The sequence below is a fragment of the Micromonospora sp. NPDC000089 genome (assembly GCF_042899365.1).
Lineage (GTDB): Bacteria > Actinomycetota > Actinomycetes > Mycobacteriales > Micromonosporaceae > Micromonospora.
Map to the genome: position 1 here is coordinate 167681 of NZ_JBIAZT010000010.1, position 56680 is coordinate 224360.

Here is a 56680-nt window from a genome sequence, read left to right on the forward strand (position 1 = left end):
GCCTGGTCTTCGTCCTGCTGCTCGGCGAGATCGACCTCTCCGCCGGCTTCGCCAGCGGGGTGTGCGCGACCGTACTGGCCAACGTGGTCAGTGTGCTCGGCTACCCCTGGTACGTGGCGGTGCTCGCCGCGGTCGCCACCGGCGTGCTCATCGGCCTCGCCATCGGCGTCCTGGTGGCCAAGGTGGGCATCCCGTCCTTTCTGGTCACCCTGGCCGGGTTCCTCGCCTTCCAGGGCCTGGTGCTGCTGCTGATGAAGGAGGGCACCAACGTCTCGATCAGCGATCCGGTGATCATCGCGATCGAGAACAACTTCGTACCGCCGGCGCTCGGCTGGCTGCTGGCCGGCCTCACCGTGCTCGGGTACGCCGCCGGACGGCTGCTGCGGCACCGCAACCGGGCCGCCCGCGGCCTGACCACCGAGCCGGTCGCCGTGGTCGCGGCCCGGATCCTCGGGCTGGCCCTGCTGCTCGGCGTCGCCGTCCACGTGCTCAACACCGAACGCAGCATCAACCCGCTGATCAGCTCCACCCGGGGGATGCCCGTCGTGGTGCCGCTGATCGGCGCGCTGCTGGCGTTCTGGACCTTCGTGCTCAACCGCACCGCGTACGGCCGGCACCTGTACGCGGTGGGCGGCAACCCGGAGGCGGCCCGGCGGGCCGGCATCAACGTGGACCGGATGAAGATCTCCGCGTTCGTGATCTGCTCCGGGATGGCCGCGATCGGCGGCATCATCGCCGCCAGCCGGGACCGGTCGGTCGACCCGAACACCGGCGGCAGCAACGTCCTGCTGTACGCGGTGGGCGCCGCCGTGATCGGCGGCACCAGCCTCTTCGGCGGCAAGGGACGGGTGATCCACGCGGTGCTCGGCGGCGCGGTGGTGGCTGTCATCATCAACGGCATGGGCCTGCTGGACCTCAGCTCCGGGCTGAAGTACACCTTCACCGGGCTGGTGCTGCTGCTGGCGGCCGGCGTCGACGCGCTGACCCGCCGCCGATCCGCCGCCACCGGCCTGCGCTGACCAGGGAGCCGGGACGATGCGGGCGGGACCGAGCCAGGAGGAGATCCGGCGGCAGAACCTCGGGGCGCTGCTGCGGCACGTGCACGTGCACGGGGCCACCTCGCGCGCCGAGCTGACCACCACCCTCGGGCTCAACCGCAGCACCATCGGCGCGCTCACCGCCGACCTGACCGGCGTCGGCCTGGTCAGCGAGGGCTCCACGAAGGAGACCGGCCGGGCCGGCCGGCCGTCGCTGGTCGTCCGGCCGGAGTCGGCCCGGGTCTACGCGTACGCGTACTCCATCGAGGTGGACCGGCTGCGGGCCGCGCGGGTCGGTCTCGGCGGCACGGTGCTCGACCGCCGGGACCTGGAACGGCCGCGCGGCCTGGACGCGGCGGAGACCGCGCCGCTGCTGGCCGGCGCGCTCAAGGAGATGCACCAGCACGTGCCGGTGGGGTCGTTCTGCGTGGGCGCCGGGGTGGCGGTCTGCGGCATGGTCCGCCGGGCCGACGGCCTGGTCCGGCTCGGGCCGGCCAGCGGTTGGGTGGACGAGCCGATCGGCGCGGCGCTCGCCGCCGAGCTCGGCATCGACGTGGCGGTCACGGTGGCGAACGTGGCGGACACCGCCGCCTTCGCCGAGCACGCCCGCGGCGTCGCGGCCGGCTGCGACAACGTCATCTACCTGTACGGGGACGTCGGAGTGGGCGCCGGCATCATCGCCGGCGGCCGGCGGCTCACCGGCCACGGCGGGTACGGCGGCGAGGTCGGGCACATGGTGGTGGTGCGCGACGGCGCGCCCTGCGAGTGCGGGTCCCGGGGCTGCTGGGAGACCGAGATCGGCGAGCACGCGCTGCTGCGGGCGGCCGGCCGCTCCGACGCCCGGGGGCGGGACGCGTTGCTGGCCCTGTTCGACGCCGCCGGCCGGGGCGACGCGCGTGCCCAGCGGGCGGTCCGCCAGGCCGGCGACTGGCTGGGCTTCGGGGTGGCGAACCTGGTCAACATCTTCAACCCGGAGATGGTCATCTTCGGCGGCACCATGCGGGACCTCTACCTGGCCGCCGCCGCCCAGGTCCGCAGCCGGCTCAACTCGATGGGGCTGCCCGCCTGCCTGGAGCACGTCCGGCTGCGCACCCCCAAGCTGGGCGAGGACGCGGCGCTGGTGGGCGCCGCCGAACTGGCCTTCGAACGGCTCCTCGCCGACCCGCTCGACGTCGGCTGAACCGATCGGCCCGGTGATCCGTACCAACGGACGCACGGGCGGCCGGTGCGCCGCCCGGCGACAGGCGTACGGCCCGGACCGAGGAGGCACCGCAGCATGGCACCGCTGAAATCCGCACGTCGTCGGCCCGGACACCGGGTGTTGGTGCTGTTCGGCACGCTGCTGGCCGGGGTCGTGGCCCTGCCCGGCGTGGCGCTGGCCGCCCCCGGGTCACAGGCCGCCGCCGCTCCCGCCGCGCGGGCCGTGGTCGCCCCCGCCGTGGCCGTTCCCGGGGCGCGGGCCGTGGTCGCGCCCGGGGTGCAGATGAACGCCGCCGACATGACCCTGCTCAACGGCGTCCGGCTCGCCGGGCTCTGGGAGATGCCGGCCGGCCAGATGGCCGCCCAGAAGGGCCAGTCCCCCCGGGTACGGGAGATCGGGGCGGAGATCGCCCGCCAGCACGGCGTCCTCGACCAGCTGGTGGTGGACGCCGCCAACAAGCTGGGCGCGACCCTGCCGACCGATCCCACCACCGAGCAGAAGGGGTGGCTGACCGAGATGCAGAACGCGACCGGCGCGCAGTTCGACCAGATCTTCGTCACCCGGCTGCGGGTGGCGCACGGAAAGATCTTCCCGGTGATCGGCGCGGTCCGGGCCAGCACCCGGGACGCCACCGTCCGCAAGCTCGCCGAGCAGGCGAACAAGTTCGTCAACGATCACATGGAGATGCTGGAGAGCACCGGACTGGTCCGTTGGCAGCAGCTGCCGCCCGCCGCGATGCCGCCGGCCCAGAGTGACTCGCTGATCGCCGCGGCACGGGCCGGCGCCGCCGGCCCGTCGGCCGGGGTCAGCACCACCGTGGTCTGGGCGGTCTTCCTGCTCGCGCTGGGCACCGGCGGTCTCGCCACGTTCCGCATCATGCGGCGCAGCTGACCGCCCGAACGCCGTTGGCCGGCGGCGGTGGCGCTCCCGGGCCGCCGCCGGTCAGCGGTCCGTCGGTCGGCGGCCCGCTGATCGGCTGGTCAGCGGTCGACCTGGGTGAAGTCCCAGGCGTGCGGGGGGCGGGCGACCAGCAGGGCGGGCGGTTCGGGCAGCGGGCGCGGGCTGCTGCGCCACTTCGAGATCACCACCACCCGGTGGTCGGTGGAGGAGAACACCTCGCTGGACAGGTGCAGCGGGTCGTGCTCGAACTCCGGCAGCGCGGTGTCGCAGACCCAGGTGATCAGGTCGGCGAGCGTGTACGGCTCGGCCCGCGCCTCCCACATCCGGACGATCACGTCGGTCATCCCCTCCGTCACACGCTGACCGTGGTCAACGGCATCGCCGAGTCGGCGGGCAGGTCCAGCCGGCTCGGCGCCACCCCGGCGGCCACCAGGTGCGCGCCGAGCGCCGCGACCATCGCGCCGTTGTCGGTGCAGAGCTTCGGCCGCGGCACCCGGACCCGGACGCCGTACCGCTCGGCCCGCTGCTCGGCCATCGCGCGCAGTCGCGAGTTCGCCGCCACTCCCCCGCCGATCACCAGCGTCTCCACCCCTTGGGCCCGGCACGCGTCGAGCGCCTTGGCGGTGAGCACGTCGCAGACCGCCTCCTGGAACGAGGCCGCCACGTCCGCCACCGGCACCGGCTCGCCGGCCCGCTGCCGCGCCTCCACCCAGCGGGCGACCGCCGTCTTCAGGCCGGAGAAGGAGAAGTCGTAGCGGTGCGCGGCGAGGTCCTTCGCGGCGGTGAGTCCGCGTGGGAAGCCGATCGCCGCCGGATCGCCGGCTCGGGCCTCCCGGTCGACGTACGGGCCGCCGGGGAAGGGCAGGCCGAGCAGCCGGGCCACCTTGTCGAAAGCCTCGCCGGCCGCGTCGTCGATGGTGGCGCCGAGCGGGGTCACCCCGCGGGCCAGGTCGTCGACGAGCAGCAGCGAGGAGTGCCCACCGGAGACCAGCATGGCGATCGCCGGCTCGGGCAGCGGGCCGTGTTCCAGGGTGTCCACGGCGACGTGCGCGGCGAGGTGGTTGACACCGTAGACCGGCTTCTCGGCGGCGAGCGCGTACCCCTTGGCGGCGGCCACCCCGACCAGCAGCGCGCCGGCCAGGCCGGGACCGGAGGTGACCGCGATCGCGTCGATGTCGGCGATGGTCACGCCGGCCTGCTTCAGCGCCCGCTCCATGGTGGGCACGATGGCCTCCAGGTGGGCCCGGCTGGCCACCTCGGGCACCACGCCGCCGAACCGGGCGTGCTGCTCGACGCTGGAGGCGAGCGCGTCGGCGAGCAGGGTGTGCCCGCGCACGATGCCGACGCCGGTCTCGTCGCAGGAGGTCTCGATGCCGAGGATCAGTGGTTCGTCAGCCATGGGCCGTCCCGTTTCCGGTCGGTTCCGCGTCACGCCGCATGACCAGCGCGTCGGTGTTGCTCGGTTGGTAGTAGCCGCGGCGGACGCCGATCGGCTCGAAGCCGTACCCCGCGTAGAGCCGTTGGGCCGGAGCGTTGTCCGCCGCCACCTCCAGCAGCACGCTGTGGGCGCCGCGCCGGGCCGCCTCGGCCAGCAGGTCCTCCAGCAGCGCCCGGCCGATCCCGCGCCGCTGGGCGTCCCGGCGTACGGCGATGTTCTGCACCCACGCCTCGTCGGGCGCGACGGCCAGCCCGGCGTAGCCGAGCAGCGTCCCGTCGGCGTCCAGCGCGACCCGGTAGTGGTGGCCGTTGGCCAGCTCGTTCCAGAACATCGCCGGCGACCACTCCTCGGCGCCGAAGAGATCCGCCTCGATCGGCAGCACCTCGTCGACGTGCCACCAGCGGAACCGTTCGATCCGCACCGCTGCCGTCGAGGTCACGGCAGGACCGACTTGCGGGCGGTCGCCGCCACCGCGTCCGGCCGGCGCAGGTAGAGCGGGGTGAGCGTTTCGCCCGGGGCCCCGGCCCGGATCCGCTCGGCGGCCAGGCCGGCCAGCGCGGTGGCGTCCGGGTAGCGGGGTTCGGCGCGCAGCGGCAGGTCGAGCACGTCGGCGTACCGGTGCGCGCCGTCGCCGACCGCGGCGGTGACGGCCAGCTCGCGGGCCCGCTGCGCGACGACCGCCGGCGCGGCCACGTCGGGGCCGGCGATCCGCTGCCCGGCGCCGTCGTAGACGGCCCAGTAGAGCTCCCGCCGGCGGGCGTCGCTGGCCGCCAGGACCGGCGCGCCGGCCGCCGCCGGGTGGCCGATCGCGTCCAGCGAACAGACACCGTACGTGGGGACCCCGAGCACCTGCCCCATGGTGGCGGCGGTGACCAGGCCGACCCGCAGCCCGGTGAACGGCCCGGGGCCGAGGCCCGCGACGATCGCGCCGAGGTCCCGCGGCCGGGCGCCGGCGTCGGCGAGCACCGCGTCGACCTGCGGCGCGAGCAGCTCGCCGTGGGCCCGGGCGTCGACCGTGCACCGGTGGGCCCGCAGCGCGACACCGTCCGCCGAGACCTCGGCCAGCGCCGCGGTCACCGCGGGCGTCGAGGAGTCCACCACCAGTACGAGCACGGTATGCCAGCCTAGCCGCCCGCCCGTCACGCATGGTGGCCCCCTGGAGTGGCGCCTGGAGCGACGCCCCGGACGTCCACCGCCATCAATTCGTCACGGCACGCCGGAGCCCGTCCGGTCCGCGGCGCGGCGCGCGACGCGGCCCGGCACTACCGCGCCCCAGCGCGACCACGGCGCGCGCGATGCGGCCCGGCACGACCCGGCGCGGCACGACCCGGCGCGGCGCGGCGCGGCGCGGCGCAGCACGACCCGGCGCGGCGCGGCGCGACCGCAGCGCAGCACGACCGCGGCGCGGCGTGCGATCCCCTCAGCTACCGAGCGCGACACCGCTGGAAGGAGGTTCGGTGGAGAGCGATATGACCAGGAGTCATATTTATGACGGAGAGGCATATCGCTCTTCATGCCAGGTCATTGTGTTGTCATGACGAAGAGTGACCTGGGCGGCCGAATCGCGAGGATGCTGCGCCTCGAGCGGGAGACCCGGGGGCTGACCCAGCAGGCGCTGGCCAGTCTCGCCGGCATCAGCCAGAGCGCGGTGGCCCGGATCGAGCGCGGCGACCGGATGCCGAGCATCCCCCTGGTCGAGCGGGTCTTGGCCGCCCTCGGGCTGCAGCTGGCGGTGTCCACCGAGCCGCTGGACGCCGAGCTGGACGCGAAGCTGGACGAACTGGCGGCTCGGCCGATCGCCGAGCGGATCGACGATCTGGGGCTGGACCGGATGCTCCGGCATCTCGGCGACCTGCCGTACGTGTTGACCGGCACCACCGCCGCCGTGCTCCAGGGGGCGGCGGTGCCGGCCGACGGAGTGGAGATCGCAGTCCGTTGGGCCGACTCGGCGCGCTTCACCGCCTGGCTGGACGCCGCGTACGGGCAGCGCTGGAACGCCCGCTGGAAGGAGTTCGGCGGGCTGCGCCTCGAACCCGAGGAGCCGGGTGAGCACCGCTGGCTGACCCGGCACGGCGAGCTCCGCGCCCAACTGTGCGACGAGTTGCCGACCACGATCGAGGTACGGCACGACGGGCGGGCCTACCAGGTGGTGCCGCTCGTCGCGGTGGAGCTGACCGACCCGCGCGCCGCCACGCTCCTGCGGCGCCACCAGCAGCGGCAGCGACAGGCCGGTGAGGACCGCGGGTCGACCGCCGCCGCGGTCCACTGAGCGTCAGCCGGCGGAACGCTCCCAGTCGATGGTGGGCAGGCCGGCGTCGGCCAGCGCCTTGTTGGTCGCGCTGAACGGCCGGCTGCCGAGGAAGCCGCGCGGGTTCATCGGGCTGGGGTGACCCGCCTCCAGCACCACGTGCCGAGGGTTGGTGACCAGGGCCGCCTTCTTGCGGGCGTACCCACCCCAGAGCAGGAACACCACCCGCTGCTCCAGCGCGTCGAGCGCCCGGATGGTGGCGTCGGTGAACTCCTCCCAGCCCCGGTTGGCGTGCGAGCCGGGCGTGGCCTGCCGGACGGTGAGCACCGAGTTGAGCAGCAGCACCCCCTGCGCCGCCCAACCGTCGAGGTTGCCGCTGCGCGGCCGGGGCACGCCCAGGTCCTCGCCCAACTCCTTGAAGACGTTGCGCAGCGACGGCGGCACCGTCACCCCCTCGCGGACGCTGAAGCTCAGCCCGTGCGCCTGCCCGGCCCGGTGGTACGGATCCTGCCCGAGGATCAGCACCCGGCACTGCTGCGGCCCGCACCGCTGGTAGGCGGAGAACAGGTCCGCCACCGGCGGGAAGACCGTCTGGGTGGCGTACTCCCGGGCGACGAACTCGGCCAGCGCGGCGGTGCGGGCCGGGTCGAGGTGCGGGGCGAGCACGGCGCGCCACTCCGGCGGGAGCAGCGCCAGCAGGTCGAGGGCGGGGGCGTCGTCGAGCATCGGCAACCTTTCGCAGTCGGCCGGGACACTGTAGGCAGCGGGTACGACACCAACCGCCGCCGGGCGGGACGGCAGCGCGGGGGCGGGACGGCAGCGCGGGGGCGGGGCGGCGGCTCAGCGCAGGGCGAGCAGCCGGTCGGCCCAGTCACCGCCGACGGGTTCCAGGGTCACCAGCCGGGTGTCGTCGTCGCGCCGGTCGATGCGTACCCGCAGGTGGGCGTCGGCCAGCTGCTCCACCAGGCCCTCGCCCCACTCGACGACCGTCACCGAGTCCTCCACCGAGGCGTCCAGGTCCAGGTCGTCGATCTCCGCGCGCGGGTCTGCCGCGTCGCCCAGCCGGTACGCGTCGGCGTGCACCAGCGCCACGCCGCGGCCCCGGGCCGGGTCCGGCCGGTGCACCCGGGCGATCACGAAGGTGGGCGAGGTGATCGCGCCGAGCACCCCCAGCCCGGCGCCGATGCCCTGGGTGAGCGCGGTCTTGCCGGCGCCCAGCGGCCCGGTGAGCAGCAGCAGGTCCCCGGCGCGCAGCACACCGGCCAGCCGGGCGCCGAACGCGTGGGTGTCCTCGACGCCGGGCAGACCCACCCGCAATCCGGCCGCGCCGCCACCGGACGGACCAACCCGCGACCCGGCCGCATCGCCACCGGACGGACCGACCCGCGTCACAGCGACTCCAGGAACTCGGCGAGCGCCGCGTTGACCTCGTCGGCGTGCTCCAGCATCACCACGTGACCACTGTCTTGGATCTTGATGTACCGGGCGTGCGGCAGCCGACGAACGATCTCCTCCGAGTGGGTAACCGGAGTGATCATGTCCTTGTCCCCGACCACCACCAGCACCGGCGTGCCGCTCAACGCGGCCAGCGCCGGGAAGCGCGAGTGCGTCGCCAGCGTCCGCAGGTACCGGGTCACGGTGTCCGCCGAGGTGCGGGAGTTCATCGTCTCCACATAGGACACCAGCGCCGGGCTGGGCTTCGGGGTGCCGAAGCCGTACTTGCGGGTGAGCAGCCAGGCCACGTTGGACGTCGACTTGCGGGCCTTGTCGATCATCGGGCCGCCGTACCGGGTGGCGTTGCTCATCATGTGCAGCACCGGCACGCCGACCCGCCCGAGCATCGCCGGGGCGACCAACTTCGTCTCGGCGAGCAGGCCGCCCGAGGTGGACATCAGCACGGTGCCGACCACCCGGTCGCCGAACATCTCCGGGTACGCCTCGGCGAACGCCATGATGGTCATGCCGCCCATCGAGTGCCCGACCAGCACCAGCGGCCCGTCCGGCGCGGCCCGGTCGATCACCCGGCGCAGCGTCCGGCCCAGCGCGGCCAGGTCGTAGTCGCCGGTCTCCAGCCGCCCGGACAGCCCGTGCCCGGGCTGGTCGTACGCGACGACGCGATAGTCACCGCGGGCGGCGAGCATCTTGCGCTGGAAGTGGAAGGTGCCCATGTCCAGGCAGAAGCCGTGCACCAGCACCACGGTCGGGTGCCCCTGCGCGGGGCGGGTCGGCTCCACCACCTCGACGTGGATGTCGGTGCCGTCCGGCATCTCCAGCCGGAACGCCTCGTCGTACCGCTGGTCGCCGAACACCTCGTCGGCGTACGGATCGGCGGGGTCGGTCTTGAGCCGACGGACCAGGACCCGCTCGCTCACCACGCCCGCGGCGAGCCCCGCTGCGGCCACGCCCACCGCGGCCCCGACCAGCCCGGCGGCCCGCCCGACGGCCGTCCGCGGTCGCGGAATCCGCAACTGGTTCATAAAGCCACCTTCGTTCGCGACTGCGGGGCTCGCAAACCCGGCTCACTCCTCGCGCTCACGGGGAACGCTCACCGTCGTAGACCCGGGGCACCCGGGTGCTCCCGAACCGGGTGACGATCTCGTAGTTGATCGTGCCGACCGCCTCGGCCCAGTCGTCGGCGGTCGGGCCGCCGTCCGCGCCGTCGCCGAACAGGGTGGCCACGTCGCCCGCGGCCACCGGGTCGTCGCCGCAGTCCAGCACGAACTGGTCCATGCAGACCCGGCCGGAGATGGTCCGCCGCTTCCCGGCCAGCTGCACCGGGCCGACGTTGGAGGCGTGCCGGGGCACCCCGTCGGCGTAGCCGAGCGGCACCACGGCCAGGTTCGCCTCCCGCTCGGTGAGGTAGGTGTGGCCGTACGAGACGCCGGTGCCCTCCGGAACCCGCTTGGTGAGCATCACCCGGGCCCGCGCGGTCATCGCCCGGCGCAGGCCGAACTGCTCGCCCGCGATCGGCGACAGGCCGTACACCGCGATCCCGGGCCGGACCAGGTCGAAGTGGGTGTCCGGCCGGGTCAGCGTGGCGGCCGAGTTGGCCAGGTGCCGGTAGCGCGGGCGCAGCCCGGCCCGCTCGACCATGGCCAGCCCCTCGTGGAAGACGGCCAACTGGCGATCCGTGGTCGGGTGGCCGGGCGAGTCCGCGTACACGAAGTGGCTCCACACCCCGACCACCTCGACCAGGCCGTCGGCCTGGGCCTTCGCGGCGGCCTCCAGCAGGGTCGGCCAGTCGGCCACGGTGGCGCCGCCGCGCGACAGCCCGGTGTCGATCTTCAGGTGCAGCCGCGCCGGGCGCTCCGCCCGGTGGGCCGCCTCGATCATCTCGTCCAGCTGGGGCAGGCTCGCGGCACCCAGGTCGACCCCGGCGGCGACGCCCTCGTGCAGCGGCAGCCCCGGCGCCAGCAGCCAGGCCAGCACGGGCGCGGTGATCCCGGCCCGGCGCAGGGTGAGCGCCTCGTCCAGGGTGCAGACCCCGAGCCAGTCCGCCCCGGCGTCGAGGGCCGCGCGGGCGGACGGGACCATGCCGTGCCCGTACCCGTCACCCTTCACCACCGCCATCAGCTCGGCGCCGGTGCCCGCCCGGAGCCGGGCCACGTTGTCACGGATCGCGTCCAGATCGACGCGCGCCTCGGCCTGCCACATGCGGCCAAGCCTACTTGGCGGTAGATCAGCCGGGGCGTGGGACGCCGACCCCCGACACCGGGCTCAGACCAGCGGCGCGACCACCGGGGGCAGGGCGGCCACCACGTCGGGCGCGGTCACCGTGCCGTGCCGGGCCGCCTCCCGCCCGGCCAGGCCGTGCAGGTACGCCGCGGTCGCCGCCGCCCGCTCCGGGGCCAGCCCGGCCGCCAGCAGCGAGCCGAGCAGCCCGGCCAGCACGTCCCCGGTGCCCCCGGTGGCCAGCGCCGGGGTGCCGGTCGGATTCACGTACGCCCGGCCGTCCGGCGTGCCGACGATCGTCCGGTCCCCCTTGAGCAGCACCGTCGCGTTCATCCAGGCGGCCAGCCGGAGCGTGGCGGCGACCCGGTCGGCGCCCGGGTCCTCCCCGCAGAGCCGGCTGAACTCGCGGTCGTGCGGAGTGACCACGATCGGGGCGTCCCGGCCGCGCAGCCGGTCGGCGAGCGCGCCGTCCACCAGCAGGGTGAGCGCGTCCGCGTCGAGCACCACCGGGACCGGCGCGGCGAGCACCGCGCGCAGCTCGGCGGCGGACTCCGCGCCGGTGCCGAGCCCCGAGCCGCAGATCCACGCCTGGACCCGGCCGGCGTCGGCGACGCCACCGGTGGCGATCACCGACGGGTGCTGCCGGACCACCTCCTCGCGGGCCCCGCCGGCGTACCGGACCAGGCCGGTCGGGCCGGCGAGCGCGCCGCCCACGGACAGCACCGCCGCGCCCGGGTAGGTCGCCGAGCCGGTCGCCACCCCGACCACCCCGCGGGTGTACTTCTCCGACGCCGCGCCGAGCCCTGGCCACCAGTCGACCACGTCCGACCACTCGGTGACCCGAAGCGCCGGGGTGCCGCGCAGCCACGGCCGTAGCCCGATGTCCACCAGCTCGACCTGCCCGGCGAGCGGTGCGGCCGGGCCGACCACCAGCGCCGGCTTCAGCGCGCCGAAGGCCACCGTCACGTCGGCCCGCACCGCGGTGGGCCGGCCGGAGGCCGCTGGCACGTGCCCGGTGTCCACCGCCACCCCGCTCGGCACGTCCACGGCCACCACGGTGGCCCGGGCGCCGTCCCGGCCACGCAGCTCGGGCAGCCGGGCGACGAGGTCGGCGGCGGCCTCCCGCAGCCCGCCGGTGCCGCCGATCCCGACGATGCCGTCGAGCACCAGGTCGACCGTCGCGGGCGGGGCGTCGACCAGCCGGCCACCGGCGGCACGCAGCTCGGCCAGGCCGTCGGCGTGCGCCCGGCCGGGGGTGACCGGCAACGCCGACACCGCCACGCCGCGGCGGGCCAGCAGGGCGCCGGCGTACAGCGCGTCACCGCCGTTGTCGCCGGTGCCGACCAGCAGCAGCACCCGCCCGCCGTACACCCCGCCCCGGTCGGCGAGCAGCAGCGCGCAGCGGCGGGCCAGCCCGGCGGCCGCGCGTCGCATCAACGTGCCGGACGGGAGCGTGGCCATCAGGCCGGCCTCGGCCGCGCGGACGTCCGCGACCCGCCACACCGGTGTCATGCCCGTACCGTCCCGTCCCTCGGTGGCCGATCGACCAACCCACCCTACCGGCGGTCGGGGCGGCAGATTAGCCGTCGGCCACGCGGTGGGCAATCCCTGTGGACAACCCGGGGGTACGACCACCGCCCGCCGTCCACAGGCCCTGCCCGACCACCCGTACGCCGCCTAGCGTCGATGCCGTCGTAGGCGCACGGGGCAGGAGGAACGGGGATGACCGAGGAGCCGGTGGAGGTCGATCCGGCGGTGCTGCGCCGGGTGGCCGGTGGGCTGTCCGCCGAGGCGTACGGGTTGGCGCACGGCCTGGCGGAGGTGCCCGGGCTGACGGTCACCGAGCCGGAGTGGCGGGCCGCCGCGGCGCTGGTCCGCTGCGAGTCGGCGGTGCACGCCTGGCTGGGCGCCCTGGCCGCCAAGGTGGCCGAGACGTCCACCGCCCTGCACACCGCCGTACGGGAGTACGAGGCGGTGGACGCCCGAGCCGCCGATCGGCTGGCCGGGCTGCCGCGATGAACGGGTACGCGCGGCTCTGGGCGGCCTCCCCGGCCGACTGGGCCGACGCCGGGGTGGCCTGGCGGGCGCTGACCGGCCCGGTCGAGGGGCGGCGGGCGGAGCTGGGCCGGCGGGCGACGGAGCTGCGTCCCGGCTGGTCGGGCGCGGCGGCCGGGGCGGCCGACCGGCGGCTGGGCACGCTGCGGGGTCAGCTGGCCGGGCTGTCGCCCGCGCTGCTGGAGTGCGACCAGGTGCTGGCCGAGTTCGCCGGCCGGCTCGCGGTGGCGAAGGCCCGGCTGGCCGAGGCGGTCGCGCTGGCCGATCGCAGCGGGGTGCTGGTCGACCGGCACGGCGTGGCCACCGCGGCGCCCGGCCCGGTGGGATGGACCGGTCCGGAGGCGGGCGTGACCCCCGACGGCCGACCGGGAGCGGCACGGCACGCCCCGACACGGCAGGCATCAACGGCACGGCAGGCGGCGGCCCGAACGGCAGCGACGACGGCGGACCGGGCAGCGGTCGAGCGGGCGGCAGCGGCGGGCCGGGCGGCGGCGGCCGAGCGGGTGGCGGCGGCGGTGGGCGACGCGCTCGCCCTGGCCGACACGGCCGACCGGGAGGCGACCGCCCGGTTGGCCGAGCTGGCCGCGGCGGCCCGCTCCGGCTGGACCGCGCCGCCGCCGCCGGGCCGACCGGGTCCCGACGCCGAGCCGGCAGAGGTCCGGGCCTGGTGGTCGGGGCTCGCACCGGCGCAGCGGCGCTGGTTGGTGGCCCACGAGCCGGCCCTGGTCGGCCGCCTCGACGGGGTGCCGGCCGCCGCCCGGGACCAGGCCAACCGGCTCACCCTGGGCGCCCACCGGGAGGCGCTGCTGACGATCCGGCGGATGCTGGCCGACCGGTTCCCGCGCGGCCCGGTCGAGCTGGCCGGCCTGCGCCGGATCGACGCGAGCCTGGCCGCGCTGGCCGCGCTCACCGGCCGGCTGGCCGAGTCGGGGTCGCCCCGGGCCTACCTGTTGCGGCTGGCCACCGCCGGCGAGGGGCGGGCGGTGGTGGCGCTCGGCAACCCGGACCGGGCCGACCGGGTGCTCACCTACGTGCCCGGGATGACCAGCGACCTGGCCGACGTGCCGGGCGAGCTGGGCCGGGCCGGTCTGGTCCGCGACCGGTGTGGCCGGCTCGCCCCGGGCGCCGAGACGGCGGCGGTGCTCTGGCTGGACTACGACGCACCGGATTTCCTGCACGAGGCCGCCTGGTCGGCCCAGGCTCGGGACGCCGGCCCGGGGCTGCACCGGTTCCAGGAGGGGCTGCGCGCCACCCACGAGGGCGCGCCGGCCCGGCAGACCGTGCTCGGCCACAGCTACGGCTCGGTGGTGGTGGGCAGCGCCGCCCGCGACCACGGCCTGGCCGCCGACGCTCTGGTCTTCGTGGGCTCCCCGGGGGTCGGGGTCGCGCACGCCGAGGCGCTCCGCCTGCCGCCGGACCGGGTCTTCGCCAGCACCGCCCCGGACGACGTGATCCGGCTGGTGGAGTCGCCCGGGCGACTGGCCGGCCGGGCGGCGCTGGCCACCTCGCCGTTGGGCGCGGCCGTCTCGCTGCTCGGCCGCTCCGACCACGAGCTGTGGTTCGGCCACGACCCGAGCGACCCGGCGTTCGGCGGCCGCACCTTTCCCAGCGGCCGGCACGGCCACACCGGCTACTGGGACGACGACAACCCGGCACTGGACGGGATGGCCCGGATCGTCCTCGGGCAGCCGCTGTGACGGCCCGGGCTCAGCGGGCCGACGAGCCGCACGGCGGGCTGGCGGGGCAGTTCCGGTCGGTCCTCGGCGAGATCGTCGCGAAGTGGGGCGACGAGCGCCGGGCGACGCCGGGGAGACGGGCGACGGCCCCACCCCGGAGTGGGGCGGGGCCGTCGGGTGCTCCGGCGGGGTCGGGCCGCGGCGGACGACCGCGGCCCGGTGCGTCACTCGACGGTGACGGACTTCGCCAGGTTGCGCGGCTGGTCGACGTCGTGCCCGCGGGCCGAGGCGATCTCGGCGGCCAGCACCTGCAGCGGCACGGTGGTCACCAGCGGCGCCAGCAGGGTCGGCGTCCGCGGCACGTAGATCAAATGGTCGGCGTAGCGGACGACGGCCTCGTCGCCCTCCTCGGCGATCACGATGGTCCGGGCGCCCCGGGCGCGGACCTCCTGGATGTTGGAGACGACCTTGTCGTGCAGCATGCCCCGGCCGACCGGCGACGGCACGATGCAGATCACCGGCGTGCCCTCGTCGATCAGCGAGATCGGGCCGTGCTTCAGCTCGCCGGCGGCGAAGCCCTCGGCGTGCATGTACGCCAGCTCCTTGAGCTTCAGCGCGCCCTCCAGGGCCACCGGGTAACCCACGTGCCGGCCGATGAACAGCACCGTCGGCGCGGCCTTCAGGTCGCGGGCCAGCTCGCGCACCGGCTCGATCCGGTCCAGCAGCTCCCGCAGCTTGCCCGGCATCTCCTGCAGCTGGGCCACCACCGCGCCGACCTCGTCGGCGAACTTGATCCCGCGCACCTGGGCCAGGTGCAGGCCGATCAGGTAGCAGGCGACCAGCTGGGTGAGGAACGCCTTGGTGGAGGCGACCGCGATCTCCGGGCCGCCGTGGGTGTAGAGCACGGCGTCGGACTCACGCGGGATGGTCGAGCCGTTGGTGTTGCAGATGGCCAGCACCCGGGCCTTCTGCTCCTTGGCGTGCCGCAGCGCCATCAGGGTGTCCATGGTCTCGCCGGACTGGCTGATCACGATCACCAGCGTGGAGCGGTCGAGCACCGGGTCGCGGTAGCGGAACTCGCTGGCCAGCTCGACCTCGCAGGGGATCCGGGTCCAGTGCTCGACGGCGTACTTGGCCACCATCCCGGCGTGGTACGAGGTGCCGCAGGCGATGATGAAGATCTTGTCGACGTCGCGCAGGTCCTGGTCGCTGAGGCGGACCTCGTCCAGGGCGATCTCACCGGTCTCGGTGAGCCGGCCGAGCAGCGTGTCGGCGATCGCCTGCGGCTGCTCCGCGATCTCCTTGAGCATGAAGTAGTCGTAGCCGCCCTTCTCCGCGGCGGAGGAGTCCCAGTCGATGTGGAAGTCCTTGCCGGCGGCGGGCTGGCCGTCGAAGTCGGTGATCTCGATGCTCTCGCCGGTGATCAGCACGATCTGGTCCTGACCGAGCTCGACCGCCTCGCGGGTGTGCTCGATGAACGCGGCCACGTCGCTGGCCAGGTAGTTCTCCCCCTCGCCCCGGCCGACCACCAGCGGCGAGTTGCGCCGGGCGCCGACCACCGCGCCGGGGATGCCGGCGTCCACGGCGAGCAGGGTGAACGCGCCCTCCAGGCGCCGGCAGACCACCCGCATCGCGGCGGCGAGCAGCTGCGGGCTGTCGGTCTCGCCGGCGGCGCGCAGCTCGGCGAGCGCGTGGGAGAGCAGGTGGGCGGCGCACTCGGTGTCGGTGTCGCTGGTGAACTGGACGCCGTCGTCCTCCAGCTCGCCGCGGAGCCGGGCGAAGTTCTCGATGATGCCGTTGTGGATCACCGCGACCCGGCCGTCGGGGGCCAGGTGGGGGTGCGCGTTGCGGTCGGTGGGGCCGCCGTGGGTGGCCCAGCGGGTGTGGCCGATGCCGGTCGTGCCGTCACCGATGCCGATCGGGCTGGCGGCGCAGTCGGTCGGGTTGGCGGCGGCCCGCTCGGAGAGCACCTTCTCCAGGTTGGCCAGCTTGCCGGCCTTCTTCTCGGTCAGCAGCTCGTCGTCGCAGACGATCGCCACGCCGGCCGAGTCGTAGCCGCGGTACTCCAGCCGCCGCAGTCCGTCGAGCACGATGCCGAGCGCCGGGCGCGCGCCGGCGTAACCCACGATTCCACACATGGGAGGCAGCCTAACCCAGTTTCGCTCATCATGCGTGCTCGGAAGCCGGGTAAACAATCACTGAATTTGAGCGTTCGGGCCGCCCGAGGAGCCATCGGGACGAACCCGCCGGCCGTTCCACCCACCGTCACCCGACCGCTCCGGTGACCGACCCGGCCGAGGACGGCTGGATGACCAGGCGTGAGATCGACCGAGGCTGCGTTCGGGCGGGTGCTGCCCGTAGGCTCGGGCAGATGACGACCGCCTCCGATGTCGACCCGCTGGTGGCCCGGATGCGGCCGTTCGGGACGACGATCTTCGCCGAGATGTCCGCGCTCGCCGCCCGCACCGGCGCGGTCAACCTCGGGCAGGGCTTTCCGGACACCGACGGCCCGCCGGAGATGCTGGCCGCCGCGGCCGAGGCGCTGCGCTCCGGGCAGAACCAGTACCCGCCAGGCCCGGGGATCCCCGCGCTGCGCCGGGCGGTCGCGGAGCACCAGCGCCGCTTCCACGGCCTGGCGTACGACCCGGACGGCGAGATCGTGGTCACCGCCGGCGCCACCGAGGCGATCGCGGCGAGCATCCTCGCGCTCTGCGAGCCGGGTGACGAGGTGGTCTGCTTCGAGCCGTACTACGACTCGTACGCGGCCTCGATCGCGCTGGCCGGCGCGGTCCGGCGGCCGGTGACCCTGCGGCCCGGCGCGGACGGTCGGTACGCCGTCGACCCTGCGGAGCTGCGGGCCGCGTTCGGCCCGCGGACCCGCCTGGTGCTGCTGAACTCCCCGCACAACCCGACCGGCAAGGTGTTCACCCCGGACGAGCTGGCCCTGGTCGCCGAGCTCTGCCGGGAGCACGGCGCGTACGCGGTCACCGACGAGGTGTACGAGCACCTGGTCTTCACCGACGCCGCCGCGCCACACGTGCCGCTGGCCACCCTCCCCGGGATGCGGGAGCGCACCCTGCGCATCTCCTCGGCCGGCAAGACCTTCTCCTGCACCGGCTGGAAGGTCGGCTGGGTCAGCGGGCCGGCGTCGCTGGTCTCCGCGGTGCTGCGGGTCAAGCAGTTCCTCACCTTCGTCAACGCGGCCCCGCTGCAACCGGCGGTCGCGGTGGCGCTCGGCCTGCCGGACGCGTACTTCACCGGGTTCCGGGACGATCTCCAGCGCCGCCGCGACCAACTGGTGGCCGGGCTGACCGACGCCGGGTTCCGGGTGCTGACGCCCGAGGGGACGTACTTCGTCACCGCCGACGTCACCGCGCTCGGCGGCCGGGACGGCGTGGAGTTCTGCCGGTCGCTGCCCGAGCGCTGCGGGGTGGTCGCGGTGCCCACCCAGGTCTTCTACGACGACCAGGAGGCCGGCCGGCGGCTGATCCGGTTCGCCTTCTGCAAGCGACCCGAGGTGCTCGCCGAGGCGGTCACCCGGCTGCGCGGGCTGGCGGCCGGCCGATGAGCGCCGACCGGGCCCGCCGGGCCGCGGCGATCCGCGGCTGCGACCGGATCCTCGCCGGGGTACGCCCCGGCACGGTGGGCGAGCAGCTCGATCGGATCCGGGCCACCGCCGACCCCGACGACCTGCCCGACGTGTATGGCGAGGGCGGCGCGGTCGAGGCGGTGGAGCGCCGGGTGACCGAGCTGCTCGGCGCCGAGGCCGCCGTCTTCTTCCCCACCGGCACCATGGCCCAGCAGGTCGCCATGCGGTACGGCGCGGAGCTGACCGGCCGTACGACGGTCGGCCTGCACCCGCTGAGCCACCCGCTGGTGCACGAGGGCGACGCGTACGCGGTGCTCGGTGGGCTGCGCGCGGTGCCGGCCACCGCCGAGCCCCGCAACCCGGACGCCACCGAGGTGGCCGCCCTGGCCGAGCCGATCGGCACCCTGCTGCTGGAGCTGCCGCTGCGCGACGCCGGGTTCGTGCTGCCGGACTGGGACGGGTTGACCGCCACCGTGGCGGCGGCCCGGGAAGGTGGCGCCCGGGTGCACGCCGACGGCGCCCGGATCTGGGAGTCCACCACCCACCTCGGCCGACCGCTGCCCGAGATCGTGGAACTGTTCGACAGCGTCTACGTCTCGTTCTACAAGTCGCTCGGCGGGATCTCCGGCGCGGCGCTCGCCGGAGACGCGGCACTGGCCCGGTACGCCCGGACGTGGCGGCACCGGTACGGCGGGCAGCTCTTCCAGCAGTGGCCGGCGGCGCTGGCCGCGCTCGCCGGGCTGGCGGACGAACTGCCCCGGCTGCCGGCGTACGTCGGACACGCCCGTACCGTCGCCGCGGCCCTGGCGGAGCTGCCCGGCGCCCGGGTGTTTCCCGCGCCGCCGCACACCCACCAGTTCCGGCTCTGGCTGCCGTACCCGGCCGAGACGCTGAACGCCGCCGCGCTCGACCTCGCCGAGCGGGAGCGGGTGTGGTTCGTCGGCGGCTGGCGGGACACCGACGTGCCGGGGTTGGCCCTGGCCGAGGTCACGGTGGCCGGCGCGGCGCTGGAGTTCGACGCGGCCGCCGTGGCCGAGGTGGGCGAGCGCTTCCTGCGCCGGGTCGCGGCAGCCTGACCCGACGGTCCCGGGTGCCCGGCAAGGGCAGGGCCGTCGTCGGGGCGCACCGCTCAGCCGGCGGCGCGCGCCGGGCCACCGGCCTCGGTCGGGTCGGCCATCGGCGACCGGTCGGCGGCGATCGTGGCCAGCAGCGTGCCCCCGTCGGCGAGTAGGACGGATTCGGCGTCGTCGACGAAGGCGAGGTCGGCTTCGACGTGCCGGGCGGCGGCGGCGAGCAGCAGGCCGACCACCGGGTCGTCGGCGCGGCGCCGCAGGCCATCGAGGTTGCGCAGCTCGCGCAGGAGGTGACCGCGCTGGTTGCTCAGCACCGTCCGCACGGTCGCCGCCTCGCCGGACCGGGCCGCGGCGGTGACCTTGAGGAAGAAGTCGTCCCGGAAGCCGCCGCTGCGCGGACTGGGCTCGGTGAGCCAGCGCTCCAGCTCGGCCCGGCCGCCGTCGGTGATCTCGTAGACCACCCGGTCGGGCTTGACGGCCTGGGCATGCCGCTCCGCGGTGACCAGACCGTCGCGGGAGAGCCGGTCGAGGATCTGGTAGAGGTGCCCGATGTTCAGCGGCCCCCACTGCGGGCCGACGGCCCGCTCGAACGCGCCCTTCAGCTGGTAGCCGTAGCCGGGGCCGCGGGCGAGCAGGGCCAGGACCGCGTGCTGGATCGCCACCGTCTCCTCCAATCCGGTCCAGGCGTTTCGGCCCGGACGGGGCTTGCATTGTCACAATGTATCGCGCACAGTGTGCTCAGCACACGGGGAGGCGCGAATGTTTCGATTCATCTGGAGACAGTTACGTGGCCGTGCGGGGCGGTCGGTGGCGCTGCTGGCCGGGGTGCTGGTGGCGACCACCGGCTTCGTCGTGCTGACCGGCGCCACCACCACCTCCCGGCTGGCCGTCACCGGCAGCGTCGAGCGGAACACCCGCGCCGCCTACGACATCCTCGTCCGTCCACAGGGGGCGCGCACTCCGCTGGAGGCGGAGCGGGGGCTGGTCCGCCCCAACTACCTCTCCGGCCGCTACGGCGGCATCACCACCGCCCAGTACGACCAGGTCAAGACCGTCGCCGGGGTGGACGTCGCGGCGCCCATCGCGATGCTCGGCCACTCCACCACCGAGGTGTCGCTGCGGCTGGACCTGACCGACGCGGTGGACCGCTCGCTGGACCGGCAGGTGATCCGGATCGACCCTACGTACGTCGCCGAGCGGGGCCTGTCCACGGCGAAGGGCAAACCCCGCTACGTGTACGTGACCCGGCACCCGCTGATCTTTCCAACTCCCGCCGAGGAGATGTCGCAGCAGGGGACGCGCTACTCCGACGGGAAGGTCTATCCGTGGCCGGACCTCTGCGGCCCCGGTCCGCGCGAGGTCCAGCCCGACGGCGGCACCCGCCTGATCTGCTATCCCCAGGGTGGCCTGATCCAGCCTGGCCAGCTGTCGGAACGCGACAACTGGAACATCGAACCGGTCCGGCTACGCCCCGACGGCCGGTTCGAGGCCGCCAACGGTGTGTTGGCGCGCCCCCGGAAGAACGCGGTCACCACGGTCGGCGACCGGCTCGTCGTGCCGGCGCCGGTGGTGGTGCCGTTCCTGCTGGCGGCCATCGACCCGGACGCGGAGGACCGCCTCGTCGGGCTCGGTCGGACGATCGTCGACGGACGACCGCTGCGCTCGACGAACGGTTCGACGAAGCCCGACACCGCACCCGACAACCTCATGCCGGTGTTGACGACGAACCGACCCTGGTTCGACGCGTCGCTGCGGGCCCGGTTTACCCGGCTGGCGGGCGCCCGCCCCGCCGGCCTGCCGGCCGAGGATCTCGAGGAGACCCTGCGGCGGGCCACCGGCACGCCGGCGGGATCGGCCGAGGCCAACGTGACCGACGCATACCGGGACAAGCTGGCCCAGGGGGTGAGCGGGGACCGCGGGTGCTGCTTCGGGGAGCTGCAACACCTCATCCAGCCCGGCGACGTCGCCTACCAGGGGCTGCCCGGCGGTGTGCTGCGGCCCACCTCCGTCCCGCCCGCCCCGGCCGAGACCTTCGTCGACAGCGCCGACGCCGGCGGCGTGCCCCGCCCCTGGCTCAGCGAGGACAGCGGCGCCCGGCCACTGCGCCGCGCGCAGCTGGCCACCGGCGGGGCGCTCACCCCGTACCGTCAGTGGCTGGCGGTGGGCGTCTTCGACCCGGAGAAGCTGACCGGCTTCAGCGATCTCGGCAAGGTGCCGCTGGAGACGTACGAGCCGCCGCGCGCCGACGGGGCCGACGACCGCAGCCGCGCCGCACTCGGAGGGCGACCGCTGGAGCCGAGTGGCAATCCCGCCGGCTATCTCTCCACCCCGCCCCTGCTGCTGACCAGCATGGCCGCCGTTCCCGCGCTCTTCGAGGGCAGCAGGTCGGCACAGGGGGCCGCTCCGATCAGCGCCATCCGGGTCCGAGTGGACGGGGTGGACGGTTACAGCGACCGCTCCGCCGAGCGGGTCCGCCTGGTCGCCGAGCAGATCAACCGGGTGACCGGCCTGGACGTGGACATCACCCTCGGCTCCTCCCCCGCCCCGCAGACCGTCGAGCTGCCGGCCGGCCTGTTCGGCCGACCCGAGCTCCGGCTGACCGAGAACTGGTCCGCGCTCGGCGTCGCCTCGACCATCACCCGGGCGGTGGATCGCAAGAGCGCCGCGCTCTTCGGGCTGGTGCTGCTGGTCTGCGTGCTGTTCCTGGGCAACGCGGTCTCCGCCGCCGTCCGGGACCGCCGGCCGGAGTTGGCGGTGCTGGCCTGCCTGGGCTGGCCGGCCCGGCGGATCGGCGCGCTGATCCTCGGGGAGGTCGCCGTGCTGGGGTTGGTGGCCGGGCTGCTCGCCGTCGGCCTGGCGTTCCCGTTGGGTGCCGCGCTGGGCATCGACGTCGACTGGCGGCGGGCGCTGCTCGCCGTACCGGTGGCCCTGTTGCTGGCGTCGGTCGCGGGGCTGGCGCCGGCGCTGCGGGCCGCGCGCGCCCACCCCGCCGCCGCGCTCCGGCCGCCGGCGGCCACCGCCCGCTGGGTACGCCGACCGCGCACCCTGGCTGGCCTTGCCCTGGTCAACCTGGTCCGCACCCCCGGGCGCACCCTGCTCGGCGCGGGCGCGCTGGCCATCGGGGTGGCCGCGCTGACCCTGGTCACCGCCGCCGGGTACGCGTTCCGCGGCGCGGTCGTCGGCAGCCTGCTGGGCGACACTGTCTCGCTGAGCGTGCGCGGCGCGGACACCATGGCGGCGGTCGCCACCGTGCTGCTCGGCGTCGCCGCCGTCGCCGACGTGCTCTACCTGAGCATCCGGGACCGGGCGTCCGAGCTGGCCACCCTGCGGGCGGTCGGCTGGTCCGACGCCGCACTGGGCCGCCTGATCGGGTACGAGGGAGTCGCCCTCGGCCTGCTCGGTGCGGTCGGCGGCGCGGCGCTCGGCCTCGGCGGCGCGGCCTGGCTGGTCGGTGAGCTGCCCCGGGCGCTGGTGCTGGTCGCCGTCACCGTGGCGCTGGGCGGGGTGCTGGCCACCTCGCTGGCCGCGCTCGTTCCGACCGCGCTGCTGCGCCGCCTGCCCACCGCACGTCTGCTTGCAGAGGAGTGACCATGGACGCGACCACCGGCAGCACGATCCGCACGGCCAGGCTGGTCCGGCAGTTCGGGGCCGGCACCGAACGACTCACCGCGATCGACGAGGTCTCGCTCGAGATCGGGGCGGGCTCAGTGGTGGCGCTGACCGGGCCGAGCGGTTCGGGCAAGTCCACGCTGCTGCACATGATCGGGGCGATCGAGCAGGCCGACCGGGGCACCGTGAAGGTGGACGACGTCGAGGTGACCGCGCTGCGCCGGACAGCCCTGGCCCGCTACCGACAGCAGGTCGGCTTCGTCTTCCAGCGCTACCACCTGCTGCCGGCGCTGACCGTGCTGGACAACGTGATCGCGCCGGTCCTGCCTCGTCGCGGGCGCACCGACCACGCGGCGCGGGCGCGGGAACTGCTGGAGGCGGTGGGTCTGGCCGGCCGGGAGCGGGCCCTTCCGGCCCAACTCTCCGGTGGCCAGCAGCAGCGGGTGGCGATCGCCCGCGCGCTGATGGGGAAGCCCCGGCTGCTGCTCGCCGACGAACCCACCGGCAACCTGGACTCCACCACCGGCGGACAGATCCTCGACCTGCTGCTGAACCTGCGCGACCGGCACGGCATGACGGTCCTGCTGGCCACCCACGAGCGGTCCGTCGCCGCCCGCTGCGACCGGCTGGTCCGCCTCGGCGACGGGCGGGTGGTGGAGGACCTCGACCTCACCGACGGCGAGGACCCGGCCGACACCTTCGACCGGGCCACCCGACTGCGGTTGTAGCGTGCCCGCCGGCTCAGGCGGCCGGGCTGGCGGTGCGGACGTGCTCGGCGATCCGCTCGGCGACGGCGCGGGCGGTGTCCTCGGTGGCCGCCTCGACCATCACCCGCACCAGCGGCTCGGTGCCGGAGGGGCGCAGCAGCACCCGGCCGGTCTCGCCCAGCTCGGCCTCGGCCCGCTCCACCTCGGCCCGGACGGCCGGAGCCGCGGCGCCCACCGTACGGTCACCGACCGGCACGTTGATCAGCACCTGCGGCAGCTTGGTGATCGCCCCGGCCAGCTCCGCCAGGGACTTGCCGGTGGCGGCCATCCGGGACATCAGGTGCAGCCCGGTGAGCACGCCGTCGCCGGTGGTCGCGTACGCCGGCATCACGATGTGGCCGCTCTGCTCGCCGCCGAGGGCCAGCCCGCCGGCCCGCAGCTCCTCCAGCACGTACCGGTCGCCGACCTTGGTCTCGACCAGCCGGATGCCCTGGGCGGACATGGCCAGCCGCAGGCCGAGGTTGCTCATCACGGTCGCGACCAGGGTGTCCTGGGTCAGCTCGCCGGATTCCCGCATGGCCAGGGCGAGGATCGCCATCAGCTCGTCGCCGTCGACCTGCTCGCCGTCCGCGGTGACCGCGACGCAGCGGTCGGCGTCTCCGTCGTGGGCGATGCCGAGGTGGGCGCCGTGCTCGACCACCGCGGCGCGCAGGCCGTCGATGTGGTTCGAGCCGCAGTCGTCGTTGATGTTGAGCCCGTCCGGCTCGGCGTTGATCGCGATCACCTCGGCGCCGGCCTCCCGGTACGCCACCGGGGCCACGTCGGCGGCCGCGCCGTTGGCGCAGTCGACCACCACCTTGATCCCCTCCAGCCGATGGCCGACGGTGTTGACCAGGTGCTGGACGTAGTGGTCCGCGCCGTCGAGCAGGTCGTGCACCCGGCCGACGCCGGCGCCGACCGGGCGGTCCCAGGCGGTGGTGGCGTTGGCCTCGACGGCCGCCTCGATCCGCATCTCGATCTCGTCGGGCAGCTTGTGGCCGCCGGCGGCGAAGAGCTTGATGCCGTTGTCCGGCATCGGGTTGTGCGACGCGGAAAGCATCACGCCCAGGTCGGCCTTGGCCTCGGCGGTGAGGTAGGCCACCGCCGGGGTGGGCAGCACGCCGACGCGTACCACGTTGGCCCCGGCGCTGGTGAGCCCGGCCACCACCGCGGCCTCCAGCATCTCGCCGCTGGCCCGGGTGTCCCGGCCCACCACCGCCAGCGGGGGGTGGCTCTTGTCCGACTCCGCGAGGGTGTGCGCGGCGGCCACCGCCACCGCGAGCGCCAACTCCGGGGTGAGATCCGCGTTCGCCCGCCCGCGTACGCCGTCCGTGCCGAACAACCGGCCCATACCCGCCAACCTCCGATGAAGCGTTCCAGGGGAAACGAACGAACGGCCGGCCAACCTCCCGTCGTGGGGAGGTGGACCGGCCGTTCGTCAGAAGTACAACGCGGCGCTGATGATCAGCGCTTCGAGTACTGAGGAGCCTTACGGGCCTTCTTGAGGCCGTACTTCTTGCTCTCCTTGACCCGAGCGTCCCGGGTGAGGAAGCCGGCCTTCTTCAGGGCCGGGCGGTCGTCCGGCTCGTTGACGATCAGCGCCCGGGCGATGGCCAGCCGCAGCGCACCGGCCTGGCCGGTGGTGCCGCCGCCACGCAGGTTGGCGATGACGTCGAACGCCTCGGGCTTCTCGGCGGTGACCAGCGGGTCCTTGATGAGCTGCTGGTGCACCTTGCTCGGGAAGTAGGCCTCGAGGTCGCGACCGTTGCAGGTGATCTTGCCGGAACCCGGCACGATGCGGACCCGGACGATGGCCTCCTTGCGGCGGCCCACGGTCTGGATCGGGCGGTCACCACGCGGCGCGCGGGCGACGGGCGCGGGGGCCTCGGTGGCCTCGGGGGCGACCTCGGTCTCGGTGATGTCGGTCATGCTGTTTCCTTCGCCCTCGCTCACTGCGCGATCTGCTTGATCTCGAACGGCACCGGCTGCTGCGCCAGGTGCGGGTGCTCGGCACCGGCGTAGACCTTCAGCTTCTTGAGCAGCTGACGGCCGAGCTTGTTGTGCGGGAGCATGCCCTTGACGGCGAGCTCGATGGCCCGCTCGGGCCGCTTGGTCAGCAGCTCTTCGTAGCCGACCTGCTTGAGGCCACCCGGGTAACCGGAGTGCCGGTAGGCGACCTTGGTCTGCCGCTTGTTGCCGGTCAGCGCCACCTTGCCCGCGTTCACGATGACGACGAAGTCGCCCGTGTCGACGTGCGGCGCGAAAGTCGGCTTGTGCTTGCCGCGCAGCAGCGTGGCGGCGTGGGTGGCCAGGCGGCCCAGCACGACATCAGAGGCGTCGATAACGTGCCACTGACGCTCGATCTCACCCGGCTTCGGGCTGTACGTACGCACAGGTCTACCTTGTCTCGTCGTCGGTCTGGGGTCGCGCGCCGAGGTGACCAGATGCTCCGGGTCGAACCAGCGCGCACGAACGACCAAGCGTACCTGATGCGGCACGCCTCTGGATGTCGTACAACAGCAGGCAACGATACCCGGCGCCCGGGCGGCAGGTCAAAACGGGGTACCGCACGGCCGGGCCACGGCACCGCGATGGCGCAGGTCACACGGACGGCGGGCGGCCGGTAAGCGCCGGTCGGCTCAGATCTCCTGCAGGATGCGCAGCGCCCGGCCGACCCGCTGCATCGTCTCGGTGTCGGCGACGTCCACGCACTCGGTGAACCACTTCTTCATCGGCGCGGAGAGGCGGTCCGGCATGACCACCCAGCGGCCCATCCGGACCGCCAGCGGCGAGTCACGCAGCAGCGACTCCTCCACCACCTCGACCACGATCACGATCGGCACGTCGGTGGAGTTGTAGACGTCGGAGCTGACCACCAGCCCGAGTCGCTCGCGGGCACCCTCGATCCGCCAGACCTCGCCCCTACGCAGCACGCGGGCGACCACCGAACAGCACGTCGTCGACCATGCCGACCTCGGCCGCGTCGGCCAGGGCGGCGCTCTCCAGGTCGAACCCGGCCCGACCGACGGCGGCGGCGTGCGCGGTGAAGATCTCCCGGAGCGCCTTCTCCCGGGCGGCCTGATCCATCCAGGCCGACAGCGACAGGCCCTCGCGCCGGGCGAACCGGCGCGCCTCCTCGATCGTCTCGTCCGCGAACGACAACGTCACCTTGGCAGTCATGCGGGCGAGCGTACCGAACGGTATGACCGCCGGTCATCCCCGATCGCCCACCCCTGCCGCGCACCGGTAAAACGCCCAACCCGGCACACTCGCCCCAGGCCGGCCCGGTGCACCCTGCGAGGCCCGCAGCCCCCGGCTCACGCCGCCCGGCCGCCGAAGACGGCGAACCGCCAGGCCTTGAAGAAGCAGTCCACGTCGACCAGGCCGGCCTCGGCCAGCCAGCGACACTGGTCGGCCACGGCGGCGGGCCGGTCGTGGCGCATCCGCTCCCGGGCGGCGGCCAGCTCCGCGGCGTCCGAGCCGAGCGCGGTGACCTGCGCCGTCCAGACCTGGTCGTACCGCCGGTCGAGGGCCGGGGTGGGGCCGGCGACCTGCTCGGCGTTGACGAACACCCCGCCGGGCGCCAGCGCGTCGGCCACCCGCCGGTAGAGGGCCCGCTTGCCGTCGTCGTCCAGGTGGTGCACGGCCAACGCGGTGACCACCGCGTCGTACCGGCCGTCGGGCAGCGGGTCGGCGAGGTCGGCGACCACCGTGCGGTGCGGCACGCCGACGTCGGTGAGTCGCTCGGCGGCCACCGCCAACATCCGCGGGGCACCGTCGACCAGGGTCGGCCGCACCCCCGGCACGGCCGCCGCCAGCAGCAGGGAGAGCAGCCCGGTGCCCGCGCCCAGATCCAACACCTCAGGGGTACGCCCCGAGGCCAGCGCCGCCCGCAGCGGCGGCGCCGCCACCTCGACGGCCGTGCCGTAGAAGCCGTCGAAGCAGGGCACCAGGCGCCGACGAGCGGCGTCGTAGCTGCCCGCCAGCGCGTCGAAGGTAGCCACCACGTCCATGCCCAATCTCCCATCCAATGGGATTTCTTTCCCACATACTAGACCAGTTTCGCCGGTGCGGGTGACCCCGCACCGGACGGGACGGGCTCTTGACAGGGCCGAAACACGGCAGACCTGGAGCGGAAACCGCCCACCGGCACGCTGTGCCGACATGACGGAGGGTGTGCGTTCCGCCACACGAGCGGGTGCCAGCCGCAGCTGCGGCCCGGGCCGGGCCGGGCGAGCCGTACGTCGGGAGCGGTGATGACCGACGAACTGGCCGGCTTCACCGTCGGAGTGACCGCCGACCGGCGACGCGACGAGTTGGCCGCGCTGCTGCGGCGGCGCGGCGCCCGGGTGGTGCTCGCCCCGGCCCTGCGGATGGTCCCGCTGGCCGACGACACCGACCTGCGCGAGGCCACCCGGGCCTGCCTGGCCCGACCGCCGGACGTCCTGGTGGCCAACACCGGCATCGGCCTACGCGGCTGGTGGGAGGCGGCCGAGGGCTGGGGACTGGCCGGACCGCTGCGCCGGGCGCTGTCGGGGTCGTACGTGGTGGCCCGCGGGCCGAAGGTGCGCGGCGCGCTGCGCGACGCCGGGCTGCGTGAGCACTGGTCCCCCGCCTCGGAGAGCTGGGCGGAGGTCGTCGACCACCTGCGCCGGCGCCGGGTGGCCGGCCACGTCGTCGCCGTTCAACTGCACGGCGACCGGCAGCCGGAGTGCGCCGAGGCGCTGGAGTCGGCCGGGGCCACGGTGATCGAGGTACCGGTCTACCGCTGGGCGCCGCCGACCGATCCGGCGCCGCTGCACCGGCTCGTCGACCTGGTCGCCGGCCGGCTGGTGGACGCCGTCACCTTCACCTCCGCGCCGGCCGCAGAGGCGCTGCTGCGGGCGGCCGGGGACCGTACCGAGACGGTCCTCGCGGCACTGCGCTCGGACGTGCTGGCCGGCTGCGTCGGTGCGGTCACCGCCGAACCGCTGGTCCGGCGCGGGGTGCCGGTGACCGCGCCGCGGCGGGCCCGGCTGGGCGCGTTGGTCCGGACCATCGTCGACGAACTGCCCCGACGGACGGTCGCCGTGAAGGCCGCCGGGCACGTGCTGACCCTGCGCGGGCACGCCGCGCTGGTGGACGGGGAGCTGCGACCGCTCGCCCCCGCGCCGATGGCGGTGCTGCGGGCGCTGGTCGCGGCGCCGGGGCGGGTGCTGTCCCGCACCGAGCTGCTGCGCACCCTGCCCCGGGGCGCGGACGAGCACGCCGTGGAGATGGCGGTCGCCCGGCTCCGGGTGGGGTTGCGGGCCCCCCTGGTGGTGCAGACCGTCGTCCGGCGCGGCTACCGGCTGCGGGTGGACTGATCACACCCGCCGCACGGCGGCTCCGGATGGACGGCACCCTCGCGGCTCACACCCGCAGCCGTACCAGCGCCCGCAGGAAGGCCGCCGCGTGCCCGGCCTCGTCGAGGGCGATCTCACGGAACAAGGCCGCCGCCTGCCGGTCACCCACCCCGGCCGCCGCCCGGGAGAACGACGGGTACATCACGGTCGCCTCGTACCATTCGCCGCCGATCGAGTCCCGCAGGTTCGCGGCGTTGTCGCCGACCAGGCCGGAAAGCTCAGCGGCCTGCGCGAAGTGCTCGCCCAACTCCTGGCTGGCCGTGTTGTCCCAGAGCCGGGCCAGCCGGGGCAACCCGGTGCTCCGGGCATGCGCGGCGTAGGAGGTGTACCGCGCGTCGGCGAAGGCCTCGCCGCGGATGGTCGCCTCCAGGTTGGCCTGGGTCGCCCCGGAGCAGGCCGGCCGGCTCGGCAGGATCGGCACCGGGGGCACCGACTCGCCCACCGGGATGGGGACACCGGAACCGGGATCGGTCACCGCCTCCAGCGCGGTCCGGAACCGGGATCGGTCACCGCCTCCAGCGCGGTCCGGAACCGGGCCGCGTGCACCGCCTCATCCGCGGCCAGCTCGGTGAAGAGCGCGGCCGCGGCCGGACAGCCGTCCCGTTCCGCCTGCGCGGCGTAACCGGGATAGACCACGGTCGCCTCGTGCTCCTCGCCCGCGATCGACTCCCGAAGGTTGGCGGCGTTGGTCCGGACGAAGCGGATCAGCGCCGCCTCGGCGGCGAAGTGGTCGTACCGTTCGGTCTCCGCGGTTTCGCGAAACAGGCGGGCCACGCCCCGCTCGCCGGTCCGCGCCGCCTGCGCCCCGTACGCCAGGTACTTCGCGTGGGCGAACGCCTCCCCCTGCATCGCCGTCAGCGCGTTGGCGCGGGTGCGCGGATCCAGGCCGGCCGCCTGCGCCGGGGCGGCCAGGCCGATCCCGAGCACGGCACCCGCCGCAATGATCGAGACCACTGTCACTCTACGCATAGCTCCTCCTTGAGATCACCTCCGGTGAGGAGGACCCCACGGAGAGCGATGTTCGTGGATGAGCATAGGTCTTGCCTGCTCAGAGTGGGTGCATCAGATATCTGCACCCACTCCTCGGCAAGCGTCGCCGAGCGCGAAGCGAGGCGCTCGGCTACAGATAGTGACAAGAATGGACTCAGCCCACCGGCGCGGGGTGGCCCCGCCCGTGCTCGGCCTCCAGCCGCATCATGGCGTGCTCGACGACGGTCACCAGCACCTGCTTGACCGAGTCCCGGTACCGGGCGTCGCAGCTGACCAGCGGCACGTCCGGCGAGATGGCCAGTGCCTCCCGGACCTCCTCCAGCTCGTACTGCGGCGCGCCGTCGAACCGGTTCAGCGCCACCACGTACGGCAGGTTGCGGTTCTCGAAGTAGTCCAGCGGCGCGAAGGCGTCGGTGATCCGCCGGGTGTCGACCAGCACCGCGGCGCCCACCGCGCCCCGGATGATCTCGTCCCACATGAACCAGAAGCGGGTCTGGCCCGGCGTACCGAACAGGTAGAGGATCAGGTCCTGGGCCATGGTGATCCGGCCGAAGTCCATGGCGACCGTGGTGGTCTCCTTGCCCGGCACCTTGGACGGGTCGTCGATGCCCACCCCGGCGGCGGTCATCAGCGCCTCGGTGGTCAACGGCGTGATCTCGGAGATCGCCCCGACCAGGGTCGTCTTGCCCACCCCGAAGCCGCCCGCGACCACGATCTTCGCGGAGATGATCTCCCGGCTGCGGCGCGCCCCGGCGGGGTCATAGTTCGCGAAGTCCACTTAGCACCCTTCCCAGCAGGTTCATCCGCTCCTCGTATCCCTCGGCGGGAGCGGCAGTGTGTAGCGTCAGCAGGCCCTCGGCCACCAGGTCGGCGACCAGCACCCGGGTGACGCCCAGCGGCATCCGGGTGTACGCGGCGATCTCCGCCAGCGACTGTGCCCGGCCCTCGCAGACCGTGGCGATGCGGTACTTGTCGTGCCCGGCGAACCGGGACTCGGCGACCTGGGTGGGCGTGGCGGACAGCACCGCCTCCAGGGTGATGTCCCGGCTGGGCTCGGTACGGCCCCGGGTGACCGCGTACGGGCGCACCAGCGCGCCTCGCGGGTCCCGCCGTGGCTCCATTCGCGATCACCTCCTCCCGCCCGGGTCGACCGCCCGGATCCCCTCGTCCACCCGGCCCGGCGCGGTCACGCCGACCCGCACCCGCTCGCGCTCAGGAACGCACGGCGTCCCGCGGCAGCGGGACCAGGGCGGCGCCCACCCGCTCCACGAGCAGCGCCATCTCGTAGCCCACCTGCCCCACGTCGCAGCTGCGCGCCGCGAGCACGGCCATCGACGACCCGTCGCTGATCGACATCAGGAACAGGTACCCGCTGTCCATCTCGATGACGGTCTGCAACACCCCGCCCGCGCTGAACATCCGGGCGGCGCCCTCGGTCAGGCTCACCACCCCGGAGGTGATCGCGGCGAGCTGGTCGGCCCGGTCTCCGGGGAGGTCCCGGGAGGAGGCGAGCAGCAGCCCGTCCGCGGACACCGCCACCACGTGGGCGATGCCCGCCACGCTGTCGGCGAAGTTGGTGAGCAGCCAACCCATGTCCTGCATGGCAGCCGGCCTGTTCATCGGCTCGTCTCCTTGGTCGAGGTGCTGATCTGGTCCGTCCCGACCGACCGGCCGCGCTGCACGCCGCGGTGGTAGGCGGAGAGCAGGCCCCGTACTTCGTCGGGGGTGCGTCGGCTGCGGTCCCGGCCGCCCTTGGGCTCGATGCCGCCGGGAACCAGCTGGGCCTGTGGCACCCGCTTCGGCAGGCCGGATCGGGTGGTTCCGGCCGCCGCCGGCTCGGCCGCCCGGCTGGCCCGGGTCCAGCCCTCGTCGGCGGCCGTCCGCCAGGCCTCCGACTCGGCGGCCGGCTGCGCCGGGGGCGTCGGCCCGCTGGGCGCGGTGGACGCGGTCGGCGGAGTCGGTCCGCTGGGTGCCGTCGAGGCCGCGGATCCGCTCGCTGCCGCCGGGGCGGTCGGCGGGACGTACGCCGGCGGGGCGGCGGCCGGTGGCGGAGCGGCGGCCGGTGGCGGAGCGGCAGCCGGTGGCGGAGCGGCAGCCGGTGGCGGAGCGGCAGCCGGTGGCGGAGCGGCAGCCGGTGGCGGAGCGGCAGCCGGTGGCGGAGCGGCGGCCGGTGGCGGCGCGGCAGCCGGTGGCGGCGCCGGAGCGAGGGAGGGGGTGCCGGCGGCGGTCGGCGCGCTGGGCACCCGGGTCGGCAGCGGCGGGCGGGTCGGCGTCGGCTCGGCCCGCTGGGCGGGGGACGGCTCCGGGCCGTCCGCGCCGGCGCGGGCCGCGGGCACCCGGGTCGGCAGCGGCGGCCGGGCCGACGCGCGCTCGGCGCCCTGGGCCCCGGCCGGATCGCCGCCGGCGGCCGGCCGCGCCGGCTCGGTGCCGGGCCGGGCCGGGCCGGCGGACGGCGACGCAGCGGCCGGCGGGATGTCGAAGCGCGGCCGGGCGAAGATGGCGGTGGCGTCGTTCCCGTGGGACCGGAACCAGACCGCCTCCATCTCGCGGAAGATCGGCGAGTCGGCGGGCGGATTGGGCTGCCCGCCCACCGGCGCGGCCGGCGGGGAGTAGGCGGCCGGCGGCGCGGACGACGCGGCCGGGGTCACCGGCGCCGGGGCCGGCGCGAACGGCAACGCGGCGGCCGCCGGCCCGGCGACCGTGGGCGCGGGTGTCGCCGGGTACGACTCCGGGGCACCGGCCACCGGCCCGCTCGGCAGCGACGGCGCACCGGCGGCCGGCTCCGGGTGGGTCGCCGCGGCACGCTTCGGCAGCGGGTCGAGCACCGGCTGCGCTGCGGTCGGGGCGCCGGCGGAGAAGCCGCCGAAGGCGGCGTGCACCGGCGCGACGGGCGCCGCGGGGGCCGGCGCGGCCGAGGTCGGCGCGGCCGGAACCGCCGAGGCCGGCGCGCCCGGCGGGGCCGAGACCGGGCTGCCGAGGTTGACCACCGCGGCGCTGTCCCGGGCGTCGACCGGCGGCTGCCAGGGCGCCGGCGGCGTGCTCGGCCACTGCTCGGTCAGGGTGGCCGTGCCGGTCCGCCCGCCGGCGGTCGCCTCGGCGAACCCGGCCGAGGCCGCCGGCAGCTGCTCGACCGCCACCGGCTGGCGGGGTCGGGTGACCGCCTGGTCCCGGCCCCGGTGCGGCAGCACCACGGTCGCATTGGGCAGCGTCACCTGGGCGACGGTGCCGCCCTCCACGTTGCGGCGCAGCTCCACCCGGATGCCGTACCGGGAGGCGAGCCGGCTCACCACGGCGAGACCCATCAGCCGGAACGCCGCCACGTCCACCGTCGACGGCCCGGCGAGCCGGCGGTTGAGCGCGTCGAGCTGCTCGTCGGTGAGGCCGAGGCCGCGGTCCTCGACCTGGATCAGCACGTAGTCACGGATCCGCCGGCCGTCGGCGACCACCGTGGTGGTGGGCGGGGAGAAGCGGGTGGCGTTGTCGAGCAGCTCGGCGACCAGGCGGACCACGTCGTTGACCGCGTGCGCGGCCACCGAGACGTCGGTGTCGACCGCGCCGAACTCGATCCGGTTGTAGAGCTCGACCTCGGACTGGGCGGCGCGCAGCACGTCCACCAGGAGGGCGTCGTCGCGGCGGGGCACGGCGGAGTCGGCGCCGGCCAGGACCAGCAGGTTCTCGTCGTTGCGGCGCATCCGGGTGGCCAGGTGGTCCAGCTCGAACAGCTGGGCGAGGCGCTTCGGGTCCTCCTCGCCGCGCTCGATCGCGTCCAGCTCACCGATCATCCGGTCGACCAGGTTCTGGCTGCGCCGGGCCAGGTTGAGGAACATCGCCGAGACGCTGGTCCGCAGGGCGGCCTGCTCGGCGGCGACCCGGACCGCCTCCCGGTGTACGACGTTGAACGCCACCGCCACCTGGCCGACCTCGTCGCGGTTGGTCAGCCGGATCGGGTCCCGCATCTGCCGGACGATCTCCTCCACGCCGCCGTCGCCGACGCTGCTCATGGTCTGCAGCCGCTGCACCGCGTCGGGCAGGTCGTGGTTGGCCACCGAGAGCGCGCCCTCGCGCAGCCGGCGCAGCGAGTCGTTGAGCGAGCGGGCCAGCACCACGGCCAGCGTGATCGCGATGAGCAGGGTCAGCAGCACCAGCACCGACTCCAGAACGGCCTGCCGGACGACGTCGGCCCGGGCCTGCTCGGCCCGGGCGAGCAGCCGCTCCTCGAGCTGGGTCTCGGCCCACCGCATCAGGTCGTTGACCGCCCCGATCGCGGCGCTCGCGTCGGCGGCGCCGACCAGCGGCCGGGCGCCCGCCGAGCGGGTGATGTCGGTGGCCACCCGGTCGGCGAGCCCGATCGCGTCCCCGGAGACCGCCGTGTTCACCAGGGCCCGCTGCGCCGGGTCGGCGACCAGGGAGAACGCCAGCAGCGCCTCCTGCTGCCCGGTCAGGGTCGCGACGAACGAGGAGAGCTGTTCGGGTTCGAAGCGGCCGCCGCTCAGCGCGGTGAAGGCGACCGCCTCCTCCTCGGCGACCGCCGCCCTGGCGCGGGTGAAGGCGGCCACCGCGCGAAGCGCGTCGACCAGGTCCTCCTGGCCGGGCAGCTGGGCCAGCGTGTCACCGTAGGAGACCAGGTCACCGACGATGATCCCGTAGCGCAGGGTGGCCTCGGCGACGGGCATCTGCCGCCGGTCGAGCACCTCCTGCCGGGTGGGCTCGAGGGTCTGCAGGTGGTTGTCGATCACCTTGAGCCGGTCCTCGACCGCGGTCGGCGGGTTCCCGATCTTCGCCCGCGCGGCCCGGTACTGGTCGACCCGGGCGCTGGTGGCCCGTACCCGCAGGTTGTAGGCGTCCGCCTTCGACCGCGGGTCGGCCAGGTAGCCGGCCGCCGCCATCCGCTCCTTGTGCAGGTCCTGAGCGAGCGCGGAGACCTCGACCGACAGCCCGGTCAGCGACCGTAGCTGGCTCGCGTCGTACGCGCCCTGGCCGGTGGAGACGAGTCGGATAGTTGCCAGTGCAATGACGGCGGCGACCGGGACGACGAGAATGAGGGCGAGCTTCGAGCGGATCCGCGCGTCCCGCAGCCGGGGCATCCGGCGCCCGCCGGGGCGTCCGGCGCCGCTGTCGGGCAGGGCCGTCGGTCCGGTGCTCACGACATCGCCTCCGTCGTTTCTTCCACGCCTGAACCGCCGACCCGCGCCCGGTGCAGCGGACAGCGCCACGCTCGGCACGGCCGCGATTTCATCAGAGAAGATCCCGTTTGGGAAGCTGCGCCGAAGCGAAAAACGACCGATCGGTGAACCGATCGCGTTGAACGCTCAAAGAGCCGCAGACCCTGAACAGGCGATGTCACTCCAGAGTGGTCACACGATTCTGCGGAGTGAGCATCGGTAAATATCTGATGTCCCCACCATGTGGGATTCGCGTCCCGAAACCGCCACGAGCGGCTGCGCTTGACCGCAGCCACCTCGCATTGGCATGGTTTTGCAGGCTTTCGCGCACACCGTACGGCACCGCATCCAGATTCTCCACTGAGGACAGAGCGGCCGACGGCGTCCGGGCGGCGTTCCGCCCCGCACCTGGAGGACACAAGTTGAGCCCCATCCGCTCCGCGACCATCGTGGCGCTCGCATCGGCCCTGCTGGCCACCACGCTCACCGGCTGCTCGTTCGGCGCGGGGCAGGAGGACTCCGACCCGATCGTCATCGGCGCCGACCTCGAACTCTCCGGCCCCTCCGCCCGGCTGGGCGAGGCGTACCGGCGGGCCCTGGAACTGAAGGTCGAGCAGCTGAACTCCTCCGGCGCGCTCGGCCGCCGGAAGATCACCCTGCAGGTGAAGAACAACCGTTCCGACGCCAGCGAGTCGCTGCGGAACGTCGGCGATTTCGGCGGCGATTCCGGGGTCGACGCGATCATCATGGGCGGCTGCAACGAATGCGCGGTCGGCGCCGTGGGCACGATCAACGAGAAGAAGATCCCGACCATCGCCCTCGCCCCCTCGGGCGCGGTCGCCAACCCGGTCGGCGACCGGCGGTACGTCTTCAAGCTGGCCCCGAACGCGGCCGACAACGCCGGCGCGATCACCACCGAACTGCGCCAGCGCAAGATCCGTACCGCCGCCGTCCTGCACGGCGAGGACGACTACGGCCGGGAGGGGCTGGCCGCGCTGCGTCGGGAGTTCGGCAAGGCCGGCATCCGGCTGGTCGCGGACGAGACGGTCCGCGGCACCGACACCGACGTCAGCCAACCGGTACGCCGGTTGGTCGACCGCGAACCGCAGGCGCTGGTGGTCTGGGCCCCGCCGGAGCAGGCGTCGCTGGCCGCCACCAGCGCCCGCGCCGCCCGCTTTCCCGGCTCGCTGTTCTTCGACGCGAGCGCCGCGGGCGACCTGTTCCTCGGCGCGGCCGGCCAGGCCACCGAGCGGGCCACCATGGTGTTCACCCAGACCATGGTGATCGACGACGTGATCGCCACCACTCCGGCCAAGGCGGCCCGCCGGCAGTGGTTCCAGGACTACACGGCGCGCTACGGCGGGTACAGCGGCCTCTCCTCGTTCGCCGCCGACGCGGTGCAGCTGATCGCCGACGCGGCGCTGCGCTCCGGCGGTGACGGCGTCGACCGGGACGCCCTCCGGGACGTGCTGGAGACCTCCCAGCTGGACGGCCTCTCCGGGCCGATCCGGATGACGCCGGACAACCACTCGGGCCTGATGCCGCAGGCGCTGACCACCCTGGTCGCCCGCGGCGGCCGCTGGCGGCTGGCCGGCTGAGCCGGTCGCACCCGCCCGCCGGGCCTGCGCGGCAGACCCGGCGGGCGGACGTCAGCGAACCTGCCGCGCGGGCGGACGGTCAGCGGGCCGAGGTGGTGGCCCGGACCCAGGGCAGCGCCAGCCGCTCGACCAGCGACAGCGCCGAGTAGAGCAGGATGCTCATGGCCGCGATCAGCACGATCGCCGCCCACGAGGTCGAGTACTCGCCGACCCCGTTGTACTGCAGGATCTGGTAGCCCAGCCCCGGCCGGTCGGAGTAGAACTCACCGATCACCGCGCCGATGGCGGCCAGCGGCATCGCCACCTTGAGCCCGACGAAGATCTGCGGCAGCGCCGCCGGGAATCGCACCTTGCGGAACGACTGCCACCAGGAGGCGTTCAGCGACCGGGCCAGCTCGGCCAGGTCGGCCGGGGTGGTGGTGAGACCGGTCGCGGTGGAGAGCACGATCGGGAAGAAGCAGAGCAGGAAGACCATGGTCAGGATGGGCTTCTCCCCGAAGCCGACCGCGACCACCAGCAGCGGCCCGAGCGCGATCTTCGGCACCGCGTTCACCGCCACCAGCAGCGGCGCGAACATCCGCTCCACCCGCCGGGAGGCGGCCAGCGCCGTCCCGATCAGCACCCCGGCCACCGCGGAGAGCAGGAAGCCGAGCAGCGTCATCCAGGTGGTGATGAGCAGCGCCGGCAGCAGCACCTCCAGGCTGCCGGTCAACCCCTGCCACACCGCCTGCGGCGGCGGCAGCGCCGCCGGGTGGATCAGGTGCAGCCCGGAGGTGGCCAGCCACCAGACGCCCACCACCGTCACCAGGCCGAGCGCCGGCATCGCCACCGACGACGGCCGTACGGCGAACCCGGCCCGGACGACCCGTGCCGCCGGCGTACCCGCCGAGGAATCGGTCGACTGCGCCACCGTGTCCTCCCCTCTCTCGGCCGGCGCGACAGCCGGCACGCGAAGGGGGTACGCCCGCCGAGGATCCCGGTCGGACGCACCCCCGGTGGTCGAGCCGACCGGTCAGGCCTTGGGCGCGAGGTTGAAGTCGATGATCTGGTCGGGCTTGATCTCCTGCTTGAGCGCACCCGCGCCCTGCAGGATGGCGATGCTCTTGGCCACCCGGTCGCTGTCCAGGGTGCCGACGGCGGTGCCGGAGTTGCTGGACCGGACGTACGCGGCCATCAGCTGAAGCTCGGCGGCGGCCGCGGCCGGCACCGTGGCCGGCACGTTCTTCTTCAGCAGGTCGGCGGACTCCTGCGGGTTCGCCAGGCTGTACTCCAGGCCCTTGAGCAGCGCGGCGGTGAACTTCTTCACCATCTCCGGCTTCTCCTTGGCGTTCTTGGTGGAGGTGACCAGCACGTTGCCGTAGAGGTCCTGCATCACGTTGCTGTAGGGCAGCACCACGGGGGCCTTCTTGGTGACCGCCGCGACGGTGGGCTGGCCGACCACGAACTGCCCGATGCCGTCGACCGAGCCGGAGCCCAGCATGCCGATCAGGCCCTGGGCCTCACCGTTGACCCAGGTCACCTTGCTGGCGTCGATGCCGGCCAGCTTGGCGTACGTGGGGAAGAGGTTGCGCACGACGGAGGTGGGGGTGTCGGCGAGCTTCTTGCCCTCGAGGTCCTTCGGGGTGGCGATGTTCTTGCCCTCGACCGAGACGATCGCGGCCATGCTCCGCTGCTGGATCGCCGCCACCGCGACGAAGTCCTTGGCCTGGCCGTTGCCCATCAGCAGCAGGGCGCCGGTCAGGTCGACCGGGGCGAAGTCCGCCTGCCCACTGGCGACCTGGACCACCCCGCCGGTGCCCTGGCCGGGCTTGATGTCGACGTCGAAGCCGGCCTCGGAGAAGAAGCCCTTCTCCTTCGCCACCCAGGCGTAGGAGTCCCGCCCGAAGTTGCCGAACGAGGTGAGGTAGGTCACCTTCTCCAGCGCCTTGCCGTCTCCACCCTTGGCCTGGTCGGCGGAGTCCGAGCCGCTGCTGCAGCCGGAGACCAGGGCCAGGGCGGTCGCCAGGGCCGCCGCGGCAACCGTACGGGTCAGCCTTCTCATCAGTGCACCATGTCCTTTCCGACCAGGCGTGGTTGCCCGGAGGGGGTCGTGGGTCCGTCGGTGCCGGCGTGAGGGGGGTGCCGCACCGTCGTGAAGGGACTTCGCGGGACAGCGTACGAGAGACCCACCGTCACCACACCAGTCGGATCGGGTTGCGGAACGGAAACAACTAGAGTCCACCCCGGACAGTGCGCAAGAGACGTACGGCGGATAGCCTTTGTCGGATTCCTGACCGGCAACTCAGGGGAGACGCGAGGCGACATGATCCGACTGACCGAGGTGTCGCGGACCTTCGACGGCCGGTCCGGGCGGGTCGAGGCGCTGCGCGGCATCGACCTGTCGGTCGCCGAGGGCGAGTTCGTCGCGGTGCTCGGCCGCTCCGGCTGCGGCAAGTCCACCCTGCTGCGCATGATCGCCGGCCTGTTGCCGGTCAGCTCGGGCGAGATCACCGTCGCCGGCACCCCGATCACCCGGCCCCGCCGGGACATCGCCATGCTCTTCCAGCGTCCCGCCCTGCTGCCCTGGCGGTCGGTGCTGGACAACGTCCTGCTGCCGGCCGAGATCTTCGGCTGGAGCCGGGCGAAGCACCGCGACCGGGCCCGGCAGCTGCTCGACGTCGCCGGGCTGGCCGGCTTCGAGAAGCGGCTGCCGCACGAGCTCTCCGGCGGCATGCAGCAACGGGTGGCGCTCTGCCGGTCACTGCTCGGCGAGCCCCGGGTGATGCTGATGGACGAGCCGTTCTCCGCGCTCGACGCGCTGACCCGGGAGGAGCTCTCCGGCGAGCTGCAGCGGGTGCACATGGAGACCGGGGCGACCGTCGTGTTCGTCACGCACTCGATCGACGAAGCCGTGCTGCTGGCCGACCGGGTGGTCGTGCTCAGCCCCCGGCCGGGCCGGATCCGCCAGGTCGTCGACGTGGCCGTGCCGCGCCCGCGCACCCTCGGCCGGCACGCCCACCTGGCGGACGTCGCCCGGATCAGCGCCGAACTGCACGAACTGCTGATGGAACGCGACTCGCCGGCACCGGTCGGCGCGGAAGGACGATGAGCATGCGGGTGGCGGTCTTCACCGAGCCGCACCGGGGCGCCGACTACGACGACCAGCTGCGCTTCGCGCGGGCGGTCGAGGACGCCGGTTTCGACGGCTTCTTCCGGGCCGACCACTACCAGGCGATGGGCGACGAGCCGGGGCTGCCCGGCCCCACCGACGCCTGGCTCACCCTCGCCGCGCTGGCCCGGGAGACCTCCCGGATCCGGCTCGGCACCCTGGTCAGCTCGGCCACCTTCCGGCTGCCCGGCCCGCTGGCGGTGCTGGTCGCCCAGGTGGACCGGATGAGCGGCGGCCGGGTGGAGCTGGGCATCGGCGCCGGCTGGTACGCCCGCGAGCACACCTCGTACGGCATCCCGTTCCCAGCCGTGGGCGAACGCTTCGACCGGCTCGCCGAGCAGTTGGAGATCATCACCGGCCTGTGGCGCACCCCGGTCGGCGAGACCTACGGCTTCACCGGCGACCACTACCGGCTGGTGGACGCCCCCGCGCTGCCCAAGCCGGTGCAGCGGCCCGGCCCACCGGTGATCGTCGGCGGACGCGGACCCAAGCGCACCCCCGAGCTGGCCGCCCGGTACGCCGACGAGTTCAACATGCCGTTCAAGTCGGTGGCGGAGACCGCCGAGGCGTACGGGCGGGTCCGCGAGGCGTGCGACCGGGTCGGCCGGGCCGAATCGGGGCGGGCGCCGCTGGTGCTCTCCGCCGGGGTGGTGGTGGCGATCGGGCGGACCGACGCCGAGGCCCGGCACCGGGCCGCCCCGCTGCACGTCAAGAGCGCCCTGCCGCCGGAGGACCCGGTGGTCGGCTCCCCGGCGCAGCTGGTCGACCGGCTCGGCGAGTTCGCCGCGATCGGCGCCACCCGGGTGCACCTGCGGCTGATCGACCTGGCCGACCTCGACCACCTGGAGCTGATCGCCGCCGAGGTGCTCCCCCAGCTGGCGACGACCCGGTGAACGACGCGGTGAACGACCCGGTGAACGACCCGACGACCGGCCCGGCCGGGCCGTCGACCGCGGACGGGGTCGAGCTCGGCCCGGTGGGCCAGGAGATCGTCTTCGAGAACGACCGGGTCCGGGTCTGGCACATCCGACTGGAGCCGGGCGAACGGCAGCCGCTGCACCGGCACGACCACCCGTACCTGGTGGTGGCGGTGCGGGGCGCGAAGAACGTCGTGCAGACGATCGACGGCCAGCGCATCGACGCCGACGAACCCACCGGGGGCGTGGTCTACCGCGACCCGGGCGCGGTGCACATGCTCACCAATGTCGGGGACACGACATACCTGGCGCGGCTCGTCGAGCTGAAGTAAGCCCAGGCTGTCGCGCCGCCGCGCCACAGTGGCGATCGGACGCACCGGGCCGTAACGTGCCCGACATGGCCTTTCGGACGTGGGGCAGACTGCTGCTCACCGCACTCGGGGTGAGCGTGCTGGCCGGCGCCGGTCAGCTCGGTGTGGCGTACGGGTTCGGCATCGTCCGGCTCACCGGCGCCTTCACCGACGTCAACCGCTGGCCGGCCCAGCTGGCCTGGGTCGGCTGGTTCGCGGTGACGGCGGCCGTGGCCGGCGCGGTGCTCACCGGGCGCCTCGCCCGCCGGGACGGGCTGGCCGGGCGCACCGGCGGGCAGGTGGCGATCTCCGCCGCGGCGGCGCTCGGCGCCCTCGTCGTCGCCCCGCTCTGCATGCAACCCGCCCGCGCCGCCGAGCTGAGCACCATCGACCCGGTCTGGGCGGTCGGCATCTGCGCCGTCGTCGGGGCGGTGGTCGGCGCGGGCGCCGCGTCGGCCGTGCTGCTCCGCCCACCGCTGGGGTGGAACGTCGCGCTGCTGGCCGCGGCGGTCTGGCTGCTCGCGCTGATCTCCGTCGCGCCGACCCTGCTGTCCACCGGGCCGCTGCGCACCGTACGCCTGGGCGTGCTGGAACCCGGCTGGCTCGGCGCGGGCACCGCCCAGCGCCTGACGATGGTGCTGCTGCCCGTGGTCGCCCTGGTCGTCGGGGTGGTGACCGGCGCGGTGGCGCGTCGGCGCGGGCACGCCCCGCTGATCGCCGCCGGGTCGGGGGCGGCCGGCCCGGTGCTGCTCGCCTTCGCGTACCTGACGGCGGGGCCCGGCGACGCGGTGGACCGCTACCAGCTCGCCCCCTACTACGGCGCGGTGATCGCCGTCGGGACCGGCGCGCTGGGCTCGGTCGCCGCCGCCCTGCTGCGCTGGCCGCTGGTGTCCCGCCGCGACCCGGCCGGCGACGCCATCGAGCCGACCGACATCCTCGCCCCGCTGCCCGACGTACCGGCCCCCGCGACCGGCGCCGCCACCGGGGACCTGACCGCCGTGGCCACCGGCCCGACCCCGGCCAACTCCCCCAACGGCCCGATCCCGGTCGGCGTGTCGGGTGGGCCGGTCCCGGCCGGCACCGGCCCGATCGCCGGCGGCACCGGCCCGCGCCCGGCCCGGGCCAGCGCTCCCGGCGCCTCCGGCTCGGACGGTCCGGCCGCTGCGCCCACCCCGGCGCACTGGGAGTGGCCGGGGGTGACGCCGGACGCCGGTACGCGCGCCGCGTCGGAGGGCGACGAAGCGACCGCCGTCCCCTCCGGCAGCGACGCGGCCAGCAGCGCTCCGGTCTTCCCCGCTGGCAGCGACGCGGCCATCGCGGCACCAGTCGCGGCTGCCCCGGACGTGGCCGACGTGGAGCACCCGCCCGGCTCCGCCGCGTCCCGCCGCTCGGTCGACGGCGCGCCGGCGGTCGAGCCGGCCGCGGGAACGGACGGCGCGACGCGCGCGGATCGCACCGTGCCGGCCGGCCCGGTCACCGCCGCCGAGCCGGCCACCGATGCCGCCCCACTCGCCAGCGCCGCGCCGGCCACCGAGGCCGCGCCGGCGCCGAAGCCTCGGGCGAAGCGGACCCGTAAGCCGCGCGCCGCCACCGCCGGCGGCGACGTTCCGGTCGAGGGCGCCACCAGCGACGTTCCGCGTCAGGGCTCCGGCGACGACGCTCCGGCCGCGAGCGCCGGCGGCGACGTTCCGGCTCGGGGCGACGTCACGACGGGCATGGTCACCACATCCGCGACGGCCTCTTCCGGAGAGGTCGCTGGGAACGCCGAGCGGGCGAGTGCCCGCGCCGGATCCGTCGCCGCCGGCACGCCGCCGACCGCGAGCACCGGCGTGGCCGAGTCGACAGATGGCACCGTAGGCAGGCCGGACGGCCTCGACACCGCTGGCAAGCCGGGCGACGCCGGCACCTCCGCCGAGCCGGGCCGCACCAGCGCCGCGGGCAAGCCCGGTGACACCACCGCCGCCGGCAGGACCGACGCCGTCGCCACGGCCGAGCCCGCCCGTACCCGCGCCGCAGGCAAGCCCGGTGGCACCACCGCCGCCGGCAGGACCGGCGAGACCACCACGGCTGGCGAACCCGGTGAGACCACCGCCGCCAGCAGGACCGGTGACACCGGCTCGGGTGCCGTGGCCGCGCCCGGTCGTACCGGCGCGGACGCCGAGCCGGGCGACGCCGCGCGGCCCCGGCCGGCCCTGGCCGACACGGCGCTGCCGGCGGAGCCGCCGGCCGGTCCCCGGCTCACCCCGCAGGCCGCCGCCGAGGCGGCGCCGCGCCCCCGCCACCTGCTGCCCGACCTGACCGGTACGGGCAGTTGGGACGCCTTCCGGCCGGCCGGCCCGCCGCGCACGACGCTGCCGTTCCCGGACCCGGGTACGGGCGAGGAGCAGAGCCGTCCCGCCCCAGTCAGCCTGCAGTGGGACGCCCCGGGAGCCGCGCCGGTCGACGAGGGCGCGGGTCAGTCGAACGGTGCCCCGGCCGGCGCGCCGACCGCGCGCCGGCCCAAGGGGCGCCGGGGCCTGTTCCGGCGGAACAGGGCCGCCGAGGCGACACCGGACGGCGAAGCCGACCGCCCGTTGGCCGCGCACGACGAGGAGTACGTCGACTGGGTGGCCGGGTTGAGCCGGCCGCTGCCCGACAATGAGCCGGAGCGGGAGAGCGGCCGCCGCTCGCTGCGCTCGACGGGACGCCACCACCGGGAGTGATCCGCCCGAACGAGCGGGGCCGGGGTGACCGCACCCCGGCCCCGATCCGTTCCGCGCGGCGGTCAGGCCATCGGCAGGTACACCCGACCACCGGCGGAGCGGAACTCGGCGGACTTGTCCCGCATCCCGCGCGCCGCGTACTCCTTGAGCTCCTGGCTGATCTTCATGGAGCAGAACTTCGGGCCGCACATCGAGCAGAAGTGCGCGGTCTTCGCGGGCTCGGCCGGCAGCGTCGCGTCGTGGTACGACCGCGCGGTCTCCGGGTCGAGCGAGAGGTTGAACTGGTCCTCCCAGCGGAACTCGAACCGTGCCCTGGACAGCGCGTCGTCCCAGGCCTGCGCCCCGGGGTGCCCCTTGGCCAGGTCGGCGGCGTGCGCCGCGATCTTGTACGCGATCACGCCCGCCTTGACGTCGTCCCGGTCGGGCAGCCCCAGGTGCTCCTTCGGGGTGACGTAGCAGAGCATCGCGGTGCCGAACATGCCGATCATCGCGGCGCCGATGGCCGAGGTGATGTGGTCGTACGCGGGGGCGATGTCGGTGGTCAGCGGGCCGAGCGTGTAGAACGGCGCCTCGTGGCACCACTCCTGCTGGCGGTCCACGTTTTCCTTGATCTTGTGCATCGGCACGTGCCCCGGGCCCTCGATCATCACCTGGACGTCGTACTCCCAGGCCACCTTCGTCAGCTCGCCGAGGGTGCGCAGCTCGGCGAACTGGGCCGCGTCGTTGGCGTCCGCGATCGAGCCGGGGCGCAGCCCGTCGCCGAGCGAGAAGGTCACGTCGTACCTCGCGAGCAGAGAGCACAGCTCGCGGAAGTTGGTGTAGAGGAAGTTCTCCTCGTGATGGGCCAGGCACCAGGCCGCCATGATCGAGCCACCGCGCGAGACGATCCCGGTGACCCGGTCCACCGCCAGCGGCACGTACGGCAGCAGCACCCCGGCGTGCACGGTCATGTAGTCCACGCCCTGCTCGGCCTGCTCGATCACCGTCTCGGCGAAGACCGCCCAGCTCAGCCGCGTCGGGTCGCCGCCGACCTTCTCCAGCGCCTGGTAGATCGGCACCGTCCCGATCGGCACCGGCGAGTTGCGCACGATCGCCTCCCGGGTCTCGTGGATCCGCTTCCCCGTCGACAGGTCCATCACGGTGTCCGCGCCCCACCGGGTGGCCCAGGTCAGCTTCTCCACCTCCTCGGCCACCGACGAGCTCACCGCCGAGGTGCCGATGTTGGCGTTCACCTTGACCAGGAACGCCTTTCCGATGATCGCCGGCTCGCACTCCGGGTGGTTGACGTTGAGCGGCAGCACCGCCCGCCCGGCGGCGATCTCGTCCCGGACGAACTCCGCCGCCACGCCCTCCCGGATCGCCACGAACTCCATCTCCGGCGTGACGATCCCGGCCCGCGCGTACGCGAGCTGGGTCGGGCGTTCCCCGGCCAGCGGGGTCCCCGCACCCCGCACGGGAGCGACGTCACCGCGGGCGGCGATCCACGGCCCGCGCAGCGCGGGCAGCCCCACCGCCGGGTCCGAGCCGGGGCCGGAGGTGTCGTAGAGGCGTACCGGCGGGTTGTCCCCGGTCAGGTCGACCTCGGCGAACGGCACCCGGACGTCCGGCCGGGACCCGTTCACGTAGACCTTGCGACGTGCCTGCATGTCAGCCTCCCTGATGGTCAACGGGACCAGCCGAGGTGGTCCAGCGGACCGCGCCCCGCGCCGAGTTCCCAACCCCGGGCGCCGGTCAGCGCGCGGGTGACGTACTCCTTGGCGGCGGCGACCGCGACCGGCACCGGGTCGCCGGCCGCCAGCCGGACGACGATCGCCGCCGAGAACGAGCAGCCGGTGCCGTGGCTGTGCCGGGTGTCCACCCGCGGCGCCCGCAGCAGCGTGGTCGTCGCGCCGCCGACCAGCACGTCGACCGCCTCCCCGGCCGCGTCCACGTCGCCGCCGGTGACCACCACGTGCGCCGGGCCGCCGGCCGCCAGCGCCTCGGCGGCGGCGACCATCTCCTCGACCGTGGTCACCGGGCGCCCGGTGAGGGCGGCGGCCTCCGCGCTGTTCGGCGTCGCCACCTCGGCGTACGGCAGGAGCCGCTCGACCGCCGCCACCACGCCCAGCCGGTGGCCGCTGGTGGCGACCAGCACCGGGTCGACGACGAGGTGCGGCAACCGGCCCGCCTTCGCCACCTCGGCGACCGCGTCGGCGACCGCCGAGGTGCCGAGCATGCCGGTCTTCACCGCGCGCACCTCGAAGTCGCCGAGCACGCTGTCGAGCTGGTCGCGCACGGTCCGCGGCGGCAGCGGCAGGACGGCGTCCACGCCCACCGTGTTCTGCGCGGTGACGGCGGTGAGCACGCTGGTGCCGTACGCGCCGAGCGCGGCGAAGACCTTGAGGTCGGCCTGGATGCCGGCGCCGCCACCGGAGTCGGAGCCGGCGATGGTGAGGACGGTTCTCGGGGTCATGGGCTCGCCTTCACGGTTGCGTTCAGGGCGGTGGCCGCGGCGGCGGGGTCGTCGGCGCGCATGATCGCGCCGAGCACCGCCACACCGACGGCGCCCGCCTCGACGCAGGCGGTGACCTGCTCGGGGGTCTCGATGCCGCCGAGAGCCAGGACCGGCACCGGGCTGAGGCTGGTCAGGCGGGCCAGGCCGGTGGGGTGCAGCGGTGGGCCGTGGCCGGGCTTGGTCCTGGTGGGGTGGACGGGCGAGAGGGTGACGTAGTGCTCGGTGGTGAGCCGGGCGAGCTCCGCCGCGTCGTGGCAGGAGCGGCCGACCAGGCCGAGCCGCGGCGGCGGGTACGGGCCGGCGGCCGGCAGGTGCACCGCGTCGCCGCCGAGCGGGTCGGGGCCGGCGACGATCAGCGCGCCGCCGGCCCCGGCCAGGATCGGCCGCAGCACGGCGGCGAGGGCGGCGCGTTCGGCGCGGGGCAGGTCCTTCTCCCGCAGCACCACCCACCGCACTCCCCCGGCGACGGCCGCCGCGACCACCTCCGGCAGCGGTCGTCGCGCCTGCCGCCGATCGGTGAGCACCACCACCCCCGCCGGCACCCCACTCACAGAGCTGGTCTTCGTTCGCGACTGCGGGGCTCGCAAACCCGGCTCACTCCTCGCGCTCACAGGTCGGGCCGGCCTTCGTCGGGGGTGGACGCGAGGGCGTGGAAGCGGCGGGGGATGCGGCCGGCGCCGTACGCGAGCCGGCCGGCCTCGACCGCGTACCTCATCGCGGTGGCCATCGCCACCGGGTCGGCGGCCCGGGTGACCGCGCTGGCCAGCAGCACCGCGTCGCAGCCCAGCTCCATGGCGAGCGCCGCGTCACTGGCGGTGCCGACCCCGGCGTCGAGGATCACCGGCACGTCCACGCCCTGGCGGATCAGTCGGATGTGGTGCGGGTTGGTGACGCCCAGCCCGGAGCCGATCGGCGCGCCGGCCGGCATCACCGCGGCGCAGCCCACGTCGGCCAGCCGGCGGGCCAGCACCGGGTCGTCCGAGGTGTACGGCAGCACCACGAACCCGTCGGCCACCAGCTCCTCGGCGGCGCGCAGCAGCTCCACCCCGTCGGGCAGCAGGGTGCGCTCGTCGCCGATCACCTCCAGCTTCACCCAGTCGGTGTCGAACGCCTCGCGGGCCAGCCGGGCCACCTTCACCGCCTCGCCGGCGGTGTGACAGCCGGCGGTGTTCGGCAGCAGCCGTACCCCGCAGCGGTCGAGCAGGTCGAGCAGCCCGCCGGCCGTGCCGGGGGCGGTGTCGACCCGGCGCAGCGCGAGGGTGACCAGCTCGGTGCCGGAGGCCCGGATCGCCCGCTCCAGCAGGTGCAGGTTGGCCGCGCCGCCGGTGCCGAGGATCAGCCGGGAACCGAACGTGACGCCACCGAGTGCGAAGGACATCCCGCTCACCCGCCCTGGGCGGCGCTGAGCACCTCGACCCGGTCGCCGTCGCGCAGCACGGTCGCCGGCCAGCCGCCGCGCGGCACCACCTCGCCGTTCACCGCGACCGCGAGCCCGCGCCGCTGGTCGGTGACGGCACCGACCAGGTCCGCGACGGTCGCGCCGCCGGGCAGCTCCCGCCCGGCTCCGTTGACGATCAGTCGCACGTCTCCTCCTCGGGAACGGGTCCGGCCGGGCCGCCGCCCACCGCCGGAGCGGTCGCGAACCGGTCCGGCGCGAACGGCGCCAGCAGTGGGTCGGCCTCGCCGGTGACGATCAGCTCGGTGATCAGGTCGGCGGTGACCGGGGTGAGCACGATGCCGTGCCGGTGGTGACCGGTGGCCGCGAGCACGCCGGGCCGCCCGGGCAGCGGGCCGAGGATCGGCGCGTTGTCCGGGGTGCCGGGGCGCAGCCCGGCAGCGGCCTCCACCAGCTCGTACTCGGCAAGCTCGGGGACCAGGTCGACGGCGGCGCGCAGCAGCCGCAGCACCGCCCCGGCGGTGACCTCGGTGTCCGCGCGCTCCTCGACGGTCGCCCCGACCACCACCTCGCCGTCCTGCCGGGGCACCAGGTAGACCGGCTCGCCGTCGGCGTACCCGCGGATCACGTGCCGGAAGCCCGGCATGCCGCGACCGGGCGTGCGCAGCCGGAGCACCTGGCCCTTCACCGGCCGGACCGGCAGCCCGGTCAGCGCGGCGGCCCCGCAGCCGGCGGCGACCACCGTGACGGCGGCGTCCAGGTCGGACAGGTCGGCGACCGGGCCGGGTCGCGGCGTCGCGCCGGCCCGCTCGGCCGCGACCCGCAGCGCGGCGACCAGCCGCCGCGGGTCGACCTGGTGGTCGCCGGGGGCGACCGCGCCGCCGCGCAGTCGCGGCGACAGCGCCGGCTCGCGGTCGCGCAGCTGCGACGGGCGCAGCGGCGTGATCGGCAACCCCAACCCCCGTTGGTACGACCACAGCCGCCCCGCCTCGGCCAGGTCGTCGGCGGTGAGCCCGACGACCAGGGTGCCCTCGGTCGCGTAGCCGATTCCGGTGCCGGCCGCCCCGGCCAGCTCGGCGGCGAAGCCCGGCCAGCGGGCGGCGGAGTCGGCGAGCAGCCCGGTCAGCTCCGGCTCGCCGAAGTACGCCTCGGCGACCGGCGACAGCATTCCGGCGGCCACCCGGGAGGCGCCGGATCCGGGGGCGGGATCGTGCACGTCGACCCGCAGCCCGCGGGACGCGCAGCGCCAGGCGATCGCCAGCCCGACCGGTCCCGCCCCCACCACGGCGACGTCCGGCCGGGTCAGCACGTCAGCGCGCCGAGCAGCTCGGCGGTGGCCCGGCCCGGGTCGGCGGCGTGCGAGAGCGCGCCCACCACCGCCACCCCGTACGCCCCGGCGGCCCGCAGCTCCGGCACGTCCCGGGCGGTCACCCCACCGATCGCGATCACCGGCACCGGCACCGCGTCGGCGACCGCGCGTACCCCGGCCGGGCCGATCGGGTCGGGCAGGCCGCTCTTGGTGCGGGTGGGGTGGCACGGCCCGACGCCCAGATAGCTGGCGCCGGCGGCGACCGCCTCGAGCGCGCCGGCCGGCTCCCGGGCGGTGGCGCCGAGCACGGCGGTGCCGCCGAGCACCCGGCGGGCCGCGCCGACCGGCAGGTCGTCCACGCCGACGTGGCCGCCGGCGGCACCCACCGCGAGCGCCACGTGCAGCCGGTCGTTGACCAGGCAGGTGGCGCCGTACGGGGCGCAGCGCGCGACCACCCGGCGGGCCAGGTCGTACGCCTGGCGGTCGGTGGCGTCGTCGGTCACCCGGACCTGGACGACCAGCTCGGCGCGGGCCACCGGCAGCGCGGCGGCCAGCACGGCGAGCGGGTCGCGCCCGGGCCGGGTGTCGGTGATCAGATGCAGTCGCCCCAGGGACGGCACGGCAACTCTCCTCCCTGCGCCGGCATTACCCGGATCAGGTTCGACGGTCGGGGGCTGCAGCCCCCCTCTCAGCCCGGTGCACCGGGCTCCCGTGGGTCACGTCGCAGTCACCGTACGACGTCGCGGCCGATCCGCCAAGGGCGGGTCCGGTCGGTCGGGCCGTCGGCCGCACCTTTTCGGACGGCTGGTCCGCTCGCGCCCCGATACGCCGGTCGCCGATACCGAATCGTTACATGCCGATGCCTTGCCGGAAACGGATCGGGCGGCGCTAATTTGTTCAACGGATCGACATTATTCGGTGCCCGGCCTCGGCGTGGTCGGTAACCGAGCCGACCGGCGCGGGCCTCGGCGTGGCCCGCACGCACGACCGGGGATGGACTGCGGCGAGTCGTCCCCATGCACACCGCTGTCCAGCTCGGACAAAGGAGCATGGAGTGTCCTCATTTCGCCGACGCCGCCTGTTGCGCGGCCCGGTCATCGCTGCCCTATCGACCCTGACCCTCCTCGCCGGCGCCCTGACCGGCCCGACCGCCGCCCAGGCCGCCCCGGCCGCCCCGGCGCCGCGGCCGGCCGCCCAGGCCGCCGCCGCCGACCCGTTCGCGGTGCTGGTGTTCTCCAAGACCGCCGGCTTCCGGCACGACTCGATCCCGGCCGGCATCGCGGCCATCCGCAAGCTCGGCGCCGACAACGGCTTCACCGTCGACGCCACCGAGGACGGCGCCGCGTTCACCGACGCCAACCTGGCGAAGTACCAGGCGGTGATCTGGCTCTCCACCACCGGCGATGTCCTGGACGCCGACCAGCAGGCCGCCTTCGAGCGGTACGTGAAGGCCGGCGGCGGGTACGTCGGCGTGCACGCCGCCTCGGACACCGAGTACAGCTGGCCCTGGTACGGCAAGCTGGTCGGCGCGTACTTCGCCGGCCACCCGGCCAACCAGCAGGCCACCGTCAAGGTCGAGGACCCGGCGCACCCGTCCACGGCCGACCTGCCGGAGCGCTGGTCCCGGTTCGACGAGTGGTACAACTTCCAGTCCAACCCGCGTGGCGACGTGCACGTGCTTGCCAGCCTGGACGAGACCAGCTACAGCCCGGGCGCCGGCGCGATGGGCGCCGACCACCCGACCTCCTGGTGCCAGGACTACGACGGCGGCCGCGCCTGGTACACCGGCGGCGGCCACACCCAGGAGTCGTACGCGGACCCGCAGTTCCTCAGCCACCTGCTCGGCGGCATCCGCACCGCGGCCGGCGCCCAGCCGGCCGACTGCGGCGCCTCGAAGACCGCCAGCTTCGAGAAGGTGACGCTGGACAGCAACACCAGCAACCCGATGGAGCTGGACGTGGCCCCGGACGGCCGGGTGTTCTACGTGGAGCGGGACGGCCGCCTGCAGATCATCAAGCCGGACACCGGCAGCACGGTCACCGCGCTGCGGCTGAACGTGTTCACCGGCAACGAGGACGGCCTGATCGGCATCCGGCTCGACCCGCACTTCGCGGACAACGGCTGGGTCTACCTCTACCACGCCCCGAACGACGGGATCGCGCGCAACCTGATCTCCCGGTTCACCGTCACCGGCGACACCGTCGACCCGGCCAGCCGCAAGGACGTGCTGCGGGTCGACACCCAGCGCAACACCTGCTGCCACGCGGGCGGCAGCATGGTCTTCGACCGCGCCGGCAACCTCTACCTGGCCACCGGGGACAACACGAACCCGTTCGAGTCGGACGCGTTCACCCCGATCGACGAGCGGCCGGGCCGGCAGGACTACGACGCCCAGCGCAGCGCCGGCAACACCAACGACCTGCGCGGCAAGGTGCTCCGGATCCACCCGGAGGCCGACGGGACGTACACGATCCCGGCGGGCAACCTGTTCGCCCCCGGCACCGCGAAGACCCGGCCGGAGATCTACGGCATGGGCTTCCGCAACCCGTTCCGGATCGGCATCGACCCGGCCACCGACACCCTCTACGTCGGTGACTACGGGCCGGACGCGGGCGCGAACAACCCGAACCGGGGCCCCGAGGGCACCGTCGAGTGGAACATCGTCGACAAGCCCGGCAACTACGGCTGGCCGTACTGCACCGGGGCGAACTACGCGTACAACGACTACCAGTTCCCGTCCGGGCCGAGCGGGGCGAAGTTCGACTGCGCCGCGCCGGTGAACGACTCCCCCAACAACACCGGGCTGACCAACCTGCCCCCGGCCATCGCGGCCACGGTCGACTACGACTACTCCGGCAACCCGCGGTTCCCCGAGATCGGCGGCGGTGGGGCCCCGATGGCCGGCCCGGTCTACCGGTACGACGCGGCGAACCCGTCGAAGCGCAAGTGGCCGGCGTACTTCGACGGCAAGGCGATGTTCGGCGAGTGGAACCAGTCGAAGATGTACACCATGCAGGTCGGCGCCACCGGCCGCACGCTGGTCGACATCAACCAGCTGCTCAAGGGCATGCCGTTCGTCCGCCCGATGGACTTCGAGTTCGGCTCGGACGGCGCGCTCTACCTGATCGAGTGGGGCACCGGGTTCGGCGGCAACAACGACGACTCCGGGGTCTACCGGATCGACTACACCGCCGGTGACCGGGCCCCGATCGCTCAGGCGTCCGCCCAGCCCACCTCCGGCCCCGCGCCGCTGACCGTGACGTTCTCCAGCGAGGGCTCCCGGGACCCGGACGGCGGCCCGCTGACCTACGCCTGGGCGTTCGGCGACGGGCAGACCTCCACCGAGGCGAACCCCACCCACACGTACGCCAAGGCCGGCGACTACACCGCGCAGCTCACCGTGACCAGCGGCAACGGCCGTACGGCGGTGGCGAACGTGCCGGTGACGGTCGGCAACACCGCGCCCACGGTGACCATCGAGTTCCCGCCGGACGGCGGCTTCTTCGACTGGGGTGACCAGGTCAAGTACACGATCAAGGTGACCGACCCGGAGGACGGCACGATCGACTGCGACCGGGTCCGGTTGCAGGTGCTGCTCGGCCACGACGAGCACGCCCACCCGCTGGAGCAGCACACCGGCTGCTCGGGCACGGTGCAGACGTCGCTGGCGTCCGGGCACGGCGCGGAGGCGAACGTCTTCGCGGTCTTCGAGGCCACCTACACCGACGACGGCGGGACCGGCGGCGCCGGCGCGCTCACCGGCCGGGCGATCGAGCGGTTGCAGCCCAAGCGCAAGCAGGCCGAGTACTACACCGCCACCGGCCGGGCCCCGGGCGCCACCGGCGGCGGCGACGCCGGGGTACAGAAGGAGGCCACCACCGACAGCGCCGGCGGCGGGCAGAACATCGGGTTCATCGAGGACGGCGACTGGTGGTCGCTGAACCCGGCGAACCTGACCGGCGTCGACTCCATCCGGTTCCGGGTCGCCTCGGCCACCCAGGGCGGCCGGATCGAGGTCCGCTCCGGCGCCGTCGACGGCCCGCTGGTCGCCACCGCCACGGTGGGCAGCACCGGCGGCTGGCAGCAGTTCGCGGACGTCACCGCACCGGTCACCGGCGCGGGCGGCCCGACGCTGTACTTCGTCGCGAAGGACCCGGCCGGCGGCGCCGGCTCGCTGTTCAACGTCAACTGGATGGACTTCCTCGGCAAGGGCGTCACCGACAACGCGCCGCCGCAGGTCACGGCCAAGGCCACCCCGGCCTCCGGCACCGCGCCGGTCACCGTCGCGTTCGACGGCACGGCCACCGACGCCGAGGGCGACACCCCGCTGACGTACGCCTGGGACTTCGGCGACGGTCAGAAGGCGACCACCCTGGACGCCACCCACACGTACACCGCGCCGGGCTCGTACACCGCCACCCTGACGGTGACCGACAAGCGGGGCGCCAAGGGGTACGTGAACGTCCCGGTGAAGGTGGAGGCGCCGAACACGTCCTGCTTCGGGGCGCGCTCGGACGACTTCACCGGCACCAGCCTGGACAAGGGCCGCTGGACGGTGGTGCGGGAGAACCAGCTCTACTCGGTCTCCGGCGGGTCGCTGCGGCTGCCCACCTCCTCCGGTGACCTGTACGGCGCCCGCAACGACGCCACCAACCTGGTGCTGCAGCCCGCGCCGAGCGGGGCCTGGCAGGCCACCACCAAGGTCACCCTGCCCACCACGGCCGACTACCAGCAGGCCGGCCTGCTGGTCTACGGCGACGACGACAACTACGCCAAGGTCGACCTGCTGCACTCCGGCAGCCGGCGGGTGGAGTTCATCCGGGAGACCGCGGGCACCCCGCGCAACGAGTCGGCCGACAGCGCCGCCGCACCGGCCGGTGACGGCGTCTACCTGCGGCTGTCCAGCGACGGGACGAACCTGACGGCGGCCTTCTCCGCCGACGGGACCACCTTCACCCCGGTCGGCCGGGCCGCCGCGCTCGCCGGCATCAGCAACCCGAGGATCGGCCTGTACGCGCTCAACGGCGGCACCACCGCCCCGGTGGTGGACGCGGCGTTCGACTGGTTCCAGCTCTCGCCGGACGCCCCGGCCGGCCCGATCGACCCGTCCGACGAGTTCACCGGCGCCACGCTGGACAAGTGCCGGTGGAACGCGGTGCTGCGGGAGGACCCGGCGGCGTACCGGGTGGCGGACGGCGCGCTGAAGATCGACGTGCCGAAGGGTGACATCTACGGCACCGGCAACTCCGGGCCGACGAACTTCGTCCTGCAGACCGCCCCGGCGGGCGACTGGACCATCGAGACGAAGGTCGACGGCAGCCTGCTGGCCGAGCAGTACCAGCAGGCCGGCCTGATCGTGCACGCCGACGACGACAACTACCTGAAGTTCGACTTCATCGTGGACAACCAGACCGGCCAGCCGGTGACCCGGCGGCTGGAGTTCCGCAGCGAGGTCGGCGGGGTGGTGCAGGACCCGCAGCCACAGGTCAACGACCTCACCTCGGCGGTGTGGCAGCTGCGACTGACCCGGGCCGGCAACACCTTCACCGCGTCGTACTCGGCGGACGGCCAGACCTGGCAGACCCTGCCGGCGCTGACCAGCACCGCCGTCGGGGCGACCCCGAAGGTCGGCCTGTTCACCCTGGGGGCGAACGCGGCCACCTCGAAGACCGCCTCGTTCGACTGGTTCCGGCTCTCCACCAAGGCGGTCGACAAGGCCGCGCCGGTGACCACCGCCACGGTCTCCGGCACCCCGACCGCGGGCTGGCACACCGGGCCGGTCGCCGTCACGCTGGCCGCGAAGGACGAGGCCGGCGGCAGCGGGGTGGCCCGCACCGAGTACCAGCTCGACGCGGCCACCGCGTGGACCGCGTACGCCGGGCCGGTGCAGGTGACCGGGGACGGCGCCCACGAGGTGCGGTTCCGCTCGGTCGACGAGGCCGGCAACGTGGAGGACGCGAAGAAGGTCGCGGTGAAGATCGACGCGACCGCGCCGGTCAGCGCGGCGGCGTTCGCCCCGGCGAACGACGACGGCTGGCACGCCGGCACGGTGCCGGTGGTGCTCACCTCCACCGACGCCGGTTCCGGGGTGAAGCTGCTGGAGTGGTCGCTCGACGGCGGCGCGTGGACGCCGTACACCGCGCCGGTGGAGGTCACCGGGGACGGCACGCACGAGCTGCTCTACCGGGCCACCGACACCGCCGGCAACGCCGAGACGCTCAAGTCGGCGGTGGTGAAGATCGACGGTACGAAGCCGACGCTGCTGGTGTCGGGGATCGCCGACGGTCAGCTGTACGGCGACAGCCAGGACGTCCGGATCAGCTGGCAGGCGGTCGACCCGACCTCCGGGCTGAAGTCGACCCTCGGCACGCTCGACGGGCGGGCGTACCAGGCCAACACCCTGCAGGCCATGTACGAGCTGCCGCTCGGCCTGCACGAGCTGACCGTGACCGCGACCGACAAGGCGGGCAACGCGACCACCTCGACGGTCCGGTTCTTCGTCACCACCTCGTTCCGGGACGTGCAGAACCTGCTCGACCGGTTCAAGGCGACCGGGCGGCTGTCCACCAAGGCCCACCAGCAGCTGTCGAACAAGCTGGCCGCGGCCCGGACGGCCGAGGCGGCCGGCAAGGACGCCCAGGCGGTGAAGCAGTTGACCGCCTTCCGGACGCTCGTCACCCAGCCCGGTCTGATCGGTGAGGCGGAGGTCCGGGACGTGCTGACCCGGGACGCCGACGCCATGATCGTCCGGCTCGGCGGCACGGCCAGCAGGGCGGGCGTGTCCGCGAACGACGGCAAGCCGGTCAAGGGCGCCGGCCGGCTCGGTGAGGACCCGACCCGGATCGCCCGGGGCCGTTCGCTGTAGTGCCACCGGGGCCGCTCCCGCCGTCCGACCGGCGGCGGGGGCGGCCCCACCCGGATCGGAGACGTCAGATGCGTACCTTCAGGACTCTCGTCGCCGCGCTGGTCGCGGCGGCCCTCACCGCGCTCTGGGCCGCCGCTCCGGCGGTAGCCCACAGCGGCAAGCTCAAGCTCACGGTCGGCGGCGACGGCGCCGGCGGCGTCACCGTGCAGGCCGTGCACGCCGACGGCCACCGGCTGGACCAGCCGCTCCGGCTGACCGTCACCGCCGCCGGGCCGGGCGGCCGGAAGGTCGGCCCGGTGCCCCTCGACCCGTCCGGGGAGGGGCAGGGCTTCTACGCCAGCGGCCCGCTGCTCGCCCCGGGCCGCTGGACGGTCACGGTGAGCACGCCGGCGCCGTTCCGCAGCACGGCCACCGCCCAGGTGCAGGCGAAGGCCGTGCCGTCGCCGGCCCGGCCGGCCAGCGTGGCCCCGGCCGAACCGGCACGTGCGGCGGCCCCGGCGGCCGCACAGCGCGCACCGGAGCCCGCCGCGGCCCAGGACGACGCCGGTGGTGGCGCCTGGTGGGCGGTGGCAGCCGGCGCTCTGCTGGTCGCCGCGCTCTCCGCAATCGCGCTGGCGCGGCGCCGACGCGCGACCCGCTGACGCGGGAGACCGCACCGGCCCGCCGACGCGGTACCCGAACCGGACCGTCGGGAGGCCGCGCTCGTGCGGCGCGGCGGCAACCGCTGACGGGTGACGTGGGCGGGCGTGGAGTCGGGGCACGATGCCCGCCCACGCCCGTCCGGCGTCAGAGGATCGCGTCCAGCGCCTCGATGTCGTCCTCGCCCGGCTGCCAGGTGCCCGCCTCGGCGTTGGCCCGGATCTGCTCCGCCGTGGTGGCGCCGGCGATCACCGAGGTCACCGCCGGTCGGGCGGCCAGCCCGCCGATCGCCACCTGCAACATGCTGACGCCGCGCTCGGCCGCGTACGCCTCGATCGCCTCGATGGTGTCCCAGCCGGCCGCCGCGAGGCGTGCGGCGTACCGGCCGCCGCCGGAGAGCCGGCTGCCGGCGGGCGGGGCCTGGTCGCGCTTGTACTTGCCGGTGAGCAGCCCGTTGGCGAGCGGGAAGAACGGCAGCATGC

The 56680-nt window shown here is 74.7% G+C and carries 51 protein-coding genes and 1 riboswitch (2 of these 52 cut by a window edge); of the genes, 18 read left to right on the forward strand and 33 right to left on the reverse strand.

Annotated elements, in window-relative coordinates:
- From ACFY3U_RS19765 to ACFY3U_RS19775, 3 genes are all read left to right on the forward strand, one after another.
- Window positions 1-1019: the 3' portion of a sugar ABC transporter permease gene (locus ACFY3U_RS19765; RefSeq protein ID WP_387203467.1), read on the forward strand. 241 nt of this gene lie to the left of the window's left edge; only the last 1019 of its 1260 coding nucleotides appear in the window; the start codon falls outside the window, past its left edge; it ends in the stop codon at window positions 1017-1019.
- Between the two features lie 16 nt (window positions 1020-1035).
- Entirely contained in the window at window positions 1036-2217 is a 1182-nt protein-coding gene (locus tag ACFY3U_RS19770; RefSeq protein WP_387203470.1) for an ROK family protein, read from the forward strand.
- Window positions 2218-2313: 96 nt separating this feature from the next.
- Complete coding sequence (locus ACFY3U_RS19775; RefSeq protein WP_387203472.1) at window positions 2314-3129, forward strand: DUF4142 domain-containing protein; 816 nt, start codon at window positions 2314-2316, stop codon at window positions 3127-3129.
- An 89-nt stretch (window positions 3130-3218) separates the two neighbouring features.
- Here ACFY3U_RS19775 and ACFY3U_RS19780 read toward each other — a convergent pair whose 3' ends face one another.
- Genes ACFY3U_RS19780 through tsaB form a run of 4 tightly spaced genes read right to left on the reverse strand, consistent with a single transcriptional unit; the run spans window position 3219 to window position 5689 of the window.
- Window positions 3219-3473 (reverse strand): hypothetical protein, encoded by a 255-nt coding sequence (locus ACFY3U_RS19780; RefSeq protein WP_387203678.1) that lies wholly within the window; start codon window positions 3471-3473, stop codon window positions 3219-3221.
- Between the two features lie 17 nt (window positions 3474-3490).
- Window positions 3491-4537, reverse strand: coding sequence for a tRNA (adenosine(37)-N6)-threonylcarbamoyltransferase complex transferase subunit TsaD (gene tsaD / locus ACFY3U_RS19785; RefSeq protein WP_387203475.1), 1047 nt, complete (start codon window positions 4535-4537; stop codon window positions 3491-3493).
- On the reverse strand, window positions 4530-4997 hold the full coding sequence (rimI, locus tag ACFY3U_RS19790; RefSeq protein WP_387203681.1) for a ribosomal protein S18-alanine N-acetyltransferase: 468 nt from the start codon (window positions 4995-4997) through the stop codon (window positions 4530-4532). The genes tsaD and rimI overlap by 8 nt, the downstream gene beginning before the upstream one ends.
- Window positions 4998-5011: 14 nt before the next feature.
- Window positions 5012-5689, reverse strand: a complete 678-nt coding sequence (gene tsaB, locus ACFY3U_RS19795; RefSeq protein WP_387203478.1) for a tRNA (adenosine(37)-N6)-threonylcarbamoyltransferase complex dimerization subunit type 1 TsaB — start codon at window positions 5687-5689, stop codon at window positions 5012-5014.
- Between the two features lie 421 nt (window positions 5690-6110).
- Here tsaB and ACFY3U_RS19800 point away from each other — a divergent pair, with 421 nt between their 5' ends.
- Complete coding sequence (locus ACFY3U_RS19800; RefSeq protein WP_387203481.1) at window positions 6111-6845, forward strand: helix-turn-helix domain-containing protein; 735 nt, start codon at window positions 6111-6113, stop codon at window positions 6843-6845.
- A 3-nt stretch (window positions 6846-6848) separates the two neighbouring features.
- On the opposite strand, the gene ung is transcribed toward ACFY3U_RS19800, so the two are convergent.
- The 5 genes from ung to ACFY3U_RS19825 all read right to left on the reverse strand — a co-directional run bounded on the left by ung (window position 6849) and on the right by ACFY3U_RS19825 (window position 12008).
- Window positions 6849-7550 (reverse strand): uracil-DNA glycosylase, encoded by a 702-nt coding sequence (gene ung / locus ACFY3U_RS19805; protein ID WP_387203484.1) that lies wholly within the window; start codon window positions 7548-7550, stop codon window positions 6849-6851.
- Window positions 7551-7664: 114 nt separating this feature from the next.
- Complete coding sequence (gene tsaE / locus ACFY3U_RS19810) at window positions 7665-8141, reverse strand: tRNA (adenosine(37)-N6)-threonylcarbamoyltransferase complex ATPase subunit type 1 TsaE (RefSeq protein ID WP_387203684.1); 477 nt, start codon at window positions 8139-8141, stop codon at window positions 7665-7667.
- Window positions 8142-8212: 71 nt separating this feature from the next.
- Window positions 8213-9301: an alpha/beta fold hydrolase gene (locus tag ACFY3U_RS19815; RefSeq protein WP_387203487.1), complete on the reverse strand. Its 1089-nt coding sequence runs from the start codon at window positions 9299-9301 to the stop codon at window positions 8213-8215.
- A 55-nt stretch (window positions 9302-9356) separates the two neighbouring features.
- Entirely contained in the window at window positions 9357-10478 is a 1122-nt protein-coding gene (gene alr, locus ACFY3U_RS19820) for an alanine racemase (protein ID WP_387203490.1), read from the reverse strand.
- Window positions 10479-10541: 63 nt separating this feature from the next.
- Complete coding sequence (locus tag ACFY3U_RS19825) at window positions 10542-12008, reverse strand: NAD(P)H-hydrate dehydratase (protein WP_387203492.1); 1467 nt, start codon at window positions 12006-12008, stop codon at window positions 10542-10544.
- Between the two features lie 210 nt (window positions 12009-12218).
- Between ACFY3U_RS19825 and ACFY3U_RS19830 the strand changes: the two genes are divergently transcribed.
- Both ACFY3U_RS19830 and ACFY3U_RS19835 read left to right on the forward strand, forming a co-directional pair.
- Window positions 12219-12515, forward strand: coding sequence for a hypothetical protein (locus ACFY3U_RS19830; RefSeq protein WP_387203494.1), 297 nt, complete (start codon window positions 12219-12221; stop codon window positions 12513-12515).
- Window positions 12512-14248, forward strand: coding sequence for an alpha/beta hydrolase (locus tag ACFY3U_RS19835; protein ID WP_387203496.1), 1737 nt, complete (start codon window positions 12512-12514; stop codon window positions 14246-14248). The genes ACFY3U_RS19830 and ACFY3U_RS19835 overlap by 4 nt, the downstream gene beginning before the upstream one ends.
- A 203-nt stretch (window positions 14249-14451) precedes the next feature.
- Here ACFY3U_RS19835 and glmS read toward each other — a convergent pair whose 3' ends face one another.
- Window positions 14452-16365 carry a glutamine--fructose-6-phosphate transaminase (isomerizing) gene (glmS, locus tag ACFY3U_RS19840; protein ID WP_387203498.1) on the reverse strand — a complete coding sequence of 638 codons (1914 nt, stop codon included), beginning with the start codon at window positions 16363-16365 and terminating at the stop codon, window positions 14452-14454.
- Between the two features lie 233 nt (window positions 16366-16598).
- Here glmS and ACFY3U_RS19845 point away from each other — a divergent pair, with 233 nt between their 5' ends.
- Window positions 16599-17795 (forward strand): pyridoxal phosphate-dependent aminotransferase, encoded by a 1197-nt coding sequence (locus ACFY3U_RS19845; protein WP_387203501.1) that lies wholly within the window; start codon window positions 16599-16601, stop codon window positions 17793-17795.
- Window positions 17792-18892 carry a threonine aldolase family protein gene (locus ACFY3U_RS19850; RefSeq protein ID WP_387203503.1) on the forward strand — a complete coding sequence of 367 codons (1101 nt, stop codon included), beginning with the start codon at window positions 17792-17794 and terminating at the stop codon, window positions 18890-18892. The genes ACFY3U_RS19845 and ACFY3U_RS19850 overlap by 4 nt, the downstream gene beginning before the upstream one ends.
- A 53-nt stretch (window positions 18893-18945) precedes the next feature.
- Here ACFY3U_RS19850 and ACFY3U_RS19855 read toward each other — a convergent pair whose 3' ends face one another.
- Window positions 18946-19551, reverse strand: coding sequence for a helix-turn-helix transcriptional regulator (locus tag ACFY3U_RS19855; protein ID WP_387203506.1), 606 nt, complete (start codon window positions 19549-19551; stop codon window positions 18946-18948).
- 97 nt (window positions 19552-19648) lie between these two features.
- Between ACFY3U_RS19855 and ACFY3U_RS19860 the strand changes: the two genes are divergently transcribed.
- Both ACFY3U_RS19860 and ACFY3U_RS19865 read left to right on the forward strand, forming a co-directional pair.
- Window positions 19649-22477: an FtsX-like permease family protein gene (locus ACFY3U_RS19860; RefSeq protein WP_387203509.1), complete on the forward strand. Its 2829-nt coding sequence runs from the start codon at window positions 19649-19651 to the stop codon at window positions 22475-22477.
- A gap of 2 nt (window positions 22478-22479) precedes the next feature.
- On the forward strand, window positions 22480-23226 hold the full coding sequence (locus ACFY3U_RS19865) for an ABC transporter ATP-binding protein (RefSeq protein ID WP_387203512.1): 747 nt from the start codon (window positions 22480-22482) through the stop codon (window positions 23224-23226).
- Window positions 23227-23239: 13 nt separating this feature from the next.
- Here the strand turns inward: ACFY3U_RS19865 and glmM are convergent, their stop codons facing one another.
- The 6 genes from glmM to ACFY3U_RS19895 all read right to left on the reverse strand — a co-directional run bounded on the left by glmM (window position 23240) and on the right by ACFY3U_RS19895 (window position 27257).
- Entirely contained in the window at window positions 23240-24595 is a 1356-nt protein-coding gene (glmM, locus tag ACFY3U_RS19870; protein ID WP_387203515.1) for a phosphoglucosamine mutase, read from the reverse strand.
- A 113-nt stretch (window positions 24596-24708) separates the two neighbouring features.
- Window positions 24709-25173, reverse strand: coding sequence for a 30S ribosomal protein S9 (gene rpsI / locus ACFY3U_RS19875; protein ID WP_088998399.1), 465 nt, complete (start codon window positions 25171-25173; stop codon window positions 24709-24711).
- Between the two features lie 20 nt (window positions 25174-25193).
- Complete coding sequence (gene rplM / locus ACFY3U_RS19880; RefSeq protein WP_387203518.1) at window positions 25194-25637, reverse strand: 50S ribosomal protein L13; 444 nt, start codon at window positions 25635-25637, stop codon at window positions 25194-25196.
- A 246-nt stretch (window positions 25638-25883) separates the two neighbouring features.
- The gene (locus tag ACFY3U_RS19885) at window positions 25884-26189 is read right to left on the reverse strand and encodes a hypothetical protein (RefSeq protein WP_387203521.1); all 306 of its coding nucleotides are present in this window, start codon (window positions 26187-26189) and stop codon (window positions 25884-25886) included.
- The gene (locus ACFY3U_RS19890; protein WP_387203523.1) at window positions 26167-26424 is read right to left on the reverse strand and encodes a DUF6364 family protein; all 258 of its coding nucleotides are present in this window, start codon (window positions 26422-26424) and stop codon (window positions 26167-26169) included. Before ACFY3U_RS19890 ends, ACFY3U_RS19885 begins: the two co-directional genes overlap by 23 nt.
- Window positions 26425-26561: 137 nt before the next feature.
- Window positions 26562-27257, reverse strand: coding sequence for a class I SAM-dependent methyltransferase (locus tag ACFY3U_RS19895; protein ID WP_387203525.1), 696 nt, complete (start codon window positions 27255-27257; stop codon window positions 26562-26564).
- A 243-nt stretch (window positions 27258-27500) separates the two neighbouring features.
- Here ACFY3U_RS19895 and ACFY3U_RS19900 point away from each other — a divergent pair, with 243 nt between their 5' ends.
- Window positions 27501-28589, forward strand: a complete 1089-nt coding sequence (locus ACFY3U_RS19900; RefSeq protein ID WP_387203528.1) for a uroporphyrinogen-III synthase — start codon at window positions 27501-27503, stop codon at window positions 28587-28589.
- Window positions 28590-28635: 46 nt separating this feature from the next.
- On the opposite strand, the gene ACFY3U_RS19905 is transcribed toward ACFY3U_RS19900, so the two are convergent.
- The 6 genes from ACFY3U_RS19905 to ACFY3U_RS19930 form a co-directional block, all read right to left on the reverse strand.
- Window positions 28636-29103 carry a rubrerythrin family protein gene (locus ACFY3U_RS19905; protein WP_387203531.1) on the reverse strand — a complete coding sequence of 156 codons (468 nt, stop codon included), beginning with the start codon at window positions 29101-29103 and terminating at the stop codon, window positions 28636-28638.
- On the reverse strand, window positions 29100-29597 hold the full coding sequence (locus ACFY3U_RS19910) for a rubrerythrin family protein (protein WP_387203534.1): 498 nt from the start codon (window positions 29595-29597) through the stop codon (window positions 29100-29102). Before ACFY3U_RS19910 ends, ACFY3U_RS19905 begins: the two co-directional genes overlap by 4 nt.
- A gap of 175 nt (window positions 29598-29772) precedes the next feature.
- On the reverse strand, window positions 29773-30396 hold the full coding sequence (locus ACFY3U_RS19915) for an ATP/GTP-binding protein (RefSeq protein ID WP_387203537.1): 624 nt from the start codon (window positions 30394-30396) through the stop codon (window positions 29773-29775).
- On the reverse strand, window positions 30377-30739 hold the full coding sequence (locus ACFY3U_RS19920) for a DUF742 domain-containing protein (RefSeq protein WP_387203540.1): 363 nt from the start codon (window positions 30737-30739) through the stop codon (window positions 30377-30379). Before ACFY3U_RS19920 ends, ACFY3U_RS19915 begins: the two co-directional genes overlap by 20 nt.
- A 91-nt stretch (window positions 30740-30830) precedes the next feature.
- Complete coding sequence (locus ACFY3U_RS19925; protein WP_007465177.1) at window positions 30831-31238, reverse strand: roadblock/LC7 domain-containing protein; 408 nt, start codon at window positions 31236-31238, stop codon at window positions 30831-30833.
- Entirely contained in the window at window positions 31235-34762 is a 3528-nt protein-coding gene (locus tag ACFY3U_RS19930) for a nitrate- and nitrite sensing domain-containing protein (protein WP_387203543.1), read from the reverse strand. The genes ACFY3U_RS19925 and ACFY3U_RS19930 overlap by 4 nt, the downstream gene beginning before the upstream one ends.
- A 440-nt stretch (window positions 34763-35202) precedes the next feature.
- On the opposite strand from ACFY3U_RS19930, the gene ACFY3U_RS19935 reads away from it, so the two are divergent.
- On the forward strand, window positions 35203-36378 hold the full coding sequence (locus tag ACFY3U_RS19935) for an ABC transporter substrate-binding protein (RefSeq protein ID WP_387203546.1): 1176 nt from the start codon (window positions 35203-35205) through the stop codon (window positions 36376-36378).
- Between the two features lie 79 nt (window positions 36379-36457).
- Here the strand turns inward: ACFY3U_RS19935 and ACFY3U_RS19940 are convergent, their stop codons facing one another.
- Together ACFY3U_RS19940 and ACFY3U_RS19945 are read right to left on the reverse strand one after the other, a co-directional pair.
- Window positions 36458-37288, reverse strand: a complete 831-nt coding sequence (locus tag ACFY3U_RS19940; RefSeq protein ID WP_387203548.1) for an ABC transporter permease — start codon at window positions 37286-37288, stop codon at window positions 36458-36460.
- Between the two features lie 102 nt (window positions 37289-37390).
- Complete coding sequence (locus tag ACFY3U_RS19945; RefSeq protein ID WP_387203551.1) at window positions 37391-38419, reverse strand: ABC transporter substrate-binding protein; 1029 nt, start codon at window positions 38417-38419, stop codon at window positions 37391-37393.
- Window positions 38420-38680: 261 nt separating this feature from the next.
- Between ACFY3U_RS19945 and ACFY3U_RS19950 the strand changes: the two genes are divergently transcribed.
- From ACFY3U_RS19950 to ACFY3U_RS19965, 4 genes are all read left to right on the forward strand, one after another.
- A complete protein-coding gene (locus ACFY3U_RS19950; RefSeq protein WP_387203554.1) occupies window positions 38681-39466 on the forward strand; it encodes an ABC transporter ATP-binding protein in 786 nt (261 codons plus the stop codon).
- A 2-nt stretch (window positions 39467-39468) separates the two neighbouring features.
- On the forward strand, window positions 39469-40419 hold the full coding sequence (locus ACFY3U_RS19955) for an LLM class F420-dependent oxidoreductase (RefSeq protein WP_387203687.1): 951 nt from the start codon (window positions 39469-39471) through the stop codon (window positions 40417-40419).
- A 20-nt stretch (window positions 40420-40439) separates the two neighbouring features.
- The gene (locus ACFY3U_RS19960; RefSeq protein ID WP_387203690.1) at window positions 40440-40775 is read left to right on the forward strand and encodes a cupin; all 336 of its coding nucleotides are present in this window, start codon (window positions 40440-40442) and stop codon (window positions 40773-40775) included.
- A 65-nt stretch (window positions 40776-40840) separates the two neighbouring features.
- Window positions 40841-43495: a hypothetical protein gene (locus ACFY3U_RS19965; protein ID WP_387203557.1), complete on the forward strand. Its 2655-nt coding sequence runs from the start codon at window positions 40841-40843 to the stop codon at window positions 43493-43495.
- A 62-nt stretch (window positions 43496-43557) separates the two neighbouring features.
- Here the strand turns inward: ACFY3U_RS19965 and thiC are convergent, their stop codons facing one another.
- The 7 genes from thiC to ACFY3U_RS20000 all read right to left on the reverse strand — a co-directional run bounded on the left by thiC (window position 43558) and on the right by ACFY3U_RS20000 (window position 49314).
- Window positions 43558-45141 carry a phosphomethylpyrimidine synthase ThiC gene (gene thiC, locus ACFY3U_RS19970; protein ID WP_387203560.1) on the reverse strand — a complete coding sequence of 528 codons (1584 nt, stop codon included), beginning with the start codon at window positions 45139-45141 and terminating at the stop codon, window positions 43558-43560.
- A gap of 17 nt (window positions 45142-45158) precedes the next feature.
- Window positions 45159-45947, reverse strand: coding sequence for a bifunctional hydroxymethylpyrimidine kinase/phosphomethylpyrimidine kinase (gene thiD / locus ACFY3U_RS19975; protein ID WP_387203562.1), 789 nt, complete (start codon window positions 45945-45947; stop codon window positions 45159-45161).
- Window positions 45944-46531 (reverse strand): thiamine phosphate synthase, encoded by a 588-nt coding sequence (locus ACFY3U_RS19980; protein WP_387203693.1) that lies wholly within the window; start codon window positions 46529-46531, stop codon window positions 45944-45946. Before ACFY3U_RS19980 ends, thiD begins: the two co-directional genes overlap by 4 nt.
- Window positions 46532-46596: 65 nt before the next feature.
- The gene (locus tag ACFY3U_RS19985; RefSeq protein ID WP_387203565.1) at window positions 46597-47376 is read right to left on the reverse strand and encodes a thiazole synthase; all 780 of its coding nucleotides are present in this window, start codon (window positions 47374-47376) and stop codon (window positions 46597-46599) included.
- Entirely contained in the window at window positions 47373-47573 is a 201-nt protein-coding gene (thiS, locus tag ACFY3U_RS19990; protein WP_387203568.1) for a sulfur carrier protein ThiS, read from the reverse strand. The genes ACFY3U_RS19985 and thiS overlap by 4 nt, the downstream gene beginning before the upstream one ends.
- On the reverse strand, window positions 47564-48694 hold the full coding sequence (gene thiO / locus ACFY3U_RS19995) for a glycine oxidase ThiO (protein WP_387203571.1): 1131 nt from the start codon (window positions 48692-48694) through the stop codon (window positions 47564-47566). The genes thiS and thiO overlap by 10 nt, the downstream gene beginning before the upstream one ends.
- Window positions 48688-49314, reverse strand: coding sequence for a thiamine phosphate synthase (locus tag ACFY3U_RS20000; protein ID WP_387203574.1), 627 nt, complete (start codon window positions 49312-49314; stop codon window positions 48688-48690). Before ACFY3U_RS20000 ends, thiO begins: the two co-directional genes overlap by 7 nt.
- Window positions 49309-49416: riboswitch (TPP riboswitch) on the reverse strand. Its footprint overlaps the gene before it by 6 nt.
- 332 nt (window positions 49417-49748) lie before the next feature.
- Between ACFY3U_RS20000 and ACFY3U_RS20005 the strand changes: the two genes are divergently transcribed.
- Together ACFY3U_RS20005 and ACFY3U_RS20010 are read left to right on the forward strand one after the other, a co-directional pair.
- Window positions 49749-55559, forward strand: coding sequence for a ThuA domain-containing protein (locus ACFY3U_RS20005; protein ID WP_387203576.1), 5811 nt, complete (start codon window positions 49749-49751; stop codon window positions 55557-55559).
- 68 nt (window positions 55560-55627) lie between these two features.
- Complete coding sequence (locus ACFY3U_RS20010; protein WP_387203579.1) at window positions 55628-56200, forward strand: hypothetical protein; 573 nt, start codon at window positions 55628-55630, stop codon at window positions 56198-56200.
- A gap of 145 nt (window positions 56201-56345) precedes the next feature.
- On the opposite strand, the gene ACFY3U_RS20015 is transcribed toward ACFY3U_RS20010, so the two are convergent.
- On the reverse strand, window positions 56346-56680 hold the final stretch of the coding sequence (locus tag ACFY3U_RS20015; RefSeq protein ID WP_387203582.1) for an aldo/keto reductase. It continues 628 nt past the right edge of the window; the window shows 335 of its 963 coding nt (coding positions 629-963); its start codon lies beyond the right edge, outside the window — the gene reads right to left on this strand; it ends in the stop codon at window positions 56346-56348.

Excerpts from the sequence above, each read along its gene's own strand:
- ACFY3U_RS19770 (WP_387203470.1), top strand. The coding sequence starts at position 1,036 with ATGCGGGCGGGACCGAGCCAGGAGGAGATCCGGCGGCAGAACCTCGGG.
- ACFY3U_RS19775 (WP_387203472.1), top strand. The coding sequence starts at position 2,314 with ATGGCACCGCTGAAATCCGCACGTCGTCGGCCCGGACACCGGGTGTTG.
- tsaD (WP_387203475.1), bottom strand. The coding sequence starts at position 4,537 with ATGGCTGACGAACCACTGATCCTCGGCATCGAGACCTCCTGCGACGAG.
- ACFY3U_RS19800 (WP_387203481.1), top strand. The coding sequence starts at position 6,111 with ATGACGAAGAGTGACCTGGGCGGCCGAATCGCGAGGATGCTGCGCCTC.
- ung (WP_387203484.1), bottom strand. The coding sequence starts at position 7,550 with ATGCTCGACGACGCCCCCGCCCTCGACCTGCTGGCGCTGCTCCCGCCG.
- ACFY3U_RS19815 (WP_387203487.1), bottom strand. The coding sequence starts at position 9,301 with ATGAACCAGTTGCGGATTCCGCGACCGCGGACGGCCGTCGGGCGGGCC.
- alr (WP_387203490.1), bottom strand. The coding sequence starts at position 10,478 with ATGTGGCAGGCCGAGGCGCGCGTCGATCTGGACGCGATCCGTGACAAC.
- ACFY3U_RS19825 (WP_387203492.1), bottom strand. The coding sequence starts at position 12,008 with ATGACACCGGTGTGGCGGGTCGCGGACGTCCGCGCGGCCGAGGCCGGC.
- ACFY3U_RS19830 (WP_387203494.1), top strand. The coding sequence starts at position 12,219 with ATGACCGAGGAGCCGGTGGAGGTCGATCCGGCGGTGCTGCGCCGGGTG.
- ACFY3U_RS19835 (WP_387203496.1), top strand. The coding sequence starts at position 12,512 with ATGAACGGGTACGCGCGGCTCTGGGCGGCCTCCCCGGCCGACTGGGCC.
- glmS (WP_387203498.1), bottom strand. The coding sequence starts at position 16,365 with ATGTGTGGAATCGTGGGTTACGCCGGCGCGCGCCCGGCGCTCGGCATC.
- ACFY3U_RS19845 (WP_387203501.1), top strand. The coding sequence starts at position 16,599 with ATGACGACCGCCTCCGATGTCGACCCGCTGGTGGCCCGGATGCGGCCG.
- ACFY3U_RS19850 (WP_387203503.1), top strand. The coding sequence starts at position 17,792 with ATGAGCGCCGACCGGGCCCGCCGGGCCGCGGCGATCCGCGGCTGCGAC.
- ACFY3U_RS19860 (WP_387203509.1), top strand. The coding sequence starts at position 19,649 with ATGTTTCGATTCATCTGGAGACAGTTACGTGGCCGTGCGGGGCGGTCG.
- ACFY3U_RS19865 (WP_387203512.1), top strand. The coding sequence starts at position 22,480 with ATGGACGCGACCACCGGCAGCACGATCCGCACGGCCAGGCTGGTCCGG.
- glmM (WP_387203515.1), bottom strand. The coding sequence starts at position 24,595 with ATGGGCCGGTTGTTCGGCACGGACGGCGTACGCGGGCGGGCGAACGCG.
- rpsI (WP_088998399.1), bottom strand. The coding sequence starts at position 25,173 with ATGACCGACATCACCGAGACCGAGGTCGCCCCCGAGGCCACCGAGGCC.
- ACFY3U_RS19890 (WP_387203523.1), bottom strand. The coding sequence starts at position 26,424 with ATGACTGCCAAGGTGACGTTGTCGTTCGCGGACGAGACGATCGAGGAG.
- ACFY3U_RS19895 (WP_387203525.1), bottom strand. The coding sequence starts at position 27,257 with ATGGACGTGGTGGCTACCTTCGACGCGCTGGCGGGCAGCTACGACGCC.
- ACFY3U_RS19900 (WP_387203528.1), top strand. The coding sequence starts at position 27,501 with ATGACCGACGAACTGGCCGGCTTCACCGTCGGAGTGACCGCCGACCGG.
- ACFY3U_RS19910 (WP_387203534.1), bottom strand. The coding sequence starts at position 29,597 with ATGCGTAGAGTGACAGTGGTCTCGATCATTGCGGCGGGTGCCGTGCTC.
- ACFY3U_RS19920 (WP_387203540.1), bottom strand. The coding sequence starts at position 30,739 with ATGGAGCCACGGCGGGACCCGCGAGGCGCGCTGGTGCGCCCGTACGCG.
- ACFY3U_RS19925 (WP_007465177.1), bottom strand. The coding sequence starts at position 31,238 with ATGAACAGGCCGGCTGCCATGCAGGACATGGGTTGGCTGCTCACCAAC.
- ACFY3U_RS19945 (WP_387203551.1), bottom strand. The coding sequence starts at position 38,419 with ATGAGAAGGCTGACCCGTACGGTTGCCGCGGCGGCCCTGGCGACCGCC.
- ACFY3U_RS19950 (WP_387203554.1), top strand. The coding sequence starts at position 38,681 with ATGATCCGACTGACCGAGGTGTCGCGGACCTTCGACGGCCGGTCCGGG.
- ACFY3U_RS19955 (WP_387203687.1), top strand. The coding sequence starts at position 39,469 with ATGCGGGTGGCGGTCTTCACCGAGCCGCACCGGGGCGCCGACTACGAC.
- ACFY3U_RS19965 (WP_387203557.1), top strand. The coding sequence starts at position 40,841 with ATGGCCTTTCGGACGTGGGGCAGACTGCTGCTCACCGCACTCGGGGTG.
- thiC (WP_387203560.1), bottom strand. The coding sequence starts at position 45,141 with ATGCAGGCACGTCGCAAGGTCTACGTGAACGGGTCCCGGCCGGACGTC.
- thiD (WP_387203562.1), bottom strand. The coding sequence starts at position 45,947 with ATGACCCCGAGAACCGTCCTCACCATCGCCGGCTCCGACTCCGGTGGC.
- ACFY3U_RS20010 (WP_387203579.1), top strand. The coding sequence starts at position 55,628 with ATGCGTACCTTCAGGACTCTCGTCGCCGCGCTGGTCGCGGCGGCCCTC.